We start from the raw sequence: 57671 nt of genomic DNA on the forward strand, positions 1-57671 counted from the left end.
TATTCCTTTTGCTTTGGTTAGTTTATGAACGCAAATTTTGTTGTTTTCAAGAAAATACTTCATTTCATCGTTTGAAAAATCGCCCATTGAAATCTTATAAACTGCATAATTTTCAATATCTACTTCTTCAATACCTTTATCAAGCATTTGATATAGAATATCTTGCGCCAATAATTTATGGCTATCATCCTTGAAGGCAGTTGGAGGCAATTTACTTTTAACCAATGTTACTAGTTCTAAATCATCATTGATGTATTCATTGACAAAATCATCGATTAATGCTAAATAATGAATTAGTTTTTCGCCTTTCTTTTTGGGCTTTATTCCGATAAGTTTACAATATTTTTGGTAAAAAGAATCTTTGTAAAAGGTGTATTTGTTCGGATTGTGAAAGGTCAAAAATGTCGAAATAGTTCTCTCATCCTGATGATGTGAAAATCTGACTTCTGGAACAATTTGCCTGTAAACCTCTAAAGTTTTTTTATCAAAGTAATCTATTCTTTCTTTGAGGTCTATACTTTCGTCAAACAAGATTTTAAAACAATCTCGATACTCAACTGTTTTAGCTGCTGCTAAATGTTTAACAACGGCTTGACCTACCGGGTAAATAAGGTTTGCAAATTTGACAGTATTAATTTCAGCGGCGAAATCAACGGCGTCTACGTTGGGTCTTCCTTGAAATTGGGACAACAAATCCCATTTATAGATTTCATTTCTCAAGCCATCCTTGCTAATGTATTTTTTATATTTTGAGATAATTTCTTTAATAGGATCATCATGCTTATCGATAAAAGAAAAGCTCATTTTTTTTAAATATTTATTCGTTGCTTCACCACCTCCATAGTTCCATATTTTTTCACCATTCATTTGCTCATGAGCATAGCGCATCACTTCTTTTGGAGGATAATTTTTATCGTTGATGATAACTTCCCAGCGTGTAGGCAGTTTTAATAAAATACTTTCACTTTCTATCTTTTCAATAGCTTTGAACACATGCTCTTTTGTAATATCGTTTGGTTTAAATGCCATAGTATTTTTTTATGAAAATTATATTGATTACTTTCATTTTATATAGGATAATATCCAGCGAGTTTCCAATGGCGCCATACGGTTGCAAAAGGGCATAAATTTTCATCAATAACCCTATCCCAAGGAGAAGTATCACATCTGCTGTCAACATTGAATTTTCCTGCTCGGCAAACATCTTTCAGTTCACAATGTCTTTGATACCCCCAAAAAACCTGATTAATCTGGTTAATGGCCCAAATTATTGGGTAATTCAATTTTGCAGAACTGTTATTAGGGTCATATAAGTAGACTGCACCAAGATTGTTGGTAATAAGAGGTGTACCAATACTTAGGAAAAAATTCCTAAACTCCTTATTGGTTTTAAGAGCTTTTCCTCTTGCAATGTCTAAAGGAAAGAACGGATTTTTTAATCTGAAATCAACGGCACGATTAATCATGTATTCCAGCCAATTTTTAAGTGAATCAAAATAAGGGTCATTAAAATATCCTTTGAGTTGAAAAATCGCCATATCTGCCTGTTGTCTTAATAACAAATCTAAGTCAACATCTTTTTTTATTAGAGTTTTGCTATACGCATATACCTCCTCAGGAGTTGTAAAAAGAACCTTTTCTTCTTTCATCTTAAGTAGTAGGTGATAAAAGAATTCTGCTGGGTGATGTACTTGAAGTGAAGCATCACACAACGCTAATATATTTAAACGGTTAGTACCCAAATTGGGATAAATTAATTCTACAAGCTTTTCCGCTGCACTATAAGGGATATCAGGTGATAATTCACAATCAGAATAACATTCGCCTTCAATTATGTAAGCCATGTTTTCGAGTATGCACAACGCACCAAAATTGAAGTTTTTAGGTAACCCATCTTCATCTTCATAGCTAATTTCAATAATCACGGGATCAACAACTTTATCTTTTGTATTTACGTTTCCTTTGGTTATAATGTGATTTTTAAATGTTACATAGTCATCATCACCGTCACCATTGTAAATATTATTTAACTCGAGGTTTGCAAACACATTATCATCTCCACCTTCCAAGGGTAATACAGGGACATCAAAGGGGCCAACAGCGGATTTTAAAACATCATTGTTTACAAATTTCATATAGTCAACAACAACGCAAATGTTTGTTAAACCATATACTGTGGTTATGTCCTGAATAAAATGTGTAAACTCATGCAAAAAAACGGATTCTGTATAATTGTCGTTTAAATTTCGATAATCAATTAAACTCAAATCAGTTCCTACATGCATTCTCATAAAACTCGGGGTATAAAACCCCAACGCTGTATTTAGTTTGTTTTTCATAACTGAATCTATTTACTACTTTGTTTCTTCCGCCATAACCTAACCCTCATTTTTCACTTCATAACCTATCACAACTTTACCATAAGAATTATGTTTCAAGTAGTACTTTGTTGATTTTTTCAAACGTAATGATAAAAAAGCAGTTATGCAATTACTATTCATGAGGATAATTTAGCTCAATCTCTAAACTAATCAAAATTAAAACCTTTGAATTTCATTTGCTTACGGCTTTCCGTAATGAAAGTTAAATATCTTAAATTAAGTTTACAGTGTAAATTGTCATTGAACTGATTTTTAAGTCATTTCAACGATTAAGCGCTCATTTTGAAGTTGATAGTTTTTTAATTTTTGTTAATTGTTGTCGAAAAGCAATTCAACCTAATTTAAGCTTTTTGAATCTCAATATCGTACGATTATTTTGCAGATAGTTTTCAATTATCATATCTATATGCAGTCTAAAATTAATTAGCACATTTATGTGCTCAAAAGTATTTTTATGAAGTTATTTGGGAATTTTATTTTGGCTTTATTGCTATTGGGAAATAGTATCCGGTCTTATGCTGCAACTGATAATGATAAAAAGTTCACCACTGAAAAAAAGGTAATATTGCTAGGTGCTACGATTTCTGGTACTACAACAGTATGCCAAAATTCAGCAAGTCCTGTGATCACTTTTACGGGTAGTGGTGGAACGTCACCTTATACATTTACTTATAATATTAATGGCGGGCCCGCTTTGACAATTTCAACAATCGGTAGTAATAGTTCTGTAACGGTAGCGGTAAATACATCTGTTGCGACGAATCTTACTTATAATTTAATTAATGTGATTGATACTGTTAGTCCAATCCAAATTCAGAACGGTAGTGCAATAGTGACTATTAAACTATCTCCTGATGCTACTCTGGGGGGAACAGGCTCTGGAAGTATTTTTAATGGAATTCCTGTATTTAGAGTTTGTAGCAATGTTGTTTCTCCGTTCACCTTTACAAATACGTCAAGCACTACTAGTTTAAATACTAACTATACAATTAATTGGGGTGATGGATCACCTGATTTTATTTCAACTTCTTGGTCATCAACGCCCCATACTTACGCAATAGGACTTTGGAATTTAGTTTATAATATTCAAGGGAATAATGGATGTAATACAACTAAGCAGTATATTGTTTTTGTGGGTTCTAATCCAGCAGTGTCGCTAGGGAATCCAGGAAATACAGATATCTGTAATTCAAGTTCTCTTACTTTCCCGATTACTGGTACTACAAATAATCCTCCTGGAACTACTTACACTGTTACCTTTAACGATGGATCGACGCCACAAGTATTTAATCATCCACCACCTCCAAGTGTAACACACTCGTTTACAGTTTCCTCATGTGGTGTAACAAGCTCTGACGGAAGTAATTCTTATCCAAATTCATTCTCGGCAAATATTGTTGCTTCAAATCCTTGCAATACTTCATCTGTTGGAGTTGTTCCAATATACGTTTCTACTCCTCCAATTGCCGATTTTACAATTCCTGCAACAGCATGCATCAATACACAAGTATGTATGACAAATTCTTCTGTTGGTGCATTTGAAAATAATGGTAGTAGTGTCGCATGTAATACTAGTCCTAAAATAATATGGTCTATTTCTCCTACGACAGGGTTTTCTATAAATTCAGGAAGTTTAGGGAATGACTTTGGTTCTGCTGATCCAGGGCTTTGGTTAACAGGTTCAAATACGCTATGTTTATCATTCACACAACTAGGAACGTACACTGTAACTATAAAAACAGGGAACCGCTGTGGATTTGATACTGAAACCAAAACCATTTGTGTTGAAGCGCCTCTGGTTCCCTTATTTTCATTAAGTAATAACTCTGGTTGTGCGCCACTAGGCGTTACAACAAATAATACTACCAATCTAACAACTTCATGTACAGCAACATCTTTTCTTTGGGCAGTTACTTATGCTGCAGGAAATTGTGGAACCTCATCAGGATGGACTTACACTGGAGGGACAAATCAGAATTCCGCAAACCCAAGTTTTAATTTCACAACGCCCGGTACTTACAACATAAAACTAAACGCAACCAATTCCTGCGGCCCCGTAACTTCAGCCATTCAAACGGTTGTAGTAAAAAAACCACCAACAGCAACCATTAATGTTATTCCAAATTTTTGCGGCACTGCCTCTATCACTCCAACGGCAAATATCAACGGTTGCGCTCCCGCAAGCAGCACATTAACTTACGACTGGAGTTTTCCGGGAGGTTCTCCCATATCGTCGCCTTTATCATCACCTGGAACTATTACCTACAATACCATAGGAAATTATACCGTTTCCTTAACTGTAACTAACGAATGTGGCGTTTCAACGACGGCCACTGAGCTTTTTTCGGTAAATGCTGTGCCAATTATTACCAATCCTATTTTAAATCAAACTATTTGCTCAGGCTCGCAAACTACTTTAATTACTTTAACTTCAAATTGGCTAAACACCACTTACGTCTGGAGCGCATCAGCGACTCCTGGAATATCCGGTTATACTCCATCTGGAAACACAAGTACAATTCCTGCACAAACTATAACAACTACAAGCACCACTGCTGGTACAGTCACTTACACGATTACTGCTTCAGTAGGAAGCTGTCAGGGCGTTCCCGTTAATTATACTATCAACGTCAATCCTGCTCCAACCAACACAACTCCGTTGGTCTCGAGTTCAGTGTGTGTTGGAGGAATACCTAACGTATTGTCAATTAGTCTCAGTAGTGCATCAGTTACTCCAACCTATCAATGGTATTCTAACAATAATACCTCAGGTTCCGGAGGTACACCAATCCCAGGGGAAACAAATGCTACTTTCAACCCACCAGCGACAACGGCGGGAACTTTCTACTACTATTGCATAGTTTTATTGTCTTCAGGGGGTTGTTCAAGCATTACCTCCAATACAGCTACAGTAGTTATCCATCCGCTGCCTTCCATAACTACACAACCTATAGCAACACAAAACTTATGCGTAGGAGGTGCAATTGCAACACCTTTATCAATAACAGCAATAGGAGGAACGGGAACAATATCTTATCAATGGTATAGTAACACAACAAATTCAACAATTGGTGCTACTCCAGTAGGAACTAATGCCACGAGTTACACACCACCGATTTTCACTTCTGTTGGAACCTATTATTATTATGTTGTAGTCAGCGCTAATGGTAATGGCTGCGGAACTACTACCAGTACTTTTGCGGAGGTCGTTGTCTCGGCAGATCCGACAATTAGCAACCAACCTTTGACAACACAAACACTTTGTCAAGGTACAACGCCAACAACATTATCGGTGACAGCTTCGGGCGGATTGGGCGCTTATACATACCAATGGTATAACGGCAGTGGATCAATAACTGGTGCAACTACTGATACCTATACGCCAATTACGACTAGCGTCGGTACAACCAATTATTATTGTATTGTATCGCAACCAGGATTAGGTTGTGCTGTAACAAGTGCCAATGCAGCGGTTATCATCGTACCAGCTCCAACTATTACGGGACAACCTCAATCTAGTGCGATATGTCTCGGTGGAACTCCTACTCCGTTAAGCGTTACCTATACTAATGGGACTGGAACAGCAAGTTATCAATGGTATGACGGCAGTGGACTAATTTCAGGTGCAACCAATGCTACTTACACACCCACAGTTACTACAACTACAAGCTATTACTGCATTATTACCTTTTCCTCAGGAGGCTGTACAAACATTACATCAAATACTGCTGTTGTGACGGTGGCTCAACTTCCTTCAATAGATACGCAACCTATAGCGACTCAGAATATTTGTGTCGGCGGTATCATTCCTGCTTTAACAGTTAGTTATATCAATGGCGCTGGTACACCAACATATCAATGGTATAGCAACAATTCTAATACAACTTCTGGCGGAACTCCTGTCGGAACAAATAGTCCTAGCTTCACGCCGTCACCATTCAACAGTGCGGGAACATTTTATTATTATGCAATCGTAAGTCTAAGTGGAAATGGTTGTGGCACTGCCATTAGTAATACGTCAGAAGTAATTGTAGTTACAGATCCTACTTTGACCACGCAGCCAACTACTACACAAACCTTATGTCAAGGAAGTACACCAACCAATTTATCCGTAAATGCAACTGGTGGATTAGGAGCATTTAGCTATCAATGGTACTCTAATTCACCACTAAACACATTGATTCCTGGAGAAACATATGACACTTTTACACCAACTACTGCTATCCCAGGAACAACTAATTATTATTGTATCGTTTCACAACCGGGAATTGGTTGTCAAGTTACAAGTAATTTTGCAGAGGTTGTAGTAGTTCCAGCTCCTTTGATAACAACTCAACCTCAATCACGTGCAGTATGTGAAGGTGGAACTGTAGCGCCAATAAATGTCGCTTATATTAATGGAACAGGAACTGCCACTTATCAATGGTATTGGAATGCTAACAATCTAAACTCAGGAGGAACACTTATACTAGGAGCGACTACTGATACATATAATCCACCAGCTAACAATGTTGGAACACTCTATTATTATTGTGAGATCACTTTCTCTTCTGGCGGATGTACACTAATAACATCAAATACCGCTGAAGTCATCATTTATCAGATTCCTGTAATCACTCCTCAAAATGTTGTTGTTTGTAGTGGAGATGTTTTAAATTTTATACCTCAACCAGGCAGCGGCAATACTGTGCCTGCAAACACTTTATACACGTGGAACTTAATTAGCATCAATCCGTCAGGGAGTGTGAGCGGAACCACAAATGAAACTGTTCCTCAAACCGGATTAATTCAAACATTAGTCAACAGCACCAATCAAGTAGCCACCGTTACCTATTCCGTAACGCCCATTGCAGGAATTTGTACTGGTAACCCATTTACTGTGGAAGTTTTAGTTTATCCAAAACCGGCAGTAGTTTTTGATATAGCCGATCAAACCATTTGTAACGGAACAACCAGTAATTCTGTTACATTATCTTCTTCCACGCCAGGAGGTATTACTTTTGACTGGACAGCAAATGTACCTGCAGGTATTAATGGAGCTGTTACGTCAGGTACAAATTCAATTCCTCTTCAAACTTTAGTTAATACAACAGCATTACCGTTGACAGTAACTTATTCAGCGGTAGGCACTTTTAATTATAACGGCGTTGGATGTAATGGACCTGTGTCTATTTATTCTATAACGGTTAATCCGACCATTGTTGCTTCGGGTACAATTTCAAATTATAATGGATATGGTGTGAGCTTCTTTGGAGCTACCGATGGTTCTATTGATATTACTGTAACTGGTGGATCTGGGAGCTACACTTACACTTGGTCTGGTCCTAATGGTTTTTCAGTATCAACGCAAGACCTTAATGGAATTCCAGCAGGAACTTATACAGTTACCATTGATGATGGTTTCTGTACTCCAACTATTTTGACTTTTACATTAACCCAGCCTCCTGAATTATTGTTTAACGAAGATATAGCAGCTCATGTCAACTTGATATGTTTTGGAGATAGCAACGGTACTCTTGGAATAACAATTACACAAGAATCGGTTCCGCCGTATGATTTTGAATTGATCAATTCGAGTGGCACTATTGTCAATACAATTTTGAATAATACTAACCTTAATCAAATCTTTAATGGTTTGGTTGCGGATACATACAGCGTTCGGATTACGGATGCAAATGGAGGTGTAAAAACACTAAGCGGAATTACAATAACACAACCCAATGATATTTTAATAACCGCCACCACAACTCCAATCACTTGTTATGGGGCGAACAATGCTTCAATCACACTAACAGTGAGTGGAGGAACAGGTCCGTACCAAGCGCAATGGAGTAATCTCGCAACCGGATTTTATCAAAATAATTTATCGGCAGATACTTATATTATTACAGTTACTGACAGCAATAATTGTTCTAAGCCAATCACAGTAATTATACCTGAGGCACTGCTATTTACAGTAAACCCAATCGTAAAAAATATTTCCTGTTTTGGTGCCAATGATGGCAGCATCAACCTAAATTTCGTTGGAGGAATTCCTGCTATAAACCTTGCATGGAGCGATGGTAGTACTGCCGGAACTACAAGAAATCACTTAGGGCCCGGCACTTATTCAGTTACAATTGTTGATGGCACACCTTGTACTATCGCAAGAACCTTTACCATAGTCGAACCTCAATCCTTAGTTCTAAGCGCGAATCTCACGCAGGCTTTTGATTGTAATAATGCTAACAGTGGTGAAATTAATCTTATGGTTTCGGGGGGAACACCTCCTTTTGCTTATTCGTGGTCCAACGGCGCCGTTACCGAAGATTTGACAGCGATTTCCGCGGGAAATTATCTCATTACAGTTACGGACGCGAGTGGTTGTAATAAAACAGAACAATATGTTATTAGTCGTCAAGATCCAATTAATATTGCTGTGACTACACAAACAGATTTCGATTGCGAAACACATTATGTCAATCAAAATTTTATTGCTCAGGTTACCGGAGGCATTCCTCCCTACCAATTGCATTGGTCTAGCGGAACCATTAGTGGTAGCAACAATGAGATCATGCATAGTAATAACAACGGCAGTGTATTACTTGTTGTTACTGATGGTTATGGATGCATGGCCAATTACAACGTTGATGTGGACACACCGGTTTTGGGTTACACTTCATTCGATACCAGTTCTTATGGCTATACTACATTTGGACTTTATTCTATAGGCGATCCAATACAATTTCAAAGTAATGTAACCGGTGACTACACTTCTATTTCTTGGGATTTTGGAGATGGTACCTACTCAACAGAACTAAATCCTATACATACATACAACATTGCTAAAGACTATGTAATTAAACAAACCGTGACCTATCCTTTTGGTTGCATATACATACAAACTATCAGCCTTATAGTGGAACAAGGCTATGTATTAGTTGTTCCAACAGCTTTTACCCCAAACAATGATGGACTCAATGATACTTTTCGACCGGTGACAAAATCATTAAAAAACGTAAAACTTGATGTATATGATACATGGGGCTCGTTGATTTATTCAGAAACTGGTGATGTTTTGAAAGGTTGGGATGCTAAGATTAAAGGTATCGATGCAGAAAACGGAAACTACTATTCTAAAGTGAGCGCTGAAACATTTTACGGAACAATCGTTAATTCTAATCAGACATTCACATTAATTAAATAAGCTACTCTTAAAATGAATTTACGACTACTTTTATTTTTTATGTTGCTTATTTCGTTTATGGAAGTCAAAGCGCAAGACCCAATTTTTACGCAATATATGTTAGTGCCGGAAACTATTAATCCCGCGTTTACAGGTATTGCCAATGCTTGGAACGCCGGAATTATCAACCGCAGACAATGGCCTGATGGCAACCGAAGGATGGACACCCGCTTTGGGTATGTCAACAACATGGTTACTGATCAACTCGCCGCTGGAGGTACTATTTTAAACCATCATGAAGTCTTTACAGATTATAATTACTATCAGATAAACACTGCTATTTCGTATCGCGTTGAATTGAATTCAGATTGGCGCCTGCGGTTCGGAATTGAGGGTGGCTACGGACGTAAAAATTTTAATTTTGGCAATTTGTTGCTTGAAGATCAAATTAACATCAATGATGGTTCTATAAGGGAAGGAAGTATTGACCCCGGTGTATTACACAGCGGCAATAAAATAGATTTTTGGGATTCTTCTGTGGGCATTGTCTTAGATAAAGAAAATGCTTGGTTTGGTGCGGCTTTGAAACACATTAACAGACCTGATATTTCCTTTACTGAAAATGGCAATGTGCCTTTAGATATGTTTTTAACGGTGCATGGAGGGTATTACCTAACATTAGATAAATCGCCATTGAGTTTCTTACCTGATGACTCAGACGTTTTTTTTACTTTTAATTATATGAGACAATCTCAATATAATAGACTAGATATTGGGGGTATTATGGAAATGCCGCAATTTTCTTTTGGTGTGATGGCAGTGACAAATCCTGAAGGAAAAAGTACCAACAGCCATTTTATAACTTCAATAAATCCGATTGTTTCAATGAAATTAGCAACCTTTACGTTTGGTTACTCTTATGACCTCAACATCTCAAAAATCGGCAATACTCAAGGTGTGCATGAACTCTCACTAACCTGGCAATCGAACCATACTTGCAATCGCTGTGATAATTACAAAGTAAAATTGAAAAGAAATGGTGAGAATGGTTATACGCACTAAGTTATTTTTATCTCTATAATTAAGTTTTTTTGGTGTATTAGATGCTTTAAAAATGAAATTTTGCAACCTAAATGTTACGTTAACGGTTAGCTGCCACGCCTAGTCGCGGCTTGCGGATTAAGTTTTCTCCATTAAGAAATGAACGAAAATAGGAAAAAGTATTTTTCAATTAATATAAAACTAGCGAATAGTTGCAACAACTGTTACCATTAGCCTTTATTGGGCTAATGTTGGATATTGAACTTTTGTTATTATTGGTTCATTAAAAGTTTTACTCTCATATTTTGGGACTGCAACTTTTTCAATGTATGGCCTATTTTCATAATATTGATTTTCTAGAATTGCGATAACTTTTATTGAAGCGTTAATTCCTAGATAATCATTATCATTTGATAATAAAACAAAAAAAGTTCCTTGTAAAATATTTGGAGACAAAAACTTTTTGTAGCCAGCAACTCCTGTTCCTTCATCCCAAATTTTATATGCTTGATTTGCATAAAAGTTATTTTTATTTTCTTCATCTGCAATTGCATATGAAACATCTTCTCCAATTTTCGGTAACATCAAATCTGTTATAGCTCCAACAGCTAAAGCGCCTAACGGACTAACAAAATATGAAGCTGTGCCTTTTGCCAAGCTTTTTATTGTTTGGGAATTTTGTTGCCATGCAATATTTGCTTCATCTCCAACGCCAACCCAATATGCCCAAGACTTTACTGTTGTTATTTGATTTTCGCTCACTTGATTTTGTGGCAAAGTGAAAAAGACAGAAGTTTTATTTCCGTGTTCATTTGTTCTTGAATGAACTCTTTGTGTTTTATCCATTACTAGTTCTTCAATAGTTTCGGTTTTTACAAGCTCTTTCCTAATTTTATTAGTACTCAAGGTATCATAACCAATTAAGACTTCTTTTGCGTATGAATTCCAAGTTGTATCTTGTTTAGTTTTCCAAACAATGTTTGTTTTAAAGTTTTTTGTTATCTCGTTAGATGGAATTCTTTGGATTTTAATCTTACATATTCTTCCTCCTAAAGAACTGTTATAAAATCTAAATTTATAAATGGCATTGCTATTTATATCAATTGTTTTGTTTTCAATTTTTTGGGTTTTATAATCTGAAAACTTTGAAGAAGTTGGAAATTCAATAATCTCAACTTCTTTTAATTCTTTACCATTAATTTCAGTTAAATTAAAAATTATTTTGTCTCCTTCAGCAAAGCCAAAAAATAATGACTCTTCACTTAAGGCATTAATTTTTATTGTTTGCTCACTAACATCAATTGGATTTTGTCCTAAAGAGAATTGAATCGAAAAGACTAAAAAGGACAGCATAAAAAATAATTTTTCTTTCATAATTATTGTTTGTATTTGACTAAATTAGGGTAAGCAGAACAAAGTATTTCAACTAAGATAGAGCTTATTAGTTAAAAAAGCCTGCTGTTCAACAGCGGGCAATCTTTAGTAAAAGCTTCTATAAGAGGTTTAATGACTATAACCATATTAATTTCTACAATCAATCATAATTGTTCCCGCCTGACAGATATAAACATCGTTAACCTTTGTATTACCTTGATAATGGTCTTTCAAATCCTGTTTTAGATCTTCGTATTCTCCATTTTCGGCGACTTTTTGAATTTTAACGTTTATTAATCTTCCAATAGGAGTGATTGTATATAATCCATCACTTGTTGTCTTTGTATATTCTGATCCTCCCAACATTCCATAACTTTCATAAGTGGTCTGCAAAGATTCTACAAAAGAATCAGTTTCTTTAAATAGTTCACTTTTACTAGGAGAACATCCGAATATTAAAAATAGGTAAATGGATGACAATAAGATTTTGTTTTTCATGATTTCAAATTTTTTAAATTTCAGAAATTTACAATGAAAAAAATCTATGGCAATACGGTTTTCCGTAACAATTAAGATTATAGTTCTGTGTATTCTTTTGAAAATTGCTTACAACGTTTCGTGCAGAACTTGCTGCGGCTTGGCAACTGAGATTTTTCCACTAGCAGAAAACGAAAATAGGAAAAAGAAACGAACTATGAACCGAAAACTAGCGATTGCTTTTGATGCCTGTTATGGGCTGGTTTAGTTCAATTTGAGCAATTTAGCGATTTCGTTTTCATGTTTTGCATATGAAGAACGTCCTAGTTGAATCATTCTGTTAAGTTTTTTTAAATCATACTCAAACATATTTGTTCCATGTTTAGGCTCTGGAAAGGATTCACTTACTCTAACCATGTCTAAATTTGGAAATAATAATTTTGAAATAATTGTATTACTGTTTGTACTCGCGTTAAGAACTCGCTCAAAAAAATTAAATAAACCAATTTTTCTCAGAAGCTTAGAAAGCATGCCTGAAGAGTTTTCGATGTATTGGCCAACTCCTATATTTAAAAGATGAATATTCTCTTCTTTAAATCCAAGAGATTTGTATGCGTCAACCATTGAATATAGCGTTGAATTGTTTGCTATAAAACCACCATCAACAACTTCAATTTCTCCATGATTTTCTGTTTTAATTTTCATTTTCTCAAAGAAAGGATACGCAGCACTTGAACAACGAATAGCAGTTTCTATAGTACAATTGAATCCAGGCTTAAATGATTGTTTCATTCCATGAGCTTGTTGAATATTGGTTTTAAAAATCAATGGCATTTGCGTTTCAAAATTCAAAGCTACAATTCCGACATTAGTTTTAAATGCGTCAAACTTTTTTGTTCCAAAGATTTTTTTTGCTTCTTCTTCAATTGCACGGCTTTTAGCCAATTTTGTTCTATATCTCATAATTTTCGGAATTAATTCTAAATATAGTTTTTCAATCTCTTCAAGAGAATATCCTAAAGCTATTAATGAGGCAATTATAGATCCAGTACTTGTCCCGTAAATCAATCCAAAGTGTTTATACAAAGGTTCACCTATGCGAAGTTCTAGTTCTTTAAGAACGCCAATAGTATAGACTCCTTTTGAACCGCCGCCATCTAAAACCAAGATATTTAATTCAGAGTTATTTTCCATATTCATTCCAAAATCTAATTATTTGAGTTACAAATTCTCTCGCGTCTATAATATTCCATTGTAAATCCTCTGAACCAAATAGTTTTCCTTGTTCATTTTGGACTAAGTAATTTTCCATATTGCCATTAATTGAATCGCGGTAAAACTGATTAATTATTGAAGTTGAAATATCTTGAAAGGTGTTTTGTTTGAAGTTGCTATTATCTGAATTATAAACCAAGCATTCTAAAAAGTAAGATGGTGCAAGAGTTTTATTAATGTAGCCATTTCTTACCATAGCAGCCTTAATATTTTTAAGAACTCTTACGGCTGGCTTGAAGTTTCCCCAAGTGTTTTCATGTTGATTTTTAAAACTACCGTTTTTCAAATGGACTTTAGGATAGTTGATGATGTCTCTGTTTGGAGATTCGTGTTCAGTACGAAAGATGATTCCTTCTATGTAGTTTTCTGTTGAAGGCAAATAAGACAAGTATTTACGATAAGGATTACAAACGATTACGTCACAATCTAGTCTATTATTATCACCTTTAACCAATATTGCTTTATTTCCTACTACTATATTTGTTTCTCCAAAACAAGATTTGAGTTGTTCTATAACTGAAATTTTGAATGATGCTAAAGTATATTGTGCGTCAGAGTAATTTCTGTCGAATGCTTCTCTTTGAGTTTCTGTTAGCGCAGATAGGTTTTTTGAAAAGATTGATCGAAACTCTACGACTAAATCGACATCACTATTCCCATATATGTTCGTGTAATTAGGATATGAGCCTTGTAAGTAAGTCACATAACGCACATCTTCTTTCCAATTTACTCTGTCAATACAATTTGTAACACTTTTATGAGTTGCTGCCGATGATTGTACTGCGCCTTGGTGAGACCAAGTCACAAGCTGATTTTCAGGTATTGCCATTAAATATATTTATTATGAATACTAGAACTTTTTTACGAGATTGTAATCGAATTTTTATGAAAGTAAAATTAATCTTTTAAATCCTCGGTAAAGAGCTTTTTCAATATTTGATAAACATTCATTATCAACGTTGCTTAAAAACTAGCCCATAATTTAAGTATAAATCGGTAATAATTAATTGTACTGATTATAAATTCGAACTGTTTATGTCTATTTCTAGGTGAATTTTATCAGAGATATTAGATTTTCAAAATTCCTTTCAATGCTTTACCACGTGAGTTGCTATTATGTGCTTCGTAATCGGTCGCAACGGTTTCCCACTTATAGGATGCAGTCCCGGAGCATTAAAATATTCGCATTTTCCATCCTGCTTAATATACCAGACAATAGGTTGGTCATTTTTAAAAAAAGTCGTCGTATCACACACCTCAATTTTTTTAAAGTCCAACAAATCTTCATTCTTGTCAAAGATCGGGTTGACATCTGCAAAACCGATTTTATTTCCCTCACAAACAACTTCTTCATAATGATCATCATTCCATTGTATGCACTCTTTTGCAGGGAACACTTCTTTTTTTACTACATAACTTCCCACAAGTAATCCCACAAACCCAGCAGCTATAGCTATTGATTTTCCTTTAGATTTCTTATTAATTAATACATCGTATTGCGGATCAGAAGTTCTAACTAATTTTTCTTCTTTTTCTTTTGGTTCATTGTCGAACCTTTTTACCTCAGCATTTCCTTGATGCAAAAACTTACTGTAAGGACGCAATTCAAAACCGACTAAAATTGCCAAGAAATCAGCCGCATTATAATCTGATAGTTCAGTTTCATTTTTAAGGAATGTGGCTAATGGCTTGAACTTATCTGTTTCATTTTTTATTTTTTGAATACTATTGGCTTCAAATTCAAATCCCAGGAAACTTTGAAAAATCTGTTTATCATTTTGATTTTTATTTTCCTTAAACAAAATAATCCCCAAATCTCTCAACCGCGCCGGTGTCGGCTGCATTAAAAAATTAGCGTAAACACCTAACTTCTGATCAGCATATTGCGCTTTTATGGCTTCTTTATAGTTAGAAAATGTGTCCTTCATTTCAGAATTTTTAAGCATTTAATGGAATCTTTCGGAATTATCGGAATCCTCGGAATTCCATTGGTGTAGCTGCAAATCGTTGCCATTTCTTTGCTTCAGAAATAGTTCTCGTTTTGACTTGCAACCAAAACAAATGTACAAAACTACTTCTGAAAAAGTGATGCTGAACAGTACTGAATTTTTATTCGGGGAGTATAATTAAACGCTACTGTCTCAGCACACTTCACTTCCCAAAACCGCGGATATCGTATTCGCTTTTATTAACAGTTTGGCCTTCAACAAAACTCGATGTCAACAATCGAACAGCCGAACCTATGTCAAATTTTTAACACTTAAAATCATGAAAAAATCAATCCTTTTATCCTTATTTGTATTGGCTCTTACATTGTGTTCTTGTACAGCCGATAGTTTACCGCAAGCATCAACTACCAATAACGCCTCAGCTGGTGATATTGGAGGACAAAGTGGCCAATTGCCCGTGAATCCGCCAAAACCATAGTTTTTTTTATGGTTGAAATAGGATTCTATTTTAATTAAATTCAATACTTTCGGGAAATGATACGTCAACTGTTTCGTTTCCCGAATTTTATTTTGTTTGTTTTGCTCTGCTTCTTCTTTTCATGCCAAAATGAAAATATTGAAGCGGTCCCCAATAACAAAGCAAATTATAATTTACTATTAAAAAAGGCCGAACGTTATGAAGCTAAACATATCTACGATAGTGCTTTTTATTATTACAACGAAGCAAAATTAAACTGCAATCCTAAGATTGATGGCGATAATGTCATTTACGCATTGATTCGCATGTCTTTTATCCAACAAGTTCAAAGTGATTATTCAGGAAGTGAAGCCAATGCCACCGAAGCCATTCCATATTTTAAAGAAACCAAAGAACCTTCATATCCGCCTGTCGTTTACAACATATTAGGTATTGCTTACAAAGAGCAAAGGAATTACGAACGGTCCATTTTTTATTATCAACAAGCATTAAGGTTTACGCCAAACACACTCGAAAAAATAATTCTGCAAAACAATATTGCGGTTGTGTATATGGATCAGAAAAAATATGATCAAGCCATCAAAATACTTAAATCTATTTCAGAAAATAGAGAAGCCATTCAAAATCAGGAAACCCAAGCTAGAATTCTTGATAATTTGGGATATTGTTATTTTAAAACAGGTAACGTAAATGGAATTTCTTTGCTAAATGAGTCACTTAAAGTCAGAAAACTAACTCACGATGATTTCGGACTAATCGCGAGTTACTATCATTTAGCAGATTATTATGAAACTTCTAATAGTGCATTGGCTGTCGATTACGCTATGAAAGGTTATACAATATCATCCCAGTTAAAAAGTGTTGATGACCAACTCCAACTCTTGGGCAAACTCATTCAGAATACTAACGGAATTGATTCTAAAAAATACTCAATCACTCATCTTCGGTTAAGTGACAGTTTGATACATTCGAGACAAGTAGCAAAGAATCAATTTGCGAAAATTAAATATGACGCGACAAAAACAAAAACAGAAAACGCTAACCTAAAATTAGAGAAAGAAAGGATCAGTAACCGAAACACTTTGCTTGTGATTTCTTTAATTACTTTTTTTATCGTGGTGTTCCTGCTCTATATCATTCTCAGAATAAAACATAAAAAAGACAAGCAACATGAGGCCTATAATACTGAAATACGTATCGCCAAAAAGCTTCATGACGAATTAGCCAACGATGTTTTCCATGCAATGACATTTGCAGAAACCCAAGATCTAAATGTTGGAACAAACAAAGAATCCTTGCTTCACACTTTGGATAACATTTATTCGCGAACACGGAACATTTCAAAAGAAAATAGCACGATTAATACCGGGCCTGATTTTATAAATCATTTGAAGGAAATGCTTTTAGGTTACAGTGATAAGAATGTCAATGTCATTTCAAAAGGGTTTGAATCTTTTGATTGGAGTTTCATTGAAGACCACAAAAAAATTATGCTATATCGCATATTGCAGGAACTTTTAGTCAATATGAAAAAGCATAGTCAATGTAGTTTGGTGGTCATTACCATTCAAAAAATGGGAAACAAAATTGTCGTTGATTATTCTGATAATGGTATTGGAATCAGTGAAAATAAGCTGAATCTAAAAAATGGACTCCAAAATGTGGAAAACCGTATTGAGGCTATAAAGGGAACAATTAGTTTTGATGCAACATCTGGAAAAGGCTTTAAAGTCAATTTTTCATTTCCAGTTTAAATGTCACAATTATGTTCCAAAAAGTAATCACAGTTGACGATTTAGATACAATTAATATAGCTGTTATCCATGCGTTGGAGGAGCTGTCAATTCCAGAAATCCAACATGCCAAATATTGCGATGAAGCCTTATTGAAAATCAAAAAAGGCCTTGTTGATCAGCAACCATATGATTTGCTAATTACTGATTTGTCTTTCAAATTAGACCACCGCGAAGAAAAACTTCAATCTGGTGAAGATTTGATTCAAGCGGTAAAAAGAATACAGCCGGATATTAAAATTTTAGTGTTCTCTATTGAGGATAAAACCCATCGTATTAAAAATCTCATTGAAAAAGAAGGAATTAATGGGTATATATTAAAAGGTCGAAATAGTATTCCGGAACTAAAGAAAGGAATTCAAAGCATCTACAATAATGACTCTGTTTTTTTATCACCTGAACTCGCTCACACATTATTAGATAAATCTCTTTTGGAAATTGAACCATACGATATTGAATTGCTGAAACTGCTTGCAACGGGATTAACACAAGAGGAGGTATCATTACAATTTAAAGAAATTGGCATTACACCACACGGTACAAGTAGTATTGAAAAACGCATTAACAAGCTTAAGATATTTTTCAAAGCAAATAATAATGTGCACTTAATTGCCATCGCAAAAGACTTGGGATTGGTGTAACTCATTTTAATTTTATGAATTGTTCTTCTTTACGGGTTTCCGTAAGGTTGTGATTTGTATTGGGGTTAAGTTTGGTTAATAAACAACTTTTAAACATCCTTAAAATGCAAAACATTATTGTTACTACAACTGATATAAAAAGAGAGTATGATATCATTGGACCCATTTATTTCCAACTATCCAACAAAGGGCTTTTCTCAAGCGACCTCACCCGACTTTCAAAAGTTTACAAAGAAGAGTTACAGGCTATTCAAAAACAAGGTTTATCGTCTGAAACAAAAGCAGACTGGGGATTCCTTTACGGAGAGTTTAGTTTCGGAATGCAAAATGATTTCGACAAAGCATTTTACATCGCCGTAAGAGAAATACAGAAACGAGCTTCCAAAATTGGAGCGGATGCCATCATCGGGATGCGACAGGATATCGACATGGATACGAATCAGTTTCAATACTTCTATTTGCAGATGTACGGAACTGCAGTTAAATTCAAATAAACATTCTAAATATAATTTTATGGAATTACAGAACCAAAACTCCTGGTGTGAAAAAACCTGGTTAGTAATACTTTTGCTCATTATTTTTTTTCCAATTGGCTTGTATGCTTTGTGGAAAAACTCGTCTATTTCAAAAGGATGGAAAATAGCAGTCACCTGTTTTTTTGCCGTTCTGGTTATAGCCAATTTAGGCGATAAAAAAAATAGCGCTTCTAATACTAAATCTGAAACTACGGCGGTACCAACTGAAGAAGAAGCGCGAGTAGTTGAAGAAACAAAACCAGACGTCGAAATTCTGAAACAAAGTTCAAGCTATGAAGATGTCATGGATGTTTACACGATTCACTGCCGGGTCAGGAATAACACTGACGAATTGATTAACTATGTTGATTTGCAAGCCACGTTTTACGACAAGCAGGGCAATATTGTAGGAACAGGTATAGGGAATGCAGCCAATTTTGCTGCTGGTGCAGAGAAAACAATTGATGTTATGGGTTTGGATATTCAAAATTGTGAAACTTATGAAGTTCAAGTTAATAACGTTATGAAATAAGTATATTTTAATCTATTGAACATGGAATCTTTAGCGATGTTTAGGAAATCTAGTATAAAATTTTTAAGTCATGTGGAAATAATTGCCATTGCATTACTATGTGTTAGTTGTAACAAGAAACAAATTACGCATGTAGAAAATCCCACATCAATCAATAGAGATCAGGAAGTAAATACAAAAACTAGTCAGGAAGAAGTCAGTTACCATATTGATTCTAGTCATCAATATGAACATAGAACCGGTTCAAGTGGTCACTATGAATATACATACGACGTAATTGGAAACGATATCGATAATAATGAATTATCAGGTTCAGTTTCTATTCAGGGAAATCAAGGAAAAGGTATGTTGATTGATACCGAAAATAATGAAATTGAAGTTGATGTAGAATGGATTGACCACGGAAAAATAAAGGCGACTGATGAAAATGGAAATGAGTACGAATTGGAAGTAATATAAAAATCGTTATATTTAAAGTCGATTAAACAAATTCAGATGATTAGAAAAATTCTTGTACTGGTTATTTTCTTTATTATAACATCATTTAATACCGTTGATGATACTGTTTATATCTGTGGCCCTCAAGGTGCTAAAAAATACCATTATTCGGAAACTTGCCGTGGTTTAAATGCGTGTAACCATGAAGTTGTGAAAGTCTCAAAAAGTAAAGCGCAATCTTTCGGTTTGACGCTTTGCGGCTGGGAAGATTAATCAATCACTCTATAAAATAATTTCTTTGAAACTGTTCCTTTCTTATTTATTTTTCATTTTTTCTATTTCATCGTATACCCAAACCAAGGTATTGTCGTGGAATATTGAAAATTTTGGAAAATCAAAATCTGAAGCTGATATATCTTTTATTGCCAATACCATAAAAAATTATGATATCGTTGCTATTCAAGAAGTGGTAGCCAGCTATGAAGGCGCTCAAGCTGTTGCTAAATTAGCAGAAGACCTAAATAACAATGGTAATCAATGGGATTATGTGGTTAGTGATCCAACCAGTAGCAGCGCATACAAAACCGAACGCTATGCTTTTATTTGGAAAAAGAATAGTATAAAAAGAATTGGTAATGCATGGCTCGAAAAAAAATACAATTTAGAAATTGATCGTGAGCCTTTTCTTTGCACATTTCAATCCAGTGAAACTACATTTACTTTAGTTACATTTCATGCAATCACAAAGAGTAAGCAGCCTGAAACAGAAATAAAATATTTTAAATACCTGCCCGAAGAATATTCTAATTTGAATTTAATTTTTGCAGGCGATTTTAACTGTCCACAATCACATTCTGTATTTAATCCATTAAAAAAAATGGGGTACGAACCCATTTTAGTGAACCAAAAAACTTCTTTAAAAAAGGCATGTAAAGGCGATACATGTCTTGCTTCAGAATTTGACAATATGTTTTACAATGCAAATAAGATTAAAGCAAATAAAGCTGGAGTAATTTCTTTTTACGAGAATTTTGAATCACTAGAGGGTGCTAGAATGATTTCAGATCACATTCCTATTTGGGTGGAATTTGATTTTAGATGATTTCAATATTTACAAAATTTAGAGCCACTAAAAAAAGCGGCTCTAAAATTAAAGTTTGCTACAACGAGTACAAAGAGGCTTTCCTCCTGTTCCTTGACGAAGATTTTCTTTTTCGATGTTGTTGCCTTCAGTACAACTTGTGTTGTTGTGATACACAGATTGCTTTGCGCTGTGAAATGGAGACGTTTTTGCCATGATATTTTATTTTAAAATTATTTTGTCTAAATTATATCAGGTTTCAACCTATTCCTTACGGTTTTCCATAACGAATCTTATTATTATAAATTATTTCATTCATCTACCATCGGTATTACATCCACCTAACAAACAAATCAATCCGTATTCATCCAAATACTATTTGCTTTGAAAACGTCCAATTTTGTTTTCATTTTCTCAAAAAAACACTACTCCATTGTAAAAATTATTATTCAAAACAATAATTTTATTTATTCTTTGAATTATAGCTTTCATCTGCCTGCCGCTGCATCCTAATAAAATAAACTACTGTACCTAATACCATAACCAAAGTTAACCCTACTAAAAACCTATTAGCAAACTTATAACTCTCATTTTCTGCAATAGTCTGCTCCAAAACAAAAGTCCTAGGAACTGTTTGATTTAATCTAATATCTGTCATGATTTATTATTTTAAAGTTATCACTATTTTCAACTGGAATTACAATGAACTCATAAACACAACGTTCAAATCTATTTTGAAACATCATATCATGATTGGTAGCATCAAACCGAAAACCCTTTCCTTCCAAGAAATACATATTAAAAATATTTTCTTTTCTATTGCCGCAAATTTCCTTCAATATCAAATGATTCTTGTGAACATGTTTATCTAGAAATGATCTTGACTCTCTGAGCTTAATCGCTTTTTGATTGTTGTATTTTATACGGTTTGCAGGGCACGCAAACCGCTGTGATTTTTTCTTAGGCTCAAACTCTTCACCTGTTAATGGATCTATCGCTTTCATAATTTTTTATTTAAAGATTTACTTTATTTTCTGTTAGTATTTTATCGATTGTAGCAACTTCGTACAAGTATATATCACCTAGCCTCGTATAAGGAAGAATACCGGTTTCACGATATTTAATGATGGTATTACTCGACAGTCCGAAGAGATTCTTCAGGTCGAGGTTGCGGTAGTATTTAGTCGTAGTTTTCTTCTGTGGCTGACTTTTAAGACTTAATTCAATATTTCCAAGTCTGGTATATATAGGCTCTATCAGTATTCGTATGCTGCCTAAAGTGGGTATTTTAATTTCGTTTGATTGATGCTCTGTCATGACTTACTCGTTTAATGATAGTGCAAGTAAGAAACAGATTAGAGGCTAACCAAATTATTTCAGGGGATTCTCAGGGGATTTTATTAATACGCTTGACGTACGCCTTATTCTCTTCAAATAAATGGATGAGCTGATCAAGTACCTTAAGTTGTGTTTGATAATACTCTCCCTTGTTAAACTTTGCATTTTCTTTATTGATTCTATGTATTGGCTTTACTTCTCCATCATCACTTGTATAATTGAAATTCTCTTCAATAAATTTTTGAATTTTTATTTTGTTTAAAGATTCCTTATGATCCATACGTATTATATCGCACTCCGTGAGAATACTAAAAAACACTGATGTCGTTATTTTGTCAAATTTTAAGGTACATTTTCCTAATTGTCTTTGAGTTTTCAAATAGGCGCCGGAAGAAGCCAAATCGTCAAAATCAATGGTATCAACATCCTTCTCTAATTTCAACAAAAAATGACACAACGCTTTCAATGATTTGTAATGGAGATGTAGTGCATGTAGCAATATAACTTTTCCTATATGTTCTTCGTTTTTATAAAAGTCAAATTCTTCCTCAAAGCGCTTTAAAGTATATATTATCTCGTCGACTTCAGCCGCGTCGTTATCATCACATTGCAAAATCGAGGCTGCAGTAAACTTATCTTTTTTAGATACTGACCCGTAGAGTTCGCGTACGCTTGACTGAATATGATCCAAGAATGCCAGATTTGTAATTGCCCTGGCTTCATACCAAGCTATTTTTTGCTGCAATAATTCGCATAATTCTACAATTACTTCCCTTTTTCGGCTAACGAATCTGAGATTTTCCATTAAGGTATCTTCTAAATCATACACGTCGTTTTTGAAGTATTCTCCCTCAATTTCGTCAGCCCAAACATCGTTGATCAAATATTGCTTTTGTTTGCCGTCAAACGTAATGTTCACAGCGCAAATTCGCTTTATTCTATCGATAAAATCGGTTCTAGTTTCCATAGTCTGGTGTAAATATGAATGCTAATGTAGCAATTCATTCTGACCAGAAAAAAAATATTGTTTAGAATACTTTTTTAATGTTTGTACATTTTATTATTCTTTATAATAATTTTTATTATTTATAATATTTTTTTGAGTTCGATATTCAACCGTACTTTAATTAAATTTATCCTTCAATTTCTGCATGTCTTCCATGACATTCACATCCATCACTTTAGCGTAATGTTGCGTCTGTTTTATGTTCGTATGCCCAAGCATTGCCGAAACATTCTCGATCTTTATTCCATTGCCTAGAGTCACTGTAGTGGCAAAAGTATGTCGTGCCGCATACCAAGTCAAATTCTTATTGATTTCTAATATATCTGCAATCTCTTTGAGATAAGCATTCATCTTTTGGTTTGAAATCTTAGGAATAATACCTGCTTCTTCTGAAAATTGATATTTATTAATGATTTTTAGCGCTTGGGGAAGTACAGGCACATTTGCTCTAATTCCGGTCTTTTGTCTTGTGGTTTTAATCCACAAATCACCTTTTGAATCTTTAATAATATTTTCGCGCGTTAATTTAGAAGTATCAACCGGAGCATAACCGGTGAAACAGCTAAAAAGAAAGATATCTTTTACTCGCTCTAATCGGTCTATTGCAAAAGTTTTAGCCTCAATTTTATCAAGTTCTTCTTGGGTTAGAAACACGGCCTCGATCACCCGTACTTTTCCCTCATACTTATTGAAGGGGTTCTTATCAAGCACGTCCATCTTAATCGCATAATTGCACACTGTCTTAAAGGTTCTGAAATACTTGACTACAGAATTGTTTTTGATCCCGACTTTATCATTATGGCAACTTTCGAATTTTAAAAAACTCTCTAGGTTGTAAATAAAAGAACTGGTAATGTCTTTTACTTCAATGTCATCGGTTCCATATTGTTTTTTGATAAACAACCGCACGAGTTCTTTAGACCTCAAATACTTCTGATATGAGGATTTGGAGCGTTCACCAAGTCAACTAATTTCAAAAAGTGATTGTTGTGTAAATCAAAAAGCGGCAATAGGGTAACTAAACCTCCATTTTCAGGTTTTCCTAAAAACCGGTTTTTTAGCTTATTTAATTCGACCTCCTCTTCAAACTTACACATCGAATTGTGAAGCTTCTCAAGTTTGAGCTGAAATAAATCCAAAGATTCTTTCAGTACTTTTTCAGATTCGACTGTTAGCAATTTTCTCAGTCTTTCTGTGGCCTGCCAACGTTCAGGCAGAATTAATTTACCAGTACTGATTGTTGTTGTTTTCTGTCCCAATACCACTCTCGCGACAATTGGGCACAATCCGTTAACTCTTGCTTTTTCGGTTTTAATGTAAAAGAAAATTTTAATCATGACTTTTTTAAGTTTAGGTTCGAAATACTACTAGGTTCGAGTACAAAATGACTTAAAAAAAATCGGCACCCCTAACGTTTACAGGGGATTCTCAGGGGATTTTCTGAGAATGGGGTAACTGCATTACCCCATTTTTCTTAAAACACATGGGGTAACGTATGGGTAACTAAACTATGCGTTTCTATGTGTTTTTTGATAATCTCGCAAAAAAGAAAAACCCTTTAAACACTAATGTTTAAAGGGTTTTGAGCTTTTATGTTTCTTTTGAAACATGCTTTCCGCGGAGAAAGAGGGATTCGAACCCCCGGACCTGTAACAGTCAACAGTTTTCAAGACTGCCGCAATCGACCACTCTGCCATTTCTCCAATAAGTCGTGCACCAATTACTCAATGCGGTTGCAAATATAGCAACCTTTTTTGATTAAGAAAATATTTTTCTGCGAAAAATGGAAGTTTTTTGAAGTAGGCCATTCAACTGTTTCATTTTGTTTGATTTACAACAACCACTACAGCATGAAGCAATAAACAGATCGCTAAATTGATGTCATAAAAAAAGCAGGCGCTAAGCCTGCTCTTTCATTGTTACGCTGCGCTCTGCTGCTGCAGTTCCGCTTTTCTCGAATTGACGCTCAGTATAAAAGCATCCACTTCGGTAAGCTCTTGCATGACCCTTGCCAAATCCATTTCTTTCTCTAGTAAGGCTACAGAGCCGTAGCTCTCTCTGCGGGTTTCTAAGAGAAACTTCTTGTACTCAAGTCTTGTTCTCTTGTTGATGGCATCCTCTTTCGATGGTCCTTCTGGCAATACCGCGATAATGGTTTCTGTTGCGGTAAGTTCGGCGAGCACACCTTGTAGGACGGCATCGAGTTCTTGTGCGTTCTCAGCATATCGGGCGGTTAAACGTTCGTCTGAAATTCGTTTGAAATTCAAATCAGCTTGCTCTTTTGCTGCCCAAGACAATAAAGCATCACAGTCGGCAACTTGTGTCAGGTTGGTAATGGAATAGTTCATGATTTCAATATTTAATGATTAATAATGTTGTTGCTTTTTCAAATCATGAACCATATTGTTAAAATTAGAAATATTTAATATTAATTTAACATAAATAAGTAATTATAATCAACTGTAAATCCCATTTCTCCTCAGTAAATTCAATACTTCAAAGCAATTTTCGCAATTTTGACTCCAGCAGTAGTTTTTCGAGTACCAATATTTCGTGACGGTGCCGTTGCTCGGTAAGCAAGTCCGATAGCGGTGCTTCGAGTGCTTTAGAAGCTTTACCTACAATGGCTGTAGGCAATCCTGTTGTTGCTTGTTTGCCCGAATCGCGCGCATTTAGAAACTCCGCGAGCTTTAAGAACCGCCAATGTGCTTCTTGCTTTTTGGTCGCGGCGGCGATTTTGCGTGCCACGAGCAGTTGCTGGTATTCGTTTTCAAGCAGTAAGCGTTCTAGCTGTTGTTGATTGGAATATAGGGATGCATCTCGCGCAGTTTTGGCTGTACTTTCGGTTGACTGCACATACGCAAGCATTTCGGCGAGTAATTGTTTGGCAGTTAAGGGTAGATCGCGTTTGCCGGTTTCAAACATTGCACACTGACTGCGGCTAACCCCTAGCAACATCGCAAGTTCTTGCTGGGTAACGCCCAATAAAGTCCGGATGGTATTTTCTTTTTTCATCGCCTGAAGTGTTGTGACAATTTTTTCGCAGACAAATATTTTGCCACAGTTTTGGTGACAATTTTTTTTTATGCGAAAATTTTGTCACAAGATGTGTGCAATATTTAAAACAGAATAAAAAATGACACAAGTTGGAAAATAAAATAGAGAAAACAAGATTTGTTCAAAGTGATTGGCACGGATTAGTTCATCAGCTCGCTACGCTTGGGTGTATATCTGCGCTAGATGGTTGTACGATTTTGAAATCTAGAAAATGTTGCTAATCTAATTCCTTTAGCAATCTAAAATTATCTAGTAAGGCATCAATTGACTTATCAGAATTGTGCTTCGCAAGTATAAGTCTATTATCTACTGTGCAAAAACACTTGCCATTTAGTTTTTTAAAATGGGTTTCAACGAATTTAGGGTAATCTTCTCGATTGAATTTAGCTTCGTATAATTCAAAGCCGCACGCATGACTATCATTGAAGAACTTCACAAAGTTATCTCGAAAAGTTTCTTTTACCTCTTTTCTAAATGACTCTATTTCTGTTTCGTTAAAGTGAGAGTACGCTTTTAAAACGAATAAAAAATTAATTTTATATTGATGCACAAATAAGGTATCCCTATCAAATAATCTATCTTTAAAATGAAAGGATACTTTCGGATCTCCTTTTTTATCAATGGAATGAACATCATAATTTAACACATCATCAATATAACCATAAATGAAGAAATTGGGAGAGATATTATATCCTTCAGTTACAAGATCTCTATATCTCAAACTACTTGTTTGATTTTGATTGTTCTTATTGAGTAAATCAATATTGAATTGAATAACATTTTTGGCGTAAGTAAATTGCTTATACTTTGAAACTTTACCTGCAGTGGTATCAGACTTATAGTATTTAGAATCACCAATGTAAAAAATATCACTAGTATCAATCAAAGATTTGTAATCATAAATATGGTCAATTATTTTTCCGTCATCATTGTTCTTAAGCTTTTCTATAGTAATGCCATCTACTTCTAAATTGGTCATTTTATTGGAGAATAATTTATCTACCATATCCTCAAATACCAAATTATAATTACTAATAGCTAAGAAATCTTCTCTTTTCCTCTTGATACTGCTTGTATCAAACTGTGTGAAATACATGTCACATAGCAGATACATTTTTTTTAAAGTATCATTAAAATAACGATGTTTAATTTTTCGTAGTTTACTACTTCCGTTTAAACATAATCTATCAAAACGCATTCCTTCAATTAATTGAAAAGATTTATCAATTTTAAGATGTAAATGATGGTCTTTATTTAAACGATTTAGTATCGAAAAGAAATAAGTTAATAATTCCTCTTCTGTATTGATGATTTTTTTCTTATTCCTTATTTCAGTGTAAATGGGGTTTTTACTATTCAAAAATATAGGTGATGATTTCCTAATGGTCTTCTCCCATTTTGGTTTCTTAGCTTGGTTTGAAACGAATTCTATATGCTTAAATAAGATTTGTTGTTTGTTCTTTTTATAGAAGTTAACAAAGCTTAACAACAAATCTAGAAAAGAGTACTCTTTGTTCCCAATATTTGTATTTAGCTCAAATGTTTCAGTTGTATGAATTATTGATGTATCCTTTCTCCTCTTCTTAAATTCCAATAAGCTATTATAAAAATGCACCGATAGTTGCCGCACCCAATTATATTGTGTTTTGTGCTTAATAGATTCATTTATGATTAAGTCAACTAACTCTTCCTTTGTGCAGCCAAAAACAGTTTTGTCACTATCTTTCATAAAGACTTTTGGGAGCATAAAGACCAAACTATTCTTTTCGAAAGAATGATAATACCCAACAGACGTGATTATTCCATCCAAACCATTTTGTTTATAAAACTTTGGATCATCGAACACGCCTTGGAGTAATTCGATAGAATATAGCTCGTTTTCTATTAGGATTTTCATTATTTAAGAGTCTTGTTCTTCTCTACCCTCTGCCGCTTGTCTTAACCGTGGCTCTGATTCTTCTGCTACTACATAAGGTTTAACAATTGGTTCTAGTTTAATTCGTTCAAATAGTTCTTTGACTTTTTTCATACCTTTCTTATCTATTGGGAAAAAATCTTCATAAGAGGTATTTTCCTCAAATACTAAGTTATCTTCATCTTTGAAAACATCATTCCATAAGTAGAAAATAACTTTATTGATAAATGGTTTTAGTGAAATTGTCTTATTATTATCTGGTTTAATAAAGTAATTTCCAATGCATTTATCCATACCTAAAGAACGGTTGTTTTTAATATGATTTAAGTTGACTTTTTTTATGAATTCTATCCAGCTATATTTTTCGCCATCTTCTATATCAATTTCAAAATCATTGGAATCATTTATTTTTCCAAAATCGTCTTTGAGTTCGTAACAAATAGGAATATACTCCCAATCCCAACGTCTTTTAAAAGCACTATCCATAGGAAAGAGCGATTGGTCCGAAGTATTCATAGTAGCAATTATACTGAGATTGTCCGGTAAAAGCATGTTCCCGTCAACATAGAACTTAGAATTAGGGATACTCTCGTTAAGGTAATTAATTAGTTCATTTGAGGGCGTGATTTTATAATTTTCATCACGATCTAATAATTGAAATAACTCACCAAATATTTCGGCACAATTTCCTCTATTAATTTCTTCAATGATTAAGTAATATTGGTGTTCAGGATCATTGCAAGACTCAACAAAACTATTAGTAAATATTTGAGGCACAAACTTATATTTTATTTCTCCATTACTGTCGGTTATAGGTTTATATCCCCCAACAAAAGAAGTATTATCATATTCAGGATGGAAAGTTATTCTTTTTTGAAATATGGTATCGACATCTTGTAAATCTTCAGTAATTTTATAAGACTTTCCGGTACCGGGAGCGCCGAAATATATTTTATTTACTGGGTTAACTTTTGGAGAATTTGCTGATGCTGTTTTTGATTCTATTAAAAGTTCCTTTAGAAATTTTATGTAGTTTTTTTTACCAAGAATTGCTCTAGGCATATGGGTTGAGGTTTTTAAACTAAACTCAAAAAATTCTCCTTTATCACTATATAGATTACTTTCTAATTCATTAATAAACTCGCTGAGTTCATTTTGTGGTAAGCTAAATACAGATGTTCCAAATTGTTCTTTATATATAGTATCATATTTGGTTAATTGTTCTAAAAGCTTATCTCTGTTCGATCCGAAAGAGTCAGTAAAATAATTATGCTTAACCTTATCTAGTTTAATAAACCAATCTGCAAAACTTTCTTTTAAATTCCCTGCTGTAACTTTTTTGATGGGGACTGAACCACTATTATTATAATCTGAAAAAAGACGAGAACAAATATCTTGATATTGGTCCTTAGTAATTTCTTCAAAAACACCAGTAGTATTAATTTTAAAACTAATGTTTTTTTCAATCTCAAAAGTTTTTTTCAGGTTAATTGAATCGCCTTTAATTTCTGTAACAATAAAATTATAATATACTTGATCATTAACTGAAGCTACTATTATATCATTTGGTGACATAACTTGAGGACTTGCTTTCTCAGTATCAACCTTGAATATGACTTCCTTGCCAGATTCTATTTTTGAGAAAGTTGAGATTAGTGGATCTATAGATATGCTAAAATATTTTGCCATATTATTTTTATTAATAGTTGAATTCGTATTTCTGCCAACTTGGTAATTGTCTCGAAGAATTGATGTTAGTATCAATATCAATAATAAATTTGACATTATTATTATCGTCAATAATTTTTTCAAGATAAATATTATCCCCTTCTTTTGCTTGTTTTGCTCTAACGTACGGCCCTAGTTTAGATAATCGATATTCCCCATTGCTTTCGTGTTTGAAGTTTAAATTCGTTATATTTTTTGTTTGTCTGTCAACAAAATCGATCGATAATGGAGGATCCCCAAAAATGGAAACTGGATCTGCGTTTGTTGCAATTGTTATGTATACATCATTCATCTTTGCTAAGCCAGCATTGGATCTGCTTAATTTTTTTATGTATTGTGTCACTTTCATAAAATATATTTTTTAATAGAAGCAGCAATATACCTGGCCATTAATGGAGGAACCGCATTGCCAATTTGCATATATGTTTTAAGGTAAGCGCCTAAAAAAACATAATCATCAGGAAAAGACTGAATTCTAGCTGCTTCTCGTGGTGTAATACTTCTTACCTGAAACGGGTGAATATGTGAATGACAATCCATTTTTAAATGAGCAGTAATAGTTCTACTAGGCTTATCTGCAACTAATTTATAATATTTATCTTTGAAAATATGATTTCTATGTAAATAAGGCATTATATCTTTTATTTTTTCATTCGTCCCATCATCACCTTGATTTAAAAGCTTATATATCTCATAATTATTTTCATTTGTATATCTAGCTTTATGATTGAAAACATATGGAATAATTTTGTTTTGATTAATCAATTTTAAATAATCATTTTCGTTTCCAAGAAATTGGTTTATATCTATTTTTTTTCCAGTTGTTTCATCATCTATTTCTGTTAGATTTTTAATCCTTGGGGATTCTAAAGGTTTTATATAATCTATAGCATCTTTTAAAACGTGTTTTTTAATTTCTTTTGCAGCAATTTCTATTTCATCAAAAAGTTTTGAAGGTGTAACTTTTTTATTTTTAACAATATCGTTTCTTATAGCAATAAAAATTAGCCTTTGTCTTTTTTGTGCTACTCCAAAATCATCAGAAACAAGTACTTTGTATGCAATTTTATATGTGAACTTATTTCCGTCTTTTTTCACAGTAATGTTTTGATAATCTTCAACTACTTGTTCAGCATAGGGAAGCATACCTCTTACATTCTCCATGATAACAATTTTAGGAGCTATTTTTTCGATTGCTTTAATGTAATACTTGTAGAGTTCATTCCTAGGATCATCTATAACTCGTTGCTGATTTGCAGAACTAAAACCCTGACACGGAGGACCACCAATTACAACATCAATCTCATTTACTATATAGTTATCTAAATGATCAACAATCTTTCTGATATCGCCTTTGATTACCCTCTCTTCTGGAATTTCAGGATGGTTATACTTATATGTTTCAATACATACTGCTTCATGATCATTAGCTAAATCAATATGAAAACCCTCTTGAGCGAAACCTAAACTTAAACCACCAGCACCACAGAAAAAATCAACTATTTTAGGCTTGCTATTTTCTTTAGAACTTTCTTGAAGTTGTTTTCTTTTTTTAGAATCTAGTTTATTAAAAGTATTATCTAATTTATCTTTATTAACCGTTGTGAATTTAACACTTGAAATGAATTCATTATATAAATCTTTTTTTAATAACTTCTCTAATTCTTTAAGTTCGTTATTAGATTCAACAATATTAAGTTCAACTAATCTATTTAATACAAATACTTCATTTCCATCATTACAAACTTCTAAAGAGATATTGTTTTTTTTAGCAAATACTTGAACTAATCTATTGAAAAGCATAACTTTTTCGATAAAGAATTTTTTAGTATTTATATCTTTTATTTCTGAAACTCTATTAAACATTTTCTATCCTCTCTAATGTTTTCTTTATACTTTTTGCAATAGCTTCCGCCATTAAAGGTGGTACAGCATTCCCTATTTGCTTATACTGTTGTGTGCGTGATCCCTCAAAAACAAAGTTATCTGGAAAAGATTGTAATCTAGCAGCTTCTCTAGGTGTAATAGTTCGTTCTTGTTTATAATCAGGATGTATAAACTGATTACCATCTTTATATAAATGGGCAATAATAGTTTTAGAAGGGAGGTCCCACCATTGTACTACATAACTATTGTTGAAAACCCTTTGTTTTATATGGTTCAAATCTGGCTTTTTTTCCAATAGATCAGTAAAAGTCCATTTATTTTTACTCATTGTTTTATAACGAAGTCTATCTTGTTCATTATGAGTTCTTGAAACATGATCTCTAAGTAACGTCTCACTTTCATCTCTAATTTTTAAAAGAAACTCATTCTGTTCTTTGATATTATGCTTAGTAATAATTTTACCTTCACCTGGCTTAATAGCTGGTAAATCAGAAATTGCATCTTTAACAGTTACATATTTCTTTAAATTGTTTTTTGAATTTAATTCATAGTCAGGATTATAGTGAGTCTTAACTATTCCTTCATAAATTTCAGACGGCTTTATCGACAAATTCTTTCTAGTTCCAATTAAAATAACTCTTTTTCTAATTTGTGGAACACCATAATCACAAGAATTAAGGACCATATTTTCAGGTTCTTTTATTAAATTATATTTTTGTCCAAGTTCTTTTAGAATTTTTTTTAGAATTGGTTTCCCTTTTAATTTTGCACTTAACAGCCCCGTAACATTTTCAAAAACAAAAACTTTAGGTTCAAAATGATTTAATATCTTAACATAGCTTTCAAATAAAAAATTACGTGGATCATCAGCCATTCCGTTATCATCTTTAGCTCTACCAAGAGTTGAAAAACTTTGACAAGGTGGTCCACCAATAATTATGTCTACTTTTTTATCTTTTATTTCGTTTTTAATTTGGTCAATAATATTATCATTTGTTATATCTGTTTCTAGGACAGATGCTTCTTCATCAGAATAACCATAATGTAGCATTCTTGTTTTTAGAGTTCTGCAAGCATATGAGTCATACTCTACGTGGGTTAAACTTTTAAAATCTTGTTTATAGAACCCTTCGCTAAGACCACCACAACCTGCAAATAGATCTATAAAAGTATAATTACTCATATATTTTTTGAATTATTTTTAAAATCTTTAATTGTTACTTCAAATCCCAAAAACCAAGAAAACTTAGATAGGTAATCTATACTGCAATTGAATTTTCCACTTTCAATTTTAGAAATGGTTGTTCTGCTTACTTTCATGATATCGGCTAATTGTTCTTGGCTGTAGCCTTTTTTTTCTCTTATCTCCCGAATCGTTTCGCCCATTTTAAGACGACAGCCGTTGAGATAAGTTTCCATCGAAGTCTCCGCTATTTGACCGTTACTGTTTGTCATTTTTTATGCTTCTGTTATTTGTCTGGTAATTATTTCAATCGCTTCTTCTTTGCTTACCATATTTCCGAATTCTTGCAGTGATTCTTCGTCTTTGTATACTCCATTTCGGTCATTCCAACATAGCCATGCTATCAAGTCTAATCTTGACCATTTATTTAATTCTGCTTCTAAAGCATCGCCTTTCAATTCCATTAATTTATAGTTGGGATGCTTTAGTTTTTCTTCTTGGTTTAAGATGGTACTCATAATAAATTTAATCACTATTAATCCTATAAGTTATTTTGTCAAAACAAAAATATTAAAACGACTGCGACAAAGTGCAATATACTGAACTCTTTGTTAACAATCTTCATAACACAATCCTTATAGCTAGGAAAGCTTTCCCCCTCAAAAAAAACCGCATCAACTGCAGTTTTATATTTCCTAAAGCCTCATTCACAATCTCATAATTCACAGCCATAGGCGTGTCCCTCAATAACTCACATACTCCCTAATCTCCAACCCACAACTCTCCCTTTTGTCATACTCAACATTCGATAGTCGAAATACCAAAAAAAGCCTATCCACAAAAAAAGCCGAAACTTTCGCTCCGGCTTTTGGCATGATTAAGTATCCATTAGTTTCTGTTTCTTGCAGATTCTAAAATCTTTTGATAAGAAACTTTGTACGTATCTTGAGATTTTTTGATGATTTGCGCTCTGTAAGAAGCATCGTTAAACAGTTTGTTGAGTCCAGGATGATTTGCGATGACCAAACCTTGTTGTTGGTAGGTATTGGCCAAATATTGCATGGCTTCCTCCATAACAGCAGCACTAAGTTCTGCAGGCATACTGGAAGCTAGAAGTTCATAACGCGAAAGTGTCGGCACAGCGGCAGGCACTTGCGGAGCAATAGGCGCAGTTTTAGCCGCAACTGGTGTTCCGTTTTCTAAAGCCAATAGGCGTTGTTCAAGATCGGCTAGTTTGCTGTCCATCGCTTTGATTTTTTTATCCTGCTCGATGGCCAGTGCAGCAATATCATTCGTATTAAGACCTATCGCCATGTTTATGGTAGAAACACCACCAGCGATCAATGAATTTGACCACGAAACACCCACGATGCTTGCATACTGCTCAGGCTTGATATCGGCTGGCGCAACGGCAATTCCGGTTCCGTCGTTTTTTCCTGATGGAAGGATATAATCCCCAGACATGACGATACCGCGCACTTTTACCGGAATTTGTCCCATAAAAGCCACTTTTTCATAGTTTTTCTCTTGACCATCCATTGGCATATTTCCTAGCATAGCCGGTTTGGTTGAGATGACCATAAATTGCTGCGCATTGGTCGTGTTTTTTGATATTTTTCCACCATTAACACCTACGATATCACCTGCTGTAATTCTTTCACTCGCATTGCTGCGTTCGAGCCATTCTGCATAATCCGCAGAACCTGACTGGTAGGTAACCCCAAGGTTCTCTAGTGCGAACACATTGTATCCCGCAAGATTCGCTGAAGCCAAAACAAGATCAGCTGCTGCTGCAGCAATACACGCACCGCATGGTCCTGATGAAACGACTACACCACCTACAACAACGGGGATGAATGAAGTGCCTACATTGACACCCGCCTTCACTTCTTCGGCAACAAGGATGGCGTTATTGAAGATGAATTCCGGATCGCTTGTAGCTTCCCCAGTCGTTTCGCCTTCAATGCGGCCGACTGCACCACCTGAACTGTTGAAGAAAGTGATGAAGTTATTCGAGTTGTCAGGTGTTCCTGCAGTAAGTTTGATAGCAACGCCCTGCGCACTTCCTTCTACTCGCAACGGATAGGCACCATAAGCGCCATCACCTCCAGAGACATTGGTATTGATAGTCACCTGGCCATTAGTATTTAAAGCACCGTTTAAGGTTGCTGATTGGTCAACGGTCAGCGTGCCGGTCAAATGCGTGGCTGCTGCGTTGTTGACATTCAGTGCGCTTTGCAGCGTAGTAACACCGTCAACATTGAGGGTAGTGTCAACATCCAAAGCACCGGTCAAATGCGAAGCTGCACCATTGTTGACATTAAGTGTACTGTTTAAATTCGTGGCACCGGTAACGCCAAGCGTACTGCCAAGCGTTGTGGCACCGGTTACACCAAGGGTATTGTTTAAGGTTGTAGCACCGTCAACGTTTAATGCTCCTGTTAGATGCGTTGTCGCTCCGTTATTAACGTTTAGGTTGTTATTGAGGTTGGTGATACCAGAAACCGCGAGTGTATTATTCACTGCCATCGGGCCGTTTGCGGTGATTACACCATCTACGACCAAATCGCCGGTCATGTGCGAAGCCGCACCGTTGTTTACCAAAAATGTGCTTTGAAGCGTTGTAGCCAAATCCACGTTTAGGGTTTTGTCAACATCGAGTAATCCCGTAAGGTGTGTTGGCGACATGTTATTCACATCCAGTGAGCTTTGAAGCGTCGTTGCGCCGTCAACGTTTAATGACTTGTCGATGTCTGCGGTTCCTGTCAGCCATGTTGAACTCATGTTCGAAACAGTGAAGTTTCCTTTATTAATGGTTTGTCCGCCTGTGGTGTTGAGTGTAACGTTTCTTTTCACGACTAAATCTTCCCCGATTTCAAGGCTCTTCTTAAGATTGATGTCGCCATTGGCAAGGATTCTAAGTCTTTCGATATTATTGGTCACGAAAACAAAATCTTTGGCATCCGTAGTTCCTAATTTGTCTACCAATGGGTTTGAATTCGAATTTCCAAAAAGGCTCCATACCTGCGATGGGACACCGACTGCTGATGCAGTGTTTGATGGCGTGCCGAGGTCATTCACAAATTCTGACAATCTTGTCGGCGCCCCGATAAGGTCGCCGTAGTCTCCACTAAAAGCATTTTCTGCTGTAAGCGCATGAAGTGCGTAAGGTACGCTTAGGAATTCACTAACGCCCACGATGTCAAAATCAGCACCGTCATTGACGTCGGTAGCTGTTTTTACAAAGTATGTTGCGTCAGCCCAGTTGATACTGGCAAGGCTTCCCTTTACGATCTCACCACCCCCAATTTGAAGGCTCACCAGTCCGTTTTTGTTTGTAGCGACATGATGCGTTTCAATATAGACAGCTTCGCCATCTTTCGATCCTCTGAGAATGCTGATTTGTACTGCAACTGGTTTTTCTGTGACCAGGGCGTCTTTAGTATCGCGAATCACCGATTGGTAACTCATCTTGGCCGGAGTCTGGGCAAATGCCACTGAAACCAGAAGCAATAGGACTAGGGTAATTAATTTTTTCATCGTGTTTGTTTATTGGTTTTTGATTATTTTGAATGTTTGGATGGATTGTTCTCCTGAAAGCAGCCTGACAACATAAGTCCCAGTTGGGAATCCTTTTAAGGCAACCGATGTAGTCTGCCCGGCTAATTTTCCGGCTAACTGTAATTTCCCTGCTATGTCATAGAGCTGATACGAAAGGTTTTTGGTTTCAAAATTCCCAACGTCGATGTTGATGATATCCTCGGTTGGATTTGGATACATTGAAAAATGTGCATCGCTAAAATGTTTTGAATCGGAAATCTTAAAGATTTCATAAGCGTGCTGCACGCCTTGTGAGGTTGAGCCACGGCTTCCCAAATCACTGGTATAGGAAGTCTGGCCTACAGAATATGCCGCAGTACCGCTTTTTCCGGAAGCATCGCCCCCGGCAGTTCCTGCTGATTTCTGTGCATGGATTGAAAATACGGCAAAGAGCATCATCACCGTTAAAAGATGTTTGTCCATAAAAATTGTTTTGTAAGATTTTGATTAAAATCAACCCACTGAGAGGACGGAAGAGATCAAATAAATCTTGGTTAGAGGAATTAAATTAACATAACTTTTTGATATTATGTATTTTAGAAGCGTGTTTTCGTCTAACAGCATTTAATCCGGATGAATGGCAGATGTAAAAAACAATTGCGTAATTGGTGGCTTTACCATTGTTAAAAAAAATTTGTGGTTTATTCATTACAAGTCGTGAATCGGCAAAGCATGAAAATCTCCAAAATTTAGAACAAAAAAAAACCGCAGTTAAACTGCGGTTTTCATATCAAATTAGCAAGCCAAATGCTACCATCTTAAAGTCTCACTGTCTTAAAATCCATAGCGAAGCGTGTCCAAAGTCACAGCAGTGTCATCAATACGCCACATACTCCGTAATCTCCAACCCATACCCTATCATCCCAACACGTTTAGCATGCTCAGCATTCGACACCAAACGAATTTTAGAAATATCGATATCATGCAAAATTTGCGCACCGATGCCAAAATCTTTGATATCCATTTTGATTTGTGGCGATTTGAAAATCCCTTTTGACTGTAGGTGTTTCAATTCCACAATACGATTCAGCAAATTGGTCGTTTGCATCTCTTGATTGATAAACAAAATCGCGCCCCTGCCCTCGTCATTCAACAATTGAAACATATCATCCAATTTCTTATCAGCATTGTTGGTCAAGGTTCCCAAGATATCATTATTGACTAAAGTCGAATTGATTCTCGTTAGTATCGGTTCACCAATATTCCAAGTGCCTTTCGTCAAGGCAATATGCACTTGTTTATTCGTGGTTTGTTGGTAAGCTCTTAATCTGAATTTCCCGAAACGGGTTTCCACATCAAAATCTTCTTTCTTGACAATCAAACTGTCGTGTTGCATGCGATAGGCCACTAAATCTTCAATTGAAACCAATTTCAAATCGAACTTTTTCGCCACTTCAACCAATTGCGGTAAGCGCGCCATGGTGCCATCTTCATTCATAATTTCAACGATAACACCCGCAGATTTAAATCCGGCCAATCTTGCAAAATCAATCGCTGCTTCGGTATGTCCGGTTCTTCTCAATACACCGCCTTGTTTGGCTATCAACGGAAATATATGTCCGGGACGCGCCAATTCATAGGGTTTGGTGTTAGCATCAGTCAATGCCAATACGGTTTTCGCTCTGTCAGAAGCTGATATTCCTGTAGTAACGCCATTGCCTCGTAAATCAACAGAAACTGTAAAAGCGGTTTCCATAGGATCGGTATTGTTGCTCACCATCGCATGAAGTCCCAATTCTTTGCATCGGTTTTCAGTCAATGGAACGCAAATCAATCCGCGTCCGTGTGTCGCCATAAAGTTGATCATATCAGGCGTTACCAATTCGGCAGCGGCCAGGAAATCGCCTTCATTTTCTCGATCTTCATCATCAACAACGATAATCACTTTGCCTTGACGAATATCTTCAATGGCTTCTTCAATCGTGTTTAGTTTTATTTTTTCAAGTTCCATGAATGACCATTAATTTTGTGATGGAAATATTTTTTTAAATAGTTTTTGAAAAGGAGCAATAATCGAATCTATATTAATCAATCCAATATCATTAGTCGCACGATAAGTCAGTAGAATCGCTAAAGGCAACAATATGAAAGTTGACATCCAACATCCTAAAAATGGTGATATCTCGTTTTCCTGCGCCACTTTTTTACCAAAGGTGTTGACAAAATGAAATATAATAAAAATCATCACCGCAAAAACAATAGGCAATCCAAGTCCACCTTTTCTAATAATCGCGCCCAAAGGTGCTCCAATAAAAAACATCAAAAGGCATGCAATTGCAATCACGAACTTATCATATAAGGCAATCCAATGCTCGTTAATGGTCTCTATTTTCATGAAAATTTCATTCTTATAACTGTCAATCGAAAAATTGTTGCTAATCACATTACTCGAAGCGATTCTCAATATATTGGCCCGCTCGGAAGGAGTAAAATTCTTCAATAATTTTGTTGTTAATGAAGGGTTTTGCTGCACAATTGTATTCCGATTTTTGTTGGTCATTCCCATTCTCAAATAAGTATTATCCGATATCGAAATAATATCCTTGCGATAATTTTTATTTAAAGAATCTAAAGTATATAAAAGCTCACTCACGTTAAGCATGTTATCGGTGTCTTTAATTTGACTGTCTTCCTCACCACCGTTATTCAACTTGGTCAAATCAATATTGATAATGTATTTTTTAAACGAACTTTTGGCAAAAGGAAATTTATTTCTTTCCTCATATTTTTTAGGAATGATGTCTTCATAATAATAACCATCATTCAAAACCAATTTCAGGATGTTAGAGTTTTCATTGCTAATCAATTCACCCGTTTTGGCTTTGATGACATTTTTACTGCCATCATACACATTGACTTTTTTGTGAATGGTAACGCCAGTAAGAAAATTACCGTTTGGACCTGACTTCTTATTTACTTTGATATTGTAGGCACCCACATCACTAAATTGTCCTTCGGCAATCGCCATCGCAGGTTTCATTTGTGCAATACTTTTTCTGAAATTAATGAATTTATATTCCGCGTAAGGAATCACATTGTTGGCAAAAAAGAAAGCGGCTAAACTTAAAAAAAGGATGAACACCGTCAAACCTCTCATGATTCTTTGCAATGAAATTCCGGCTGACTTCATAGCGGCAAATTCATAGTTCTCCGCCAAATCACCAAAAGTCATAATCGATGCCAAGAGCACAGATAACGGTAAAACCAAAGGAACCAAACTCGGCATTTTGAAAAGTAAGAACTTGACAATCAATATAAAATCCAAGTCTTTTCCAGCCAATTCAGAGATGAAAAGCCAAACAGTTTGCAGAATAAAAATTAATAAGAGAATTACAAATACGGTCGCAAATGTAGTAATAAAGGACTTTAGAATGTATTTGTCGAGAATCTTCACTTCCAATTAATCTAGCTTATTGATGTAGTATTTAGGATATTTACTCGCCTCAAAGGTAAATTGATTTTTCGATAATGGTTGGTTGATTTTAAAAGAATTAACGGTCAAGGTAGTTTTTGTTCCGTTTTTACCCATTTCAATCAAGTTGTAGATGTTTTTGGTTTGGGTATCAATGCCTAAAAGGATTTCTTTTCGCTGGTCTTTCGCACTGGTTGGCACCAATTTGACGTATTGTATTTGGCGTCCTTTCACGTTTTGATTGATGTCCCAAGTGCATTTATAACCGCTGTTGTAAAACGTCAACATTTTAGATGGCGTAATCGCGTTATCGTCTTTTTCATTGAGTTTAGAAATCGAAACTTCTTCATCTTCAGGATTGATCGTGTAGATTTTCTTACCGTCGAATATTTTGGTTACGCCCATCAAATTCAATACATACATATTGCCTTTCATGGTCACATTGCCTTTGCTTTCTTGGTTGATATTTTCTTTGGAATTGTTTAAAGCGTATTTGAAATCGATGACGATATTATCATAGCTTTTGACTTTAGCAGTCACTTGGTCTAATAAATCTTTGGCTTTTTTGTCTTGTGCGTGTAGGGTTAAACTAATAAAAAGAAATAAGGTAATTGAGGCAAGCGTTTTCATTTTATGCATTATTTTGTTCATTGTTAAAAAATTGATCAAGCGCGCTTAGATCGGTAATATTAACACTTCGGGCTTTACTTCCTTCAAACTGACCAACAATTCCGGCAGCTTCGAGTTGGTCTATCAATCGACCGGCTCTGTTATAACCTAATTTTAATTTTCTTTGAAGTAATGAAGCGGAACCTTGTTGTGCAGTTACGATAATCTCTGCGGCTTCTCTAAAGAGTGAATCTCTTTCGGAAATGTCGATATCAAGATTAATGCCACTTTCGTCGCCAACAAACTCAGGAAGCAAGTAAGCGTCCGGATATGCTTTTTGTGAACCAATGAATTCTGTAATTTTTTCTACTTCGGGCGTATCTACAAAAGCACATTGCACACGAACCACATCGTTCCCATTCGTATACAACATATCACCACGACCAATCAATTGGTCAGCGCCTTGCGCATCGAGAATGGTTCTCGAATCAATTTTTGAAGTTACTCTAAATGCGATTCTAGCTGGAAAATTCGCTTTAATGATTCCTGTAATAACATTTACGGAAGGTCGTTGTGTAGCGATAATTAAATGTATCCCAATCGCACGCGCTAATTGTGCCAAACGCGCAATTGGAGTTTCCACTTCTTTCCCTGCGGTCATAATCAAATCGGCAAACTCATCGACTACCAAAACGATGTAAGGTAAAAATCGGTGTCCATTTTCGGGATTTAGTTTTCTCGATTTAAACTTCTCATTATATTCTTTGATGTTACGAACCATTGCATCTTTCAATAAAGAATAACGGTTGTCCATTTCAACGCAAAGCGAATTCAACGTGTTGATTACTTTGGTGTTATCGGTAATAATCGCATCACCTGAATCAGGTAATTTGGCAAGGTAATGTCTTTCGATTTTATTGAATAAAGTCAATTCTACTTTCTTTGGATCGACGAGAACAAACTTCACTTCCGCGGGATGTTTTTTATACAATAATGATGTCAATACTGCATTCAAACCAACTGATTTTCCTTGTCCTGTGGCTCCTGCCATCAATAAGTGCGGCATTTTGGCTAAATCGACTACAAAGGTTTCGTTCGAAATGGTTTTCCCTAAAGCAATCGGCAATTCCATTTCTGCTTCTTGAAATTTAGCCGAACCAATGACGCTTTTCATAGAAACCATCGTTGGATTTTTGTTCGGGACTTCAATACCAATCGTACCTTTTCCTGGAATTGGAGCGATAATACGAATGCCCAATGCAGAAAGTGACAACGCAATATCATCTTCCAAACTTTTAATTTTAGAAATTCGGATTCCGGCTTCAGGAACAATTTCATACAACGTGACCGATGGCCCAACGGTTGCTTTGATTTGCGCAATTTCGATTTTATAATTGCGAAGCGTTTCAACAATATTGTTTTTATTTTCTTCTAATTCCGCTTGATTGATTGTAATACCACCGCTTGAATATTCCTTTAATAAATCCAATGTTGGAAATTTATAATTCGAAAGTTCTAACGTCGGGTCGAACAAACCAAAATCTGCTACGAGTCGAGACGCTAAATTTTCATCAATAGTGGCTTCTTCAGGTGCTTTTTCAATGACAAAGGTGTCATCATTGGTTGGGATAATTTGCTTCGCCGATTCGCTAAAGCTCGGGTCTGGTTCAGTCGCTGGTGTAATAGTCAGAGGCATCGACTTCACAACAGGTTCCATATGAATTTCTGACGGATGATCAATCGTTGGTTTTAAGGCTTCTTTATTGATTTCAAATTGAGAAACTGGCTTTAATTCGGGTTCATCAATAGCTTCTTCTTCGTCTTTTACGGCAAACTCTTCAAGGTTGTACGCGCTTTCAGCCATTGGTATATTCACCGAAGCCAAATCCTCGTGAAGCTCTTTTTTATTGCGCTCGAAAAATGATTTTACCGTATCCGGTGATATCTTAATTTTGAAAATCAAATAGATGATAATTCCAAAAATCAAAACCAATAACGTTCCGATTCTGCCGATATAATCTTGTGAAAACAAATTCATTTCATAACCAATCGTTCCGCCAAGTTCCGGTAATGAATTCGCGAAAAATCCAAATAAAACCGAAATGAGTACAATCGCAAACAAATCCCAAAACCAAATGTTTTTGAGTTTCTTGAGTGAAATGTCTAAAGCCAGGAATGAACCGGTCAAGAAAAACAATTTGACAAACAAAAATGAAGCGGCTCCAAAACCTCTGTAGACAAAGAAATCCGATAGAATGGCTCCAAATTTTCCGAGCCAATTTTTAGATTTTTCGCCACGTTCTGCGAGTAAATGAATGGTGCTTTGATCGTCGTGACCATATACAAAAAACGAAACAAACGCCACCAACAAAGCAATCGAAAACAGCACAAACACACTGCCTATAAGGAGTTTGTGTTGTCGTGTAATCCGCCAAGATTTTTTAGTATCCGGTTGGTCTTCTGACTTTTTATCTGTGGGTTCTTTCTTTGTTGTTTTCGCCATGCTGCTTGCTATGCTTTCATTAAAAGTACACTATATAAATTTAGGAATATAAATCATCAATACTACGGCAATGGCTGTCATCGCTGCAAAAAATACAGAACCAGCCGCTATATCCTTAATGAATCCAATTTTTTCGTGGTAATTCGGGTGGATAAAATCCGCTATTTTTTCAACTGCAGTATTCAATCCTTCGATGCTTAAAACCAAGCCAATCACTAAGGTTTGACAAAGCCATTCGGTCATCGAAATATTAAAATAAAATCCGGCAATAATCAGTAAAACTCCAATAGAAGATTGCACCATTACGCTATGTTCGGTGGTAATCAATTTGATGAGACCTTTTAATGCAAATCCCATGCTTTTCAATCTTCCTGTAAAAAATGTATTGTCTTTTTGAAATTCCATTCTTGCAATATTAAAGTGTTGCTAACGCGCTTTCGTAGTTCGGTTCATCTCCAATTTCAGCAACTTGTTCGGTGTAAACAACCGCTCCATTTTCATCGAGAACAATCACCACTCTTGAGTGCAATCCGCCGAATATACCATCAACGATTTCTAGACCATAATCTTTACCAAAACTACCGGTTTTAAAATCTGACAAATTCACCACATTGTCTAAACCTTCAGCGCCACAAAAACGCTTTTGAGCAAAAGGCAAATCTCTCGAAATGCAAAGCACTTTGGTGTTGTTTAACTGGCTGGCTTTTTCGTTGAATTTTCTAACAGAAGTGGCACAAGTTCCTGTATCAATACTCGGAAATATATTTAAAACCAAACGACTGCCCGAAAAATCGGCTAAAGTCACTGTTGATAAATCGGTTTTTACTAATGAAAAATCGGTTGCTTTTGTGCCGACTTTTGGTAATTCACCTGAAGTGTGTATCGGATTTCCTCCTAATGTTATGGTTGCCATGGCTTATTTTTAAGGCTCAAAAGTATGAAATTTATTTGAGATTTGGTTTTAGAATTTTTATCGAAAATTGTGCATGAAAAGCTATTGCTTAAAACGATTTAGTTTGTTCAATTTTTATAAATTCCTATGCGCCTTTGCACCTTTGCGAGAAATAATAGCTCGCCAAGACGCAGAGACGCAAAGTTTAGAAGCTTATTTAATTTTGTTAAAGGTTTTTCTTGATTTATAAAGCGACATCTTTTGTTTGGATTTTTATATTTACTTTGTATTTCAATATCAAGGCAAAGCAAAAGCGGAAAAACCATACATGATTAAGAAAATTATTATCATACTGATTGCGGTAATTGGAATCATTTCGATGTATTCATTCAAAAATGATGAAGCGACAGCTTACCAAAAACTGTATTCCCAAAACTTATCGGCATACAATCTTGAGCAACAAAAACTACTCAATTTAATTGAAAGCACAGTCGTATTAGACAGCAATTCGATAAAAATCATCCGCATACAAATTGAAAAAAACCGCATACAGCTCAAAAAAATTGATTTTTGGTTGCGGTATTTTGAACCCAATGTTTATAAGAAAATCAATGGCCCATTGCCGGTGGAATGGGAAACCGAAGTTTTTGAGAAATATGAAAAACCATACAAAAGAGAAGGCGCCGGATTTACAATTGCGGAAATCTACTTGAACGGAACCAATCTTGAGAAAAATATTTTAAGCAATTACATCGAAACTTCGATGGGCGCCATTGACACATACAAAGTAGCATCGATGTCTGATAATTTGAAAAGTGCTGATGTGTTTTTTTTATGTAATCGACTCTATTTGTTAAATTTAGCCGCTATTTACTCAACCGGATTTGAATGTCCGAATACCGAAAAAATCATTCCTGAATTGCAGCATATGCTTTCGGATGTGAATGAAATTTACGCTACTTTCAATCAATCTTTTCCTGAAAAAAAACTCGATTCAAACTATCAGGAACTATACAATCAAACCATCGAGTTTGTCAAAAACCAACCCAAAGATTATACAAAATTTGATCATTTCACTTTCATTAAAGATTATGTCAATCCGCTTTTTAAACTGAATCAGCAATGCATTTTAAAGTATCAAGTGGTTTCCAAAAGCAATTTAGATTATTCATTAAACGACAATGCGCTTTCTATTTTTGACAAATCTGTCTATTATGCTCAAAGTTCCAAAGGTATTTATGCTCGCATCAAAGACCCGATGGTTTTGAAAGACATTGACAGCATTGGTAAGTTGTTGTTTTACGATCCGATTTTATCGGGCAACAATCAGAGAAGTTGCGTTTCTTGCCACAAATCGGATGATTATTTTACGGATACCCAAATCAAAACCGCATTACAATTCAACCAAACTGAAACATTAACTCGGAATACACCTAGTCTATTGAATGCTTCTTTCAATCATTTGATTATGCTCGATGGGAAGTTATTGACTTTGCAAGAACAAGCGAAAACGGTCATTACGAATCCAATAGAAATGGGCAGTAATGAAGATGAAGTGTTGGCCAAAGTTCTGAGTTGTTCGACCTACAAAAAAGCTTTTAAAAAATTTGCTAAATACACGCCTGCGGAAAGTAAAATTTCATTGAATCATATTTTTTCTGCGCTTACTTCGTATTACGGAAAGTACAGTCAAAATTATGCACCTTTTGATAATGCTATGAATAAAAACAAACCGTTGCAATCTGATGAAATCAAAGGTTTTAATTTGTTTATGAGTAAAGCACAATGTGCGACTTGTCATTTTTTACCTACATTTAGTGGCATCAAACCGCCGTATATTGGAAACGAATTTGAAGTTATTGGTGTTCCGGCGGATACTGCTTTCACCAAACTCGATAATGACAAAGGCCGATACGATGTAAATCCAGCCTTCGAAACATCGAATGCCTTCAGAACCTCAACGCTTAGAAATACAGACAAAACGAGACCTTATATGCACAATGGCGTTTTTAAAACTTTAGAGGAAGTCATTAATTTTTACAATCGAGGTGGTGGCATCGGTCACAAATTGAATGTTCCAAATCAAACTGCGACATCAGACTCATTGCATCTTTCCCTTGTGGAGAAAAAACAACTGATTAGTTTTATAAAATCACTCAATGAAAACATTACGTTTGAAAAACCACCGTTGCATTTACCAGAATCTAAAATTAAAACTTTAAACACCAGACCAGTTGGAGGAAAATACTAAAATAATCAAAACCACAATCCTACTTTTCGTAATAGGCATTATCATCACCGCATGTGCCACGCAAAAGAAAACGGAATACGTCATGCCGCCAAACCTTTCCGAAAAAAATGAAAAGCAATTCATTCAATTCTTTACGGAAGGCGAAACTTATTATAATCTCAATTGCGCGGAATGTCACAATAAAAAAATCAATAATAAAACGGTATTACCGCAATTTACCGACGAGCAATTAGAGCTCTATACCGTTAGAATTAAAAATCCCGACCATGCTAAACGATTGACAGCAAAAGATGTCACGGATGAGGAGCTTCAAAAGATCATGTACTTTTTAAAATATAAAAAAAAATAACTTACTAATGGCTGACTTTCATAGCCTTTAACGAGTATTTGTGGAGTTTGTCGAAGTTTATTTTTAATTCATTTGTGGTGCTTTTACTTTGCATTTTTAGAGCAAAACAGACAACCACGCTATTCTTAGAATAGTTTACAGACATGAAGAAAATTTACTTCGTAATTACCTTCTTATTTTTATATACTGCGACTATTGGACAAACCGTTCCAATTTTTCCGCAAGACAGTTCTTGGAAGTATTTATACGATCAATTCGATTTAGGAATGACATGGCGCACTACGACTTTCGATGATAGTGCATGGCTTGTCGGCAGTGGTGAATTTGGTTATGGCGATGGCGATGAAATAACCCTTGTAGATTCTGACACCAATGGCACTGATAAGCATCGAACCATTTATTTCAGAAAAACATTTACACTCACCAACCCTACTGCCTATAGCTGGTATAATTTCAGTATGCTTCGTGATGATGGCGCTGTGGTGTATTTGAATGGAAAAGAAATCGCAAGAAGCAATATGAGTAATGCCGATTCGGCCTATTCTAATTTGGCTGCTTCCGAAGTAAAAGTCGGCGATGAAGTTACTTTTTACGGTTTCTATATCCATGCTGATTCTTTTGTTGCAGGCGATAATGTGCTGGCTGTTGAAATTCACCAAGCAATAGTTGATGATCTAGATCTAAGTTTTAATGCTAAGTTGGACGCGGTTGTACCTCCGAGTTGTACGACGCCAAAAACGATTACTGCTAACGCAATCACTACAACATCAGCATCACTTTCTTGGGATGCCGTTTCGGGAGCCAGCAGTTATAATGTTCGATACCGAAAAGCCGGAACCGCAATTTGGACCAATACAACAGCTACCAATACACCATTAAATATTACAGGATTATTGCCGGCAACGAATTATGAATTTGCAATTCAAGCGCTTTGTTCCGCTACAAGTGATTATAGTGATTTGACTTATTTTACAACACTTACGGCTTATTGTGTAACGCCAAGTTCGCTTGTTGCCAGCAATGTCACTGCATCAACAGCGACACTTTCTTGGGCTGCAGTTGAAGGTGCTTCAAGTTATACGATTCAATACCGACGCATTAGCACCACAACTTGGACTACAACAACAGCAGCAACCAATACACTATCGATTACAGGATTATTAGAAAGTAGTGCTTATGAATTTCAAGTGCAAGCCGCTTGTTTAATCAACAGCGCATTTAGTGCTTCCGGCAATTTTACGACACTTACTTCGGGAACAAATTTTATCATTGCAGCCAATTCCGCTTGGAAATATTTAGACAACGGAACCAATCAAGGAACCGCTTGGCGCGCCAATACTTTTAATGATGCTTCTTGGGCAACCAACAATACGAAATTTGGTTATGGTGAAGGCGATGAAGCTACGATTGTCAATTACGGTCCAGATGCTAATAATAAATATGTAACCACTTATTTCAGAAGATCGTTTTTGATTAGCAATCCATTAGCCTATACTTCGGTGTTGTTTGAAGTGCTTCGCGATGATGGCGTTGTTGTGTATTTGAACGGAACGGAAATCTTTCGCAATAATCTTCCAACGGGTACCATTAATTATAATACTTACGCTATCGTTTCTGTTGGTGGCACTGATGAAACCACTTGGTATAGTGTTCCTATCGATGCATCTACACTTTTGACAGGAAACAATGTCATCGCTGTTGAAATTCACCAGCAATCATTGGCCAGTTCAGATCTTAGTTTCAACGGACGTTTATCCGCTACGATTCCGACAGCATGCGGCAATCCGGATGCACTCGTCGTTACCAATATAGCATCATCTGCTGCAGTATTAAACTGGCAAGTCGTTAGTGGTGCAACAAGTTATAATGTACAATATCGTTTGGCAGACACTGAAGCATGGACAACAACAACTGCAACTGCTACCTCAAAACCATTAACGGGATTAATTCCGGAAAGCCATTATCAATTTAAAGTGCAAGCTGTATGCAGTGCGATTGGCGATTATAGTGCCATAGCCAATTTTATGACCGTTGCTTTAGGTTGTGATCTTAGTACAGCACTCAATGCTACTCCGGTTACAGCAACAACTGCAACACTTTTATGGCAAGCCGTAGCTGATGCAACGATGTATGACATTCGATACCGACAAGTAGACACTGAAGAATGGAATACGGAGGAATCCAATACCAATACAAAACGCATCACGGGATTAAGACCACAAACCGTTTACGAATTTCAAGTGCAAGTGGTTTGTTCTTTTTCGAGCGGTTATAGTAATACCTACAATTTTATTACAACAGCACCAACTTGTTCGACACCATCAGGCGTTAGTGTCCTATCTAACAGTGCTTCTATGGTCATTGTGAATTGGAATGAGGTGATCGATGCAACATCTTATAACATACAATATCAATTGGCAGGAACCAATTCATGGGTTACAGTTACCTCAGCAACCAATACAAAAACTATCACGGGATTGATTGCAGCAACGCAGTATGAATTTCGCGTTCAAGCCGTATGTTCTTTCAATAGTAATTATAGTTCACCTATAAGTTTTACGACTTATGCTGCGGGCACAGACACCTTTCTTGCAGCCAATGCCACTTGGAAATATTTAGACAACGGAACCAATCAAGGAACCGCTTGGCGCACCAATACTTTTAATGACACTTCTTGGGCAAGTGGCAATGCCGAATTGGGTTATGGTGATGGCGATGAGGCAACCATTGTGAGTTACGGTCCAAATCCAAACACTAAATATCTTACTACTTATTTCAGAAAATCATTTACGGTAATCAATCCGACTGCTTATACTGACATTACTTTAGGTGTTATATTCGATGACGGTGTTGTAGTATACCTCAATGGAAACGAAGTATACCGAGCCAACATGCCAGCAGGAACCATCAATTATAATACGCCTGCAGCTATTGCATCAAGCGGTGCTGCAGAATCGACGTGGAATATGGTTACCTTAAATTCATCGCTGTTTTTAACCGGTACTAATGTATTAACCGCTGAAGTTCACCAAATATCTTTTGATAGTTCCGATTTAAGTTTTAATGCCCGATTGACAGCTCCTAGTAGTCAACCAACAGCAGTAGTTACGCGTGGAGCGTATTTACAAAAACTGAACTCCAATGGTGTTACGATTCGTTGGCGTACTGATATTCCTAGCAATAGTAATGTTAATTATGGAGTCAGTGTAGCCTACGGAAATAATACTTCCGATGAATCACTAACTACGGAACATGAAGTCACATTAACAGGATTGATTTCAGGTGCTAAATATTACTATTCTATAGGAACTACCACCCAAATTTTGCAAGGCGATCTCAAAAACAATTTCATCACCGCACCTACTGAAGGAAGTACAATACCGGTTCGCATCTGGGGTATTGGTGATTTCGGGAATGGAACCAACAACCAGTTGAATGTGCGCAATGCCTACACGAATTACACCGGAACAACACCAACCAACCTTTGGTTGTGGCTCGGCGACAATGCTTATACAACGGGTACAGATACTGAATTTCAAGATCGCGTTTTCAATCAATATACCGATCAGTTGAAAAGCATGCCGGTATTTCCTACGCCTGGTAATCATGATTATAACGAAACCGGTTATCAGCAAGAAAGTACCTTATCTACCAATTATCCTTATTTCTCCATTTTCTCTTTACCGCAAAACGCAGAATGTGGTGGCGTTGCTTCGGGTTCACCAAAGTATTATTCGTTTAATTACGCCAACATTCATTTTATTTCGATAGACAGTTACGGCACATTGAATGCTCCGGGAAGTCCGATGCATACATGGTTAATCAACGATTTAGCTGCTAACACACAACGTTGGACCATAGTTTACATGCATTATCCGCCTTATACATACGGCACCCACAACAGCGATACCGAAACCACGCTGATCGATATGCGAACCATTCTTGTTCCATTGCTCGAGAGTTACCATGTGGATGTTTTGCTTGCCGGACATTCGCACGTGAATGAAAGAAGTTATATGATTAAAGGGCATTATGATGTGGCTAACACTTTTACCGAAGCAATGAAAGTTAGCCCGCAAAACAACAATTTTGTAAAAACACCACCATACGACGGCACTGTTTATGCGGTTTGCGGCACATCGGGACAAAATCCTCAAGTGGTAAATCAGCCTGGATTTCCGATGCCTGCTATGTATTTTAATAACAACACCAACAATTGCTCTTTGGTGATTGATGTTAATGGCGATAATTTCTCTTGTAAATATCTTACTTCAACCGGCGTTATTGCGGATGAATTTACAATCACGAAAAACTAAAATTAACCGCAAAGAGCGCAAGGTTATACGCAAAGAGCGCAAGGCTTTTTTGATAACATCAATTCCTATCACAACATTTGGCTGTTAAAAAATCACATCCAGATTTTAGAATAATACATAAATGATTAAAGCCACAAATGCACGAATTTTATAATCAATTCGTGCATTTGTGGCTTTGTCTTTTTAAACGATTTAAAAGAAATCTAACTCATTTCAATACCGTTTTCTTCCAGAATTTCTATCAAATAACTGCTTTGATTCGGATCATATTGCTCGATGCCGCTCTGATACCATTGCAAAATAATATGCAATTGAAAAGAAGTATAATATTCGGTATCAATACTCAAACCCAACATACCCGCTAATAGAAAATCTTCTAAAATTTTGGTATTCACAATACGTTTGGGCACGCCATTCCTTAGCGAACCATTCATACTTTCGAATTCTAATCTCCCCAAATTAAATCCTGTGGTAAAAGCTTCATTATGTCTTTTTCTGTTGATTTGTATCTCCGGATTTAATCCGTTGGAATACCCTTCAAAATAATCCAATCGGTAAACTGGACTGTGTGTATCTTTCATATTCATAGGTTGAACGTTTGAATTTCTACTCAAACATATCAACTATACTTTAATAAAAAATTTAAAATCGTTGAAATGATAAAATACTCTTCCAATCACAATGGCAGTGACGTTTATCGATGAAATATGCCGCTGAGGAATGCTCCAAAATTTCACGACTCATTGTCGGTTTCTTTTCATAACTTCGCTTTGCTTTTGAAAACACAATCTTATTAATCTATCAAAATAAAGCTATGCATTCTAAATGGGAAAAATTACTCAAAGAATTGGCCAATCTGTGCTTCTTTTGGTTTTTTGGTGTATTGTTTTTTTTAGTATTTCGAATAACCTTTATAAGCATCTATCACAAACAATTATCACAAGCTGTATCGGCCAATGAAATCGCAAAAACATTACTCATGGGATTCCGTTTCGATTGCACTGCCGTTTCTTATTTCCTGATCTTGCCTTTCCTATTATTATGGTCACTCTCTTATTTCGATTTATTTAAAGTGATAAAATCAACGCGAATTGTATGTCAATACTTATTCGTTTTCTTATCGACAATCATCTGCATTGTCACCATTAATTATTTTGCGGAATACCACAACCAATTCAATAACTTTTTGTTTTTAAGTTTGTATGACGATCAAAAAGCCGTCTTCAATACGATACTCGAAGATTTTCATCCTTGGCGGAATCTAATGGCTATAATCGTTTGCATTGTTGTTGGAATTTTTATTTTGAAGTTTTTCGAAAACAAAGATTTCATCTACAGACAATTGTTGAAGTTGCATTTCAAAGGAAATAAAACGATAATCATTATCCCTTCATTGATCTTATTTGCTTTCAGTATCCGAGGTTCCGTTAACGATGTGCCTGCTTTAAGAAAATGGGCTGGTGTTTCGAGCGATGGCTTTTTAAATAAAACCATCATCAATCCGTATCGTTCTTTGATTTATGCGATGGAAGATTTTGATGAAATTAATATTCTCAATGGGAAAAATCCGTATTTGAATGAAGCTGATTTTTATGGTACTTTTTCCAAACCTCAAGTCAGCGATTATTTGAAAAAGCAAGCCCAAGGCGCGATGATTGAAAAACCCAAACAAATATTTCTCGTCATCATGGAAAGCTACGACTCGTGGCCGCTGATGGATCAATATGCGCCATTCCAATTTTCAACGCAACTTAGAGCGCTCAAAAACAATGGAACGCATTTCAATTATTTCCTTCCGGCTGCCGATGCGACTTTCGATTCGTTTGGTGCTGTCGTTACGAATGTTCCTTACACTGGCGTGAATATCAGTAAAATTGGGGAACTCAACGAACCGTTTGTAACCTCAATATTTTCACAATTTAAAAAACTGGGTTATCAAACCAATCTGTTTTATGGTGGATTTTCGAGTTGGCAGAATATCGCAGAATTTTCAAAGTATCAAGGTGTTGATCGTTTTTTCTCAGCAACCGATGCCGGTGGCGATAGCAATTCGGGAACTTGGGGCGTCGAAGATGAAAAACTTTTTGATTTGGTCGTGGCCAAAACTGATATGACGAAATATTCCTTGAATATTATATTGACATCCAGTTATCACGCACCTTATACTGTTGATGTTTATAAAAAGGGATTTCCGTATCGCAGTGAAAAAGATTTCCCCGAAGCAATGAAACCCTATTATGACGGCAGTATGACCTTCGAAGAAATGGGCCATTTATGGTACGGCGATTATGCTATCGGAAAATTTATGGAGCAAGCCACCAAAAAATATCCAACGGCGATTTATTCCTTTACTGGCGATCACTTTGGAAGACGTTTCATCAACAGCAAGCCGAATTTGTATGAAAGAAGTTCGGTTGGTTTTATTATGTATGGCAAGAATATTCCGAAAACCGTCAATCATACAGCGGGTTCTCATATTGACATTATGCCGACATTAATCGAAATGATTGCGCCGAAAGGTTTTGAATATTACAGTTTTGGCACTTCGATGTATGCGCCACAAAAAGCGATGAGTATTGCATTCAACAAAATCATTACGAACGACGAATTGTATTATTTACCCAAAGAAGCACAAGTCGAAAAAATAGAACTTGCAAGCATGAAAGAATCGCAAATCAATGCCACACCTTTAGTATCCGATTACAACAAACAAATGGGTTTGGCTTGGTATTGTACGATGAAAGGCAATGCGATTAAAAAACAGTAATGGCACATCTATTTGGCTACAAAATAATTTTATTTTTTTCATTTACCTCTTAAAAATCTCCTATTGATTTCATTTCCTTAAAATTAACTTAAGATAAACGAGTTTTATAGGTGTTCAACGACTTTTTTTCACATTGGCTTTTTACTTCCTTTATTTTGTAAGTAGTTTAATTCCCCAAATTAAATTAATGCTTAAATCTTATTTCATTATGAAAAGAATACAATTCGCCATTGTAATGGTCTTCTTGTCTATAGTCACTTTTGGACAAACCACGATTATTCCTCAAAATAGTTCGTGGAAGTATTTAGACAACGGAACCGATCAAGGAACCAATTGGCGTTCAACCGCTTTCAGTGATACTTCCTGGACAACTGGAAATGCGGAACTTGGTTATGGCGATGGCGGTGAAGCTACAGTAGTAAGTAGTGTCATCAAACCTGTGACTACTTATTTCAGAAAAACTTTTTCGGTGCCGAATCCGAGTTTGTATTCCACTTTTACATTGAGTTTGTTGCGTGATGATGGTGCTGTGGTATACCTCAACGGCGTTGAAGTAGCCAGAAGCAATATGCCGACGGGAACGATCATCAATACTACTTTGGCAAGTTCGGAGATCACCGGAACCAATGAAACAGCTTATACTAACTTTTCAATCAATCCATCGCTTTTTGTCGTTGGAAACAATGTGTTGAGCATTGAATTGCATCAAGCCACAACGAATAATATCGATTTAAGTTTTAATTTAAAACTAACGGCTACTACCGGATTTTGCGGTACACCGATTTCGCTCAATGCAACATCAGTTACAGCAACATCGGCAACACTCAATTGGTCGGCTGTTCCTAGCATATTCAGTTATACTGTTCAATACCGCCCAATCGGAAACGCGATATGGTCTTCTGCAACGGTAACTACAAACAGTAAAGCATTAACAGGATTAAATCATAGTACCACTTATGAATTTCAAGTCAAAGCCAATTGTTTGATTGCCGGCGGTTATAGTGCTTCGGCTACGTTTACAACGGTTACGCCAACTTGTGCTGTTCCGACTGCTTTGGTCGCATCGAATGTTGCGAATACGACTGCAACACTTTCATGGGCTGCAGTTGCGGGTGCTACGAGTTATAATATTCAATACAGAAAAACAGGAACCACCACCTGGACAACAACAACGGCTACGACTGCAACCAAATCACTCACTGGTTTGACAGCGGGATCTGCTTATGATTTTCAAGTGCAAGCGGTGTGTCTTATCACAAGTGCCTACAGTGCAATCGCTAATTTTACTACGATAGCGTACAGTTGTGGTACGCCTACCGCTTTAACGGCAAGTGCTATCACTACGACAACCGCGACAATTTCATGGTCGACAGTTTCGGGTGCGACGAGTTATAATATACAAGGAAGGGTTTTAGGAACAACAACCTGGACGCTTTTAACATCAAATACAGCTTCATTAGCTGTAACTGGTCTGACAGCCGGAACGACTTATGAATTTCAAGTGCAAGCAGTTTGTGCTATAACGAGTGCTTATAGTTCGCTGGCTAGTTTTACAACAATTTCTTTAAGCTGTGGCGCGCCGACTTCATTAAACACAAGCGCTATTGCCACTACATCGGCTACACTTTCGTGGATGACAGTTTCGGGTGTTGCGAGTTATAACATTCGATACAGAAAAACAGGAACCACCACTTGGACAACAACAACGGCTACTACGGCAACGAAATCAATTACGGGTTTATTGGAAGCAACTGCTTATGAGTTTCAAGTGCAATCTGTGTGTGCTATAACCAGTGCTTACAGCGCGCTTGCTAGTTTTACAACATTGTCAAGTTGTGGAATTCCAAGTGCTTTAAGTACGAGTGCTATTACCACTTCTTCTGCAACACTTTCGTGGGCATCAGTTGCGGGTGCTACGAGTTATAACATCCAATACCGACCAACAGGAACTGCAACATGGACAACAGCAACATCGACGACAAATTCAAAATCGATAACCAATTTGTTGGCGACTACTTCATACGAATTTCAAGTGCAGGCTTTATGTAGTTCGGCTAATGCTTATAGTGCGTCTGCAAATTTCACTACATCAACGCCTTCTTGCGATGTACCGAGTGCTTTGGTTGCATCGAACATTACAACTTCAACAGCTGTGCTTTCATGGCAAACAGTTGTTGGCGCAACAAGTTATAACATCCAATACCGACCAACCGGAACAGCAACTTGGACTAGTTTAAATGCAACTACTAATACGATCAATTTAAGTAATTTATTGATGGCAACCAATTACGAGTTTCAAGTGCAAGCTTTGTGTATCGTTACGAGTGCGTATAGTGCGTCTGCAAATTTCACTACATCAACGCCTACTTGTGATGTGCCGACTGCATTGATTGCATCGAACATTACAACTGCTTCCGCTACACTTTCGTGGATGGCGGTTTCAGGAGCTACGGGTTATAACATGCAATACAAACCAACAGGAACTGCAACTTGGACTAGTTTAAATGCAACTACCAATACGATCAATTTAAGTAATTTATTGATGGCGACCAATTACGAGTTTCAAGTGCAAGCTTTGTGTATGGTAACTAGTGCTTATAGTGCTTCAGTTAATTTTACAACAGCTGCGCCTCCTTGTTCGGTACCGAGCAGTTTAACTGCATCGAACATTACAACTACATCGGCAACACTTTCATGGTTGGCGGTTGATGGTGCTACGGGTTATACTATTCAATACAGAAAAATAGGCACTGCAACTTGGAATCAAACAACAGCTGCGACTACTTCAACTTCACTAATTGGATTGTTGGAAAACAGCAATTATGAATTTCAAGTGCAAGCGGTTTGTGTTGCTAATTCTAATTTTAGTTCGTCGGCGAATTTCACTACACTTACTTCGGGCACGAGTTTTATATTTCCTGCCGGTACTACTTGGAAATACTTAGACAACGGAACCGATCAAGGAATAGCTTGGCGCGATGCTGCTTTTAATGATACTACTTGGGCTAGTAATAACGCAGAATTTGGTTATGGCGATGGCGGTGAAACTACGATTGTCAATTATGGAACTGATCCTATTAATAAATACATTACGACCTATTTTAGAAAATCATTCAATATTACCAATCCGTCAGTCTACAGTAATTTTACATTCGATCTTATTCGCGATGATGGCGCTGTAGTGTATTTGAATGGTGTTGAAATCTACCGCAACAACATGCCTACAACCAACATTGCTTATAACACTTTAGCCACTATTGCAGCTAGCGGTGTTGATGAAACGACATGGTATACAGTTTCATTAAATCCAGCATTATTTTTAAACGGAGCGAATGTGTTGGCGGTTGAAATGCACCAACAATTTCCCGATAGTTCTGATCTTAGTTTTAATGGTCGATTGTCCGGAACCATTTCAGCAGGATGCAGTACTCCTGATGCTGTGACTATTAGTGAAGTGGGTTCGACTTCTGCCACAATTTCTTGGCAAGCCGTTACTGAAGCTGTAAGTTATAACATTCAATATCGACCAACTTTAAGCTCTACATGGACAACAATCACAAGCAATACCAATACTAAAACTATAACAGGATTGACGCCTACGACTAGATACGAATTTCAATTGCAAACGGTGTGTTCAACTACAAGTCCGTTTGGTGCAATCGGCAATTTTTCTACCAATACTTCTTCTTGTAATACACCTACTAATGTCACTATTGCT

At 36.0% G+C, this 57671-nt stretch carries 46 protein-coding genes and 1 tRNA gene (2 of these 47 cut by a window edge); 15 read left to right on the top strand and 32 right to left on the bottom strand.

From position 1 onward, the window contains the following. Both RMO03_RS03660 and RMO03_RS03665 read right to left on the bottom strand, forming a co-directional pair. Positions 1-1029: the 5' portion of an AAA family ATPase gene (locus RMO03_RS03660; protein WP_309640733.1), read on the bottom strand. The gene continues 1869 nt to the left of window position 1, outside the view; the window shows 1029 of its 2898 coding nt (coding positions 1-1029); it begins with the start codon at positions 1027-1029; the stop codon falls past the left edge of the window. A gap of 38 nt (positions 1030-1067) precedes the next feature. Next, positions 1068-2339 carry a hypothetical protein gene (locus tag RMO03_RS03665; protein WP_309640734.1) on the bottom strand — a complete coding sequence of 424 codons (1272 nt, stop codon included), beginning with the start codon at positions 2337-2339 and terminating at the stop codon, positions 1068-1070. 496 nt (positions 2340-2835) lie between these two features. On the opposite strand from RMO03_RS03665, the gene RMO03_RS03670 reads away from it, so the two are divergent. Together RMO03_RS03670 and RMO03_RS03675 are read left to right on the top strand one after the other, a co-directional pair. Continuing rightward, the gene (locus RMO03_RS03670) at positions 2836-9567 is read left to right on the top strand and encodes a PKD domain-containing protein (protein WP_309640735.1); all 6732 of its coding nucleotides are present in this window, start codon (positions 2836-2838) and stop codon (positions 9565-9567) included. 12 nt (positions 9568-9579) lie between these two features. Beyond that, positions 9580-10608: a PorP/SprF family type IX secretion system membrane protein gene (locus RMO03_RS03675; protein WP_309640736.1), complete on the top strand. Its 1029-nt coding sequence runs from the start codon at positions 9580-9582 to the stop codon at positions 10606-10608. 216 nt (positions 10609-10824) lie between these two features. On the opposite strand, the gene RMO03_RS03680 is transcribed toward RMO03_RS03675, so the two are convergent. The 5 genes from RMO03_RS03680 to RMO03_RS03700 form a co-directional block, all read right to left on the bottom strand. Continuing rightward, positions 10825-11961 (bottom strand): hypothetical protein, encoded by a 1137-nt coding sequence (locus RMO03_RS03680; RefSeq protein WP_309640737.1) that lies wholly within the window; start codon positions 11959-11961, stop codon positions 10825-10827. A 147-nt stretch (positions 11962-12108) separates the two neighbouring features. Continuing rightward, positions 12109-12459, bottom strand: a complete 351-nt coding sequence (locus tag RMO03_RS03685; protein WP_309640738.1) for a hypothetical protein — start codon at positions 12457-12459, stop codon at positions 12109-12111. Positions 12460-12702: 243 nt separating this feature from the next. Continuing rightward, positions 12703-13638, bottom strand: coding sequence for a patatin-like phospholipase family protein (locus tag RMO03_RS03690; protein WP_309640739.1), 936 nt, complete (start codon positions 13636-13638; stop codon positions 12703-12705). Next, entirely contained in the window at positions 13622-14542 is a 921-nt protein-coding gene (locus RMO03_RS03695; protein ID WP_309640740.1) for a nucleotidyltransferase, read from the bottom strand. The genes RMO03_RS03690 and RMO03_RS03695 overlap by 17 nt, the downstream gene beginning before the upstream one ends. A gap of 259 nt (positions 14543-14801) precedes the next feature. Then, positions 14802-15641, bottom strand: a complete 840-nt coding sequence (locus tag RMO03_RS03700) for a hypothetical protein (protein WP_309640741.1) — start codon at positions 15639-15641, stop codon at positions 14802-14804. A 340-nt stretch (positions 15642-15981) separates the two neighbouring features. On the opposite strand from RMO03_RS03700, the gene RMO03_RS03705 reads away from it, so the two are divergent. The 8 genes from RMO03_RS03705 (at position 15982) to RMO03_RS03740 (ending at position 21161) form a co-directional block, all read left to right on the top strand. Then, positions 15982-16140: a hypothetical protein gene (locus RMO03_RS03705; RefSeq protein ID WP_309640742.1), complete on the top strand. Its 159-nt coding sequence runs from the start codon at positions 15982-15984 to the stop codon at positions 16138-16140. Positions 16141-16196: 56 nt separating this feature from the next. Further along, entirely contained in the window at positions 16197-17894 is a 1698-nt protein-coding gene (locus tag RMO03_RS03710) for an ATP-binding protein (protein WP_309640743.1), read from the top strand. Between the two features lie 11 nt (positions 17895-17905). Next, positions 17906-18574: a response regulator gene (locus tag RMO03_RS03715; protein WP_309640744.1), complete on the top strand. Its 669-nt coding sequence runs from the start codon at positions 17906-17908 to the stop codon at positions 18572-18574. Between the two features lie 104 nt (positions 18575-18678). Further along, positions 18679-19068, top strand: coding sequence for a heavy metal-binding domain-containing protein (locus RMO03_RS03720; protein ID WP_309640745.1), 390 nt, complete (start codon positions 18679-18681; stop codon positions 19066-19068). A gap of 19 nt (positions 19069-19087) precedes the next feature. Further along, positions 19088-19621 (top strand): FxLYD domain-containing protein, encoded by a 534-nt coding sequence (locus tag RMO03_RS03725; RefSeq protein ID WP_309640746.1) that lies wholly within the window; start codon positions 19088-19090, stop codon positions 19619-19621. A 21-nt stretch (positions 19622-19642) separates the two neighbouring features. After that, positions 19643-20080: a hypothetical protein gene (locus tag RMO03_RS03730; protein WP_309640747.1), complete on the top strand. Its 438-nt coding sequence runs from the start codon at positions 19643-19645 to the stop codon at positions 20078-20080. A 36-nt stretch (positions 20081-20116) separates the two neighbouring features. Beyond that, complete coding sequence (locus tag RMO03_RS03735; protein WP_309640748.1) at positions 20117-20332, top strand: hypothetical protein; 216 nt, start codon at positions 20117-20119, stop codon at positions 20330-20332. Between the two features lie 25 nt (positions 20333-20357). Continuing rightward, positions 20358-21161: an endonuclease/exonuclease/phosphatase family protein gene (locus tag RMO03_RS03740; RefSeq protein ID WP_309640749.1), complete on the top strand. Its 804-nt coding sequence runs from the start codon at positions 20358-20360 to the stop codon at positions 21159-21161. Between the two features lie 48 nt (positions 21162-21209). Here RMO03_RS03740 and RMO03_RS03745 read toward each other — a convergent pair whose 3' ends face one another. The 24 genes from RMO03_RS03745 to tpx all read right to left on the bottom strand — a co-directional run bounded on the left by RMO03_RS03745 (position 21210) and on the right by tpx (position 44291). Next, a complete protein-coding gene (locus tag RMO03_RS03745; protein ID WP_309640750.1) occupies positions 21210-21356 on the bottom strand; it encodes a hypothetical protein in 147 nt (48 codons plus the stop codon). 247 nt (positions 21357-21603) lie between these two features. Next, complete coding sequence (locus tag RMO03_RS03750) at positions 21604-21798, bottom strand: hypothetical protein (RefSeq protein ID WP_309640751.1); 195 nt, start codon at positions 21796-21798, stop codon at positions 21604-21606. Then, positions 21785-22144 (bottom strand): hypothetical protein, encoded by a 360-nt coding sequence (locus RMO03_RS03755; protein WP_309640752.1) that lies wholly within the window; start codon positions 22142-22144, stop codon positions 21785-21787. The genes RMO03_RS03750 and RMO03_RS03755 overlap by 14 nt, the downstream gene beginning before the upstream one ends. A gap of 383 nt (positions 22145-22527) precedes the next feature. Next, a complete protein-coding gene (locus tag RMO03_RS03760; RefSeq protein ID WP_309640753.1) occupies positions 22528-23445 on the bottom strand; it encodes a hypothetical protein in 918 nt (305 codons plus the stop codon). A gap of 156 nt (positions 23446-23601) precedes the next feature. Continuing rightward, positions 23602-24411 (bottom strand): site-specific integrase, encoded by an 810-nt coding sequence (locus RMO03_RS03765; protein ID WP_309640754.1) that lies wholly within the window; start codon positions 24409-24411, stop codon positions 23602-23604. Continuing rightward, entirely contained in the window at positions 24408-24821 is a 414-nt protein-coding gene (locus RMO03_RS03770) for a hypothetical protein (RefSeq protein ID WP_309640755.1), read from the bottom strand. The genes RMO03_RS03765 and RMO03_RS03770 overlap by 4 nt, the downstream gene beginning before the upstream one ends. A gap of 281 nt (positions 24822-25102) precedes the next feature. After that, positions 25103-25187: transfer RNA gene (locus RMO03_RS03775), tRNA-Ser, on the bottom strand. Positions 25188-25403: 216 nt separating this feature from the next. After that, positions 25404-25832 (bottom strand): hypothetical protein, encoded by a 429-nt coding sequence (locus RMO03_RS03780; RefSeq protein WP_309640756.1) that lies wholly within the window; start codon positions 25830-25832, stop codon positions 25404-25406. A gap of 148 nt (positions 25833-25980) precedes the next feature. Continuing rightward, positions 25981-26499 carry a helix-turn-helix transcriptional regulator gene (locus tag RMO03_RS03785; protein ID WP_309640757.1) on the bottom strand — a complete coding sequence of 173 codons (519 nt, stop codon included), beginning with the start codon at positions 26497-26499 and terminating at the stop codon, positions 25981-25983. Positions 26500-26758: 259 nt separating this feature from the next. Beyond that, positions 26759-28438: a hypothetical protein gene (locus RMO03_RS03790; protein WP_309640758.1), complete on the bottom strand. Its 1680-nt coding sequence runs from the start codon at positions 28436-28438 to the stop codon at positions 26759-26761. Between the two features lie 3 nt (positions 28439-28441). Beyond that, the gene (locus RMO03_RS03795; protein ID WP_309640759.1) at positions 28442-30145 is read right to left on the bottom strand and encodes an AAA family ATPase; all 1704 of its coding nucleotides are present in this window, start codon (positions 30143-30145) and stop codon (positions 28442-28444) included. A gap of 10 nt (positions 30146-30155) precedes the next feature. Next, positions 30156-30533: a hypothetical protein gene (locus RMO03_RS03800; protein ID WP_309640760.1), complete on the bottom strand. Its 378-nt coding sequence runs from the start codon at positions 30531-30533 to the stop codon at positions 30156-30158. Then, positions 30530-32050, bottom strand: coding sequence for a DNA cytosine methyltransferase (locus RMO03_RS03805; RefSeq protein WP_309640761.1), 1521 nt, complete (start codon positions 32048-32050; stop codon positions 30530-30532). The genes RMO03_RS03800 and RMO03_RS03805 overlap by 4 nt, the downstream gene beginning before the upstream one ends. After that, positions 32043-33254: a DNA cytosine methyltransferase gene (locus tag RMO03_RS03810; protein ID WP_309640762.1), complete on the bottom strand. Its 1212-nt coding sequence runs from the start codon at positions 33252-33254 to the stop codon at positions 32043-32045. The genes RMO03_RS03805 and RMO03_RS03810 overlap by 8 nt, the downstream gene beginning before the upstream one ends. Beyond that, positions 33251-33526, bottom strand: coding sequence for a helix-turn-helix transcriptional regulator (locus RMO03_RS03815; protein ID WP_309640763.1), 276 nt, complete (start codon positions 33524-33526; stop codon positions 33251-33253). Before RMO03_RS03815 ends, RMO03_RS03810 begins: the two co-directional genes overlap by 4 nt. A gap of 3 nt (positions 33527-33529) precedes the next feature. Further along, complete coding sequence (locus tag RMO03_RS03820) at positions 33530-33772, bottom strand: hypothetical protein (protein WP_309640764.1); 243 nt, start codon at positions 33770-33772, stop codon at positions 33530-33532. A 370-nt stretch (positions 33773-34142) separates the two neighbouring features. After that, positions 34143-36794, bottom strand: a complete 2652-nt coding sequence (locus tag RMO03_RS03825) for a hypothetical protein (protein WP_309640765.1) — start codon at positions 36792-36794, stop codon at positions 34143-34145. Between the two features lie 9 nt (positions 36795-36803). Then, positions 36804-37277, bottom strand: coding sequence for a T9SS type A sorting domain-containing protein (locus RMO03_RS03830; protein ID WP_309640766.1), 474 nt, complete (start codon positions 37275-37277; stop codon positions 36804-36806). Positions 37278-37671: 394 nt separating this feature from the next. Continuing rightward, positions 37672-38805, bottom strand: coding sequence for a 3,4-dihydroxy-2-butanone-4-phosphate synthase (gene ribB / locus RMO03_RS03835; protein ID WP_309640767.1), 1134 nt, complete (start codon positions 38803-38805; stop codon positions 37672-37674). A gap of 9 nt (positions 38806-38814) precedes the next feature. Next, a complete protein-coding gene (locus RMO03_RS03840; protein WP_309640872.1) occupies positions 38815-40248 on the bottom strand; it encodes an LptF/LptG family permease in 1434 nt (477 codons plus the stop codon). Between the two features lie 6 nt (positions 40249-40254). Then, on the bottom strand, positions 40255-40896 hold the full coding sequence (locus RMO03_RS03845) for an outer membrane lipoprotein carrier protein LolA (protein ID WP_309640768.1): 642 nt from the start codon (positions 40894-40896) through the stop codon (positions 40255-40257). A gap of 1 nt (position 40897) precedes the next feature. Further along, on the bottom strand, positions 40898-43378 hold the full coding sequence (locus RMO03_RS03850; RefSeq protein ID WP_309640769.1) for a DNA translocase FtsK: 2481 nt from the start codon (positions 43376-43378) through the stop codon (positions 40898-40900). 30 nt (positions 43379-43408) lie between these two features. Then, positions 43409-43783, bottom strand: coding sequence for a diacylglycerol kinase family protein (locus RMO03_RS03855; protein ID WP_309640770.1), 375 nt, complete (start codon positions 43781-43783; stop codon positions 43409-43411). Positions 43784-43793: 10 nt separating this feature from the next. After that, a complete protein-coding gene (gene tpx / locus RMO03_RS03860; RefSeq protein ID WP_309640771.1) occupies positions 43794-44291 on the bottom strand; it encodes a thiol peroxidase in 498 nt (165 codons plus the stop codon). A 307-nt stretch (positions 44292-44598) separates the two neighbouring features. Here tpx and RMO03_RS03865 point away from each other — a divergent pair, with 307 nt between their 5' ends. From RMO03_RS03865 to RMO03_RS03875, 3 genes are all read left to right on the top strand, one after another. Continuing rightward, complete coding sequence (locus RMO03_RS03865) at positions 44599-46521, top strand: cytochrome c peroxidase (RefSeq protein WP_309640772.1); 1923 nt, start codon at positions 44599-44601, stop codon at positions 46519-46521. Continuing rightward, on the top strand, positions 46505-46870 hold the full coding sequence (locus RMO03_RS03870) for a hypothetical protein (protein ID WP_309640773.1): 366 nt from the start codon (positions 46505-46507) through the stop codon (positions 46868-46870). Before RMO03_RS03865 ends, RMO03_RS03870 begins: the two co-directional genes overlap by 17 nt. Positions 46871-47013: 143 nt before the next feature. Next, entirely contained in the window at positions 47014-51186 is a 4173-nt protein-coding gene (locus RMO03_RS03875; protein WP_309640774.1) for a fibronectin type III domain-containing protein, read from the top strand. A 203-nt stretch (positions 51187-51389) separates the two neighbouring features. Here the strand turns inward: RMO03_RS03875 and RMO03_RS03880 are convergent, their stop codons facing one another. Further along, positions 51390-51767 (bottom strand): hypothetical protein, encoded by a 378-nt coding sequence (locus tag RMO03_RS03880; RefSeq protein ID WP_309640775.1) that lies wholly within the window; start codon positions 51765-51767, stop codon positions 51390-51392. Between the two features lie 233 nt (positions 51768-52000). Here RMO03_RS03880 and RMO03_RS03885 point away from each other — a divergent pair, with 233 nt between their 5' ends. Further along, positions 52001-53953 carry an LTA synthase family protein gene (locus RMO03_RS03885; protein WP_309640776.1) on the top strand — a complete coding sequence of 651 codons (1953 nt, stop codon included), beginning with the start codon at positions 52001-52003 and terminating at the stop codon, positions 53951-53953. 208 nt (positions 53954-54161) lie between these two features. After that, on the top strand, positions 54162-57671 hold the 5' portion of the coding sequence (locus RMO03_RS03890; protein ID WP_309640777.1) for a fibronectin type III domain-containing protein. 2280 nt of this gene lie beyond the right edge of the window; 3510 of the gene's 5790 nt are visible here — the first part of the coding sequence; its start codon is at positions 54162-54164; its stop codon lies off the right edge, out of view.

Origin of the sequence: Flavobacterium sp. (assembly GCF_031411595.1) — a bacterium.
Classification (GTDB): Bacteria; Bacteroidota; Bacteroidia; order Flavobacteriales; family Flavobacteriaceae; genus Flavobacterium.

Excerpts from the sequence above, each read along its gene's own strand:
- RMO03_RS03850 (WP_309640769.1), bottom strand. The coding sequence starts at position 43,378 with ATGGCGAAAACAACAAAGAAAGAACCCACAGATAAAAAGTCAGAAGAC.
- RMO03_RS03805 (WP_309640761.1), bottom strand. The coding sequence starts at position 32,050 with ATGTTTAATAGAGTTTCAGAAATAAAAGATATAAATACTAAAAAATTC.
- RMO03_RS03725 (WP_309640746.1), top strand. The coding sequence starts at position 19,088 with ATGGAATTACAGAACCAAAACTCCTGGTGTGAAAAAACCTGGTTAGTA.
- RMO03_RS03820 (WP_309640764.1), bottom strand. The coding sequence starts at position 33,772 with ATGAGTACCATCTTAAACCAAGAAGAAAAACTAAAGCATCCCAACTAT.
- ribB (WP_309640767.1), bottom strand. The coding sequence starts at position 38,805 with ATGGAACTTGAAAAAATAAAACTAAACACGATTGAAGAAGCCATTGAA.
- RMO03_RS03755 (WP_309640752.1), bottom strand. The coding sequence starts at position 22,144 with ATGAAAGCGATAGATCCATTAACAGGTGAAGAGTTTGAGCCTAAGAAA.
- RMO03_RS03880 (WP_309640775.1), bottom strand. The coding sequence starts at position 51,767 with ATGAAAGATACACACAGTCCAGTTTACCGATTGGATTATTTTGAAGGG.
- RMO03_RS03665 (WP_309640734.1), bottom strand. The coding sequence starts at position 2,339 with ATGAAAAACAAACTAAATACAGCGTTGGGGTTTTATACCCCGAGTTTT.
- RMO03_RS03735 (WP_309640748.1), top strand. The coding sequence starts at position 20,117 with ATGATTAGAAAAATTCTTGTACTGGTTATTTTCTTTATTATAACATCA.
- RMO03_RS03750 (WP_309640751.1), bottom strand. The coding sequence starts at position 21,798 with ATGACAGATATTAGATTAAATCAAACAGTTCCTAGGACTTTTGTTTTG.
- RMO03_RS03785 (WP_309640757.1), bottom strand. The coding sequence starts at position 26,499 with ATGAAAAAAGAAAATACCATCCGGACTTTATTGGGCGTTACCCAGCAA.
- RMO03_RS03730 (WP_309640747.1), top strand. The coding sequence starts at position 19,643 with ATGGAATCTTTAGCGATGTTTAGGAAATCTAGTATAAAATTTTTAAGT.
- RMO03_RS03885 (WP_309640776.1), top strand. The coding sequence starts at position 52,001 with ATGCATTCTAAATGGGAAAAATTACTCAAAGAATTGGCCAATCTGTGC.
- RMO03_RS03680 (WP_309640737.1), bottom strand. The coding sequence starts at position 11,961 with ATGAAAGAAAAATTATTTTTTATGCTGTCCTTTTTAGTCTTTTCGATT.
- RMO03_RS03830 (WP_309640766.1), bottom strand. The coding sequence starts at position 37,277 with ATGGACAAACATCTTTTAACGGTGATGATGCTCTTTGCCGTATTTTCA.
- RMO03_RS03795 (WP_309640759.1), bottom strand. The coding sequence starts at position 30,145 with ATGGCAAAATATTTTAGCATATCTATAGATCCACTAATCTCAACTTTC.
- RMO03_RS03685 (WP_309640738.1), bottom strand. The coding sequence starts at position 12,459 with ATGAAAAACAAAATCTTATTGTCATCCATTTACCTATTTTTAATATTC.
- tpx (WP_309640771.1), bottom strand. The coding sequence starts at position 44,291 with ATGGCAACCATAACATTAGGAGGAAATCCGATACACACTTCAGGTGAA.
- RMO03_RS03715 (WP_309640744.1), top strand. The coding sequence starts at position 17,906 with ATGTTCCAAAAAGTAATCACAGTTGACGATTTAGATACAATTAATATA.
- RMO03_RS03695 (WP_309640740.1), bottom strand. The coding sequence starts at position 14,542 with ATGGCAATACCTGAAAATCAGCTTGTGACTTGGTCTCACCAAGGCGCA.
- RMO03_RS03720 (WP_309640745.1), top strand. The coding sequence starts at position 18,679 with ATGCAAAACATTATTGTTACTACAACTGATATAAAAAGAGAGTATGAT.
- RMO03_RS03760 (WP_309640753.1), bottom strand. The coding sequence starts at position 23,445 with ATGGAAACTAGAACCGATTTTATCGATAGAATAAAGCGAATTTGCGCT.
- RMO03_RS03700 (WP_309640741.1), bottom strand. The coding sequence starts at position 15,641 with ATGAAGGACACATTTTCTAACTATAAAGAAGCCATAAAAGCGCAATAT.
- RMO03_RS03855 (WP_309640770.1), bottom strand. The coding sequence starts at position 43,783 with ATGGAATTTCAAAAAGACAATACATTTTTTACAGGAAGATTGAAAAGC.
- RMO03_RS03815 (WP_309640763.1), bottom strand. The coding sequence starts at position 33,526 with ATGACAAACAGTAACGGTCAAATAGCGGAGACTTCGATGGAAACTTAT.
- RMO03_RS03705 (WP_309640742.1), top strand. The coding sequence starts at position 15,982 with ATGAAAAAATCAATCCTTTTATCCTTATTTGTATTGGCTCTTACATTG.
- RMO03_RS03780 (WP_309640756.1), bottom strand. The coding sequence starts at position 25,832 with ATGAACTATTCCATTACCAACCTGACACAAGTTGCCGACTGTGATGCT.
- RMO03_RS03745 (WP_309640750.1), bottom strand. The coding sequence starts at position 21,356 with ATGGCAAAAACGTCTCCATTTCACAGCGCAAAGCAATCTGTGTATCAC.
- RMO03_RS03865 (WP_309640772.1), top strand. The coding sequence starts at position 44,599 with ATGATTAAGAAAATTATTATCATACTGATTGCGGTAATTGGAATCATT.
- RMO03_RS03790 (WP_309640758.1), bottom strand. The coding sequence starts at position 28,438 with ATGAAAATCCTAATAGAAAACGAGCTATATTCTATCGAATTACTCCAA.
- RMO03_RS03770 (WP_309640755.1), bottom strand. The coding sequence starts at position 24,821 with ATGATTAAAATTTTCTTTTACATTAAAACCGAAAAAGCAAGAGTTAAC.
- RMO03_RS03800 (WP_309640760.1), bottom strand. The coding sequence starts at position 30,533 with ATGAAAGTGACACAATACATAAAAAAATTAAGCAGATCCAATGCTGGC.
- RMO03_RS03845 (WP_309640768.1), bottom strand. The coding sequence starts at position 40,896 with ATGAAAACGCTTGCCTCAATTACCTTATTTCTTTTTATTAGTTTAACC.
- RMO03_RS03675 (WP_309640736.1), top strand. The coding sequence starts at position 9,580 with ATGAATTTACGACTACTTTTATTTTTTATGTTGCTTATTTCGTTTATG.
- RMO03_RS03875 (WP_309640774.1), top strand. The coding sequence starts at position 47,014 with ATGAAGAAAATTTACTTCGTAATTACCTTCTTATTTTTATATACTGCG.
- RMO03_RS03690 (WP_309640739.1), bottom strand. The coding sequence starts at position 13,638 with ATGAATATGGAAAATAACTCTGAATTAAATATCTTGGTTTTAGATGGC.
- RMO03_RS03670 (WP_309640735.1), top strand. The coding sequence starts at position 2,836 with ATGAAGTTATTTGGGAATTTTATTTTGGCTTTATTGCTATTGGGAAAT.
- RMO03_RS03810 (WP_309640762.1), bottom strand. The coding sequence starts at position 33,254 with ATGAGTAATTATACTTTTATAGATCTATTTGCAGGTTGTGGTGGTCTT.
- RMO03_RS03710 (WP_309640743.1), top strand. The coding sequence starts at position 16,197 with ATGATACGTCAACTGTTTCGTTTCCCGAATTTTATTTTGTTTGTTTTG.
- RMO03_RS03825 (WP_309640765.1), bottom strand. The coding sequence starts at position 36,794 with ATGAAAAAATTAATTACCCTAGTCCTATTGCTTCTGGTTTCAGTGGCA.